The 57,671-nt window shown below is 49.0% G+C and carries 50 protein-coding genes and 2 pseudogenes; 20 read left to right on the top strand and 32 right to left on the bottom strand.

Features of this window, described 5'->3' with window-relative positions:
* Positions 1-39: 39 nt before the first annotated feature.
* The 3 genes from ZX61_RS10025 to ZX61_RS10010 all read right to left on the bottom strand — a co-directional run bounded on the left by ZX61_RS10025 (position 40) and on the right by ZX61_RS10010 (position 3,785).
* Complete coding sequence (locus ZX61_RS10025; protein WP_235431326.1) at positions 40-411, bottom strand: hypothetical protein; 372 nt, start codon at positions 409-411, stop codon at positions 40-42.
* A gap of 129 nt (positions 412-540) precedes the next feature.
* Entirely contained in the window at positions 541-1,461 is a 921-nt protein-coding gene (locus ZX61_RS10020; RefSeq protein ID WP_049844494.1) for an alpha/beta fold hydrolase, read from the bottom strand.
* Positions 1,462-2,225: 764 nt separating this feature from the next.
* Entirely contained in the window at positions 2,226-3,785 is a 1,560-nt protein-coding gene (locus ZX61_RS10010; RefSeq protein WP_049844504.1) for a phospholipase, read from the bottom strand.
* 945 nt (positions 3,786-4,730) lie between these two features.
* Between ZX61_RS10010 and ZX61_RS10005 the strand changes: the two genes are divergently transcribed.
* The 7 genes from ZX61_RS10005 to ZX61_RS09975 all read left to right on the top strand — a co-directional run bounded on the left by ZX61_RS10005 (position 4,731) and on the right by ZX61_RS09975 (position 16,574).
* Positions 4,731-10,781 (top strand): TcdA/TcdB pore-forming domain-containing protein, encoded by a 6,051-nt coding sequence (locus ZX61_RS10005; protein WP_049844492.1) that lies wholly within the window; start codon positions 4,731-4,733, stop codon positions 10,779-10,781.
* A gap of 235 nt (positions 10,782-11,016) precedes the next feature.
* Positions 11,017-11,709, top strand: coding sequence for a response regulator (locus ZX61_RS10000; RefSeq protein ID WP_049844491.1), 693 nt, complete (start codon positions 11,017-11,019; stop codon positions 11,707-11,709).
* Entirely contained in the window at positions 11,709-13,151 is a 1,443-nt protein-coding gene (gene creC, locus ZX61_RS09995; protein ID WP_049844490.1) for a two-component system sensor histidine kinase CreC, read from the top strand. The genes ZX61_RS10000 and creC overlap by 1 nt, the downstream gene beginning before the upstream one ends.
* Before the next feature lie 74 nt (positions 13,152-13,225).
* On the top strand, positions 13,226-14,563 hold the full coding sequence (gene creD, locus ZX61_RS09990) for a cell envelope integrity protein CreD (protein WP_049844489.1): 1,338 nt from the start codon (positions 13,226-13,228) through the stop codon (positions 14,561-14,563).
* Entirely contained in the window at positions 14,550-14,951 is a 402-nt protein-coding gene (locus ZX61_RS09985) for a ribosomal maturation YjgA family protein (protein WP_049844488.1), read from the top strand. Before creD ends, ZX61_RS09985 begins: the two co-directional genes overlap by 14 nt.
* Before the next feature lie 218 nt (positions 14,952-15,169).
* Positions 15,170-15,646, top strand: a complete 477-nt coding sequence (locus ZX61_RS23700; RefSeq protein WP_082173454.1) for a PaaI family thioesterase — start codon at positions 15,170-15,172, stop codon at positions 15,644-15,646.
* A gap of 4 nt (positions 15,647-15,650) precedes the next feature.
* Entirely contained in the window at positions 15,651-16,574 is a 924-nt protein-coding gene (locus tag ZX61_RS09975; protein ID WP_049844486.1) for a LysR family transcriptional regulator, read from the top strand.
* Positions 16,575-16,593: 19 nt separating this feature from the next.
* Here the strand turns inward: ZX61_RS09975 and ZX61_RS09970 are convergent, their stop codons facing one another.
* The 7 genes and pseudogenes from ZX61_RS09970 to ZX61_RS09945 form a co-directional block, all read right to left on the bottom strand.
* On the bottom strand, positions 16,594-17,376 hold the full coding sequence (locus ZX61_RS09970) for a glycine betaine ABC transporter substrate-binding protein (protein ID WP_049844485.1): 783 nt from the start codon (positions 17,374-17,376) through the stop codon (positions 16,594-16,596).
* A gap of 76 nt (positions 17,377-17,452) precedes the next feature.
* Complete coding sequence (locus ZX61_RS09965; protein WP_235431325.1) at positions 17,453-18,535, bottom strand: major royal jelly family protein; 1,083 nt, start codon at positions 18,533-18,535, stop codon at positions 17,453-17,455.
* A 126-nt stretch (positions 18,536-18,661) separates the two neighbouring features.
* Positions 18,662-19,021 (bottom strand): hypothetical protein, encoded by a 360-nt coding sequence (locus ZX61_RS24575; RefSeq protein ID WP_235431327.1) that lies wholly within the window; start codon positions 19,019-19,021, stop codon positions 18,662-18,664.
* A gap of 156 nt (positions 19,022-19,177) precedes the next feature.
* Positions 19,178-19,465 (bottom strand): annotated as a pseudogene (locus ZX61_RS24570) (winged helix-turn-helix domain-containing protein); the annotation flags it as partial.
* A gap of 185 nt (positions 19,466-19,650) precedes the next feature.
* The gene (locus ZX61_RS09955; protein ID WP_049844483.1) at positions 19,651-20,136 is read right to left on the bottom strand and encodes a hypothetical protein; all 486 of its coding nucleotides are present in this window, start codon (positions 20,134-20,136) and stop codon (positions 19,651-19,653) included.
* Positions 20,120-20,926 (bottom strand): winged helix-turn-helix domain-containing protein, encoded by an 807-nt coding sequence (locus tag ZX61_RS09950; RefSeq protein ID WP_049844482.1) that lies wholly within the window; start codon positions 20,924-20,926, stop codon positions 20,120-20,122. The genes ZX61_RS09955 and ZX61_RS09950 overlap by 17 nt, the downstream gene beginning before the upstream one ends.
* A gap of 630 nt (positions 20,927-21,556) precedes the next feature.
* On the bottom strand, positions 21,557-21,868 hold the full coding sequence (locus ZX61_RS09945) for a hypothetical protein (RefSeq protein WP_235431324.1): 312 nt from the start codon (positions 21,866-21,868) through the stop codon (positions 21,557-21,559).
* Between the two features lie 1,040 nt (positions 21,869-22,908).
* Between ZX61_RS09945 and ZX61_RS09940 the strand changes: the two genes are divergently transcribed.
* The 5 genes from ZX61_RS09940 (at position 22,909) to ZX61_RS09920 (ending at position 29,258) form a co-directional block, all read left to right on the top strand.
* The gene (locus tag ZX61_RS09940) at positions 22,909-23,121 is read left to right on the top strand and encodes a hypothetical protein (RefSeq protein WP_049844481.1); all 213 of its coding nucleotides are present in this window, start codon (positions 22,909-22,911) and stop codon (positions 23,119-23,121) included.
* 657 nt (positions 23,122-23,778) lie between these two features.
* Positions 23,779-24,558 (top strand): hypothetical protein, encoded by a 780-nt coding sequence (locus ZX61_RS24565; protein ID WP_235431323.1) that lies wholly within the window; start codon positions 23,779-23,781, stop codon positions 24,556-24,558.
* A complete protein-coding gene (locus tag ZX61_RS09930) occupies positions 24,555-25,808 on the top strand; it encodes an HlyD family secretion protein (protein ID WP_049844480.1) in 1,254 nt (417 codons plus the stop codon). The genes ZX61_RS24565 and ZX61_RS09930 overlap by 4 nt, the downstream gene beginning before the upstream one ends.
* Positions 25,809-25,817: 9 nt before the next feature.
* Positions 25,818-27,947, top strand: coding sequence for a peptidase domain-containing ABC transporter (locus ZX61_RS09925; protein ID WP_049844479.1), 2,130 nt, complete (start codon positions 25,818-25,820; stop codon positions 27,945-27,947).
* 315 nt (positions 27,948-28,262) lie between these two features.
* The gene (locus tag ZX61_RS09920) at positions 28,263-29,258 is read left to right on the top strand and encodes a GlxA family transcriptional regulator (RefSeq protein ID WP_004747519.1); all 996 of its coding nucleotides are present in this window, start codon (positions 28,263-28,265) and stop codon (positions 29,256-29,258) included.
* A gap of 24 nt (positions 29,259-29,282) precedes the next feature.
* Here ZX61_RS09920 and ZX61_RS09915 read toward each other — a convergent pair whose 3' ends face one another.
* The 7 genes and pseudogenes from ZX61_RS09915 to ZX61_RS09890 form a co-directional block, all read right to left on the bottom strand.
* Positions 29,283-29,546 (bottom strand): hypothetical protein, encoded by a 264-nt coding sequence (locus ZX61_RS09915; protein WP_049844478.1) that lies wholly within the window; start codon positions 29,544-29,546, stop codon positions 29,283-29,285.
* 30 nt (positions 29,547-29,576) lie between these two features.
* Complete coding sequence (locus tag ZX61_RS09910) at positions 29,577-30,122, bottom strand: hypothetical protein (protein WP_049844477.1); 546 nt, start codon at positions 30,120-30,122, stop codon at positions 29,577-29,579.
* Between the two features lie 99 nt (positions 30,123-30,221).
* A pseudogene (locus ZX61_RS09905) lies at positions 30,222-30,419 on the bottom strand (JAB domain-containing protein); the annotation flags it as partial.
* Complete coding sequence (locus ZX61_RS24725; RefSeq protein WP_443083321.1) at positions 30,376-30,588, bottom strand: hypothetical protein; 213 nt, start codon at positions 30,586-30,588, stop codon at positions 30,376-30,378. The pseudogene ZX61_RS09905 and the gene ZX61_RS24725, both read right to left, overlap by 44 nt.
* A gap of 197 nt (positions 30,589-30,785) precedes the next feature.
* Positions 30,786-31,223, bottom strand: a complete 438-nt coding sequence (locus tag ZX61_RS09900; protein WP_049844476.1) for a phage regulatory CII family protein — start codon at positions 31,221-31,223, stop codon at positions 30,786-30,788.
* A 666-nt stretch (positions 31,224-31,889) separates the two neighbouring features.
* Positions 31,890-32,669, bottom strand: coding sequence for a substrate-binding periplasmic protein (locus ZX61_RS09895; protein ID WP_049844475.1), 780 nt, complete (start codon positions 32,667-32,669; stop codon positions 31,890-31,892).
* 611 nt (positions 32,670-33,280) lie between these two features.
* Positions 33,281-33,577 carry a hypothetical protein gene (locus ZX61_RS09890; RefSeq protein WP_049844474.1) on the bottom strand — a complete coding sequence of 99 codons (297 nt, stop codon included), beginning with the start codon at positions 33,575-33,577 and terminating at the stop codon, positions 33,281-33,283.
* 509 nt (positions 33,578-34,086) lie between these two features.
* On the opposite strand from ZX61_RS09890, the gene ZX61_RS24720 reads away from it, so the two are divergent.
* The 7 genes from ZX61_RS24720 (at position 34,087) to ZX61_RS09855 (ending at position 37,355) form a co-directional block, all read left to right on the top strand.
* Complete coding sequence (locus ZX61_RS24720; RefSeq protein ID WP_443083320.1) at positions 34,087-34,218, top strand: hypothetical protein; 132 nt, start codon at positions 34,087-34,089, stop codon at positions 34,216-34,218.
* Positions 34,215-34,322 (top strand): excalibur calcium-binding domain-containing protein, encoded by a 108-nt coding sequence (locus ZX61_RS24335; RefSeq protein WP_443083319.1) that lies wholly within the window; start codon positions 34,215-34,217, stop codon positions 34,320-34,322. The genes ZX61_RS24720 and ZX61_RS24335 overlap by 4 nt, the downstream gene beginning before the upstream one ends.
* 44 nt (positions 34,323-34,366) lie before the next feature.
* Positions 34,367-34,903, top strand: coding sequence for a GNAT family N-acetyltransferase (locus ZX61_RS09875; RefSeq protein ID WP_049844471.1), 537 nt, complete (start codon positions 34,367-34,369; stop codon positions 34,901-34,903).
* Between the two features lie 174 nt (positions 34,904-35,077).
* Positions 35,078-35,635 (top strand): nucleotidyltransferase domain-containing protein, encoded by a 558-nt coding sequence (locus tag ZX61_RS09870; protein ID WP_004749124.1) that lies wholly within the window; start codon positions 35,078-35,080, stop codon positions 35,633-35,635.
* Positions 35,636-35,734: 99 nt separating this feature from the next.
* The gene (locus ZX61_RS09865; protein ID WP_049844470.1) at positions 35,735-36,445 is read left to right on the top strand and encodes an HAD family hydrolase; all 711 of its coding nucleotides are present in this window, start codon (positions 35,735-35,737) and stop codon (positions 36,443-36,445) included.
* Between the two features lie 121 nt (positions 36,446-36,566).
* Positions 36,567-37,028, top strand: a complete 462-nt coding sequence (locus ZX61_RS09860; protein ID WP_049844469.1) for a MaoC family dehydratase — start codon at positions 36,567-36,569, stop codon at positions 37,026-37,028.
* A 111-nt stretch (positions 37,029-37,139) separates the two neighbouring features.
* Positions 37,140-37,355, top strand: coding sequence for a TIGR02450 family Trp-rich protein (locus tag ZX61_RS09855; protein ID WP_049844468.1), 216 nt, complete (start codon positions 37,140-37,142; stop codon positions 37,353-37,355).
* 39 nt (positions 37,356-37,394) lie between these two features.
* On the opposite strand, the gene ZX61_RS24070 is transcribed toward ZX61_RS09855, so the two are convergent.
* A complete protein-coding gene (locus ZX61_RS24070) occupies positions 37,395-37,568 on the bottom strand; it encodes a DUF6435 family protein (protein ID WP_004747540.1) in 174 nt (57 codons plus the stop codon).
* A gap of 192 nt (positions 37,569-37,760) precedes the next feature.
* Between ZX61_RS24070 and ZX61_RS09850 the strand changes: the two genes are divergently transcribed.
* On the top strand, positions 37,761-38,093 hold the full coding sequence (locus ZX61_RS09850; RefSeq protein WP_004747542.1) for a YnfA family protein: 333 nt from the start codon (positions 37,761-37,763) through the stop codon (positions 38,091-38,093).
* A 92-nt stretch (positions 38,094-38,185) separates the two neighbouring features.
* Here ZX61_RS09850 and ZX61_RS24560 read toward each other — a convergent pair whose 3' ends face one another.
* From ZX61_RS24560 to ZX61_RS09770, 14 genes are all read right to left on the bottom strand, one after another.
* Positions 38,186-38,638, bottom strand: coding sequence for a hypothetical protein (locus ZX61_RS24560; RefSeq protein ID WP_235431322.1), 453 nt, complete (start codon positions 38,636-38,638; stop codon positions 38,186-38,188).
* A gap of 461 nt (positions 38,639-39,099) precedes the next feature.
* A complete protein-coding gene (locus ZX61_RS09840) occupies positions 39,100-41,097 on the bottom strand; it encodes a hypothetical protein (protein ID WP_049844466.1) in 1,998 nt (665 codons plus the stop codon).
* A 601-nt stretch (positions 41,098-41,698) separates the two neighbouring features.
* The gene (locus ZX61_RS09835) at positions 41,699-42,418 is read right to left on the bottom strand and encodes an SIMPL domain-containing protein (protein WP_049844465.1); all 720 of its coding nucleotides are present in this window, start codon (positions 42,416-42,418) and stop codon (positions 41,699-41,701) included.
* Positions 42,419-42,747: 329 nt separating this feature from the next.
* The gene (locus ZX61_RS09830) at positions 42,748-44,190 is read right to left on the bottom strand and encodes a DUF4041 domain-containing protein (RefSeq protein WP_049844464.1); all 1,443 of its coding nucleotides are present in this window, start codon (positions 44,188-44,190) and stop codon (positions 42,748-42,750) included.
* A 3-nt stretch (positions 44,191-44,193) separates the two neighbouring features.
* Positions 44,194-44,508, bottom strand: a complete 315-nt coding sequence (locus ZX61_RS09825; protein ID WP_049844463.1) for a hypothetical protein — start codon at positions 44,506-44,508, stop codon at positions 44,194-44,196.
* A gap of 328 nt (positions 44,509-44,836) precedes the next feature.
* A complete protein-coding gene (locus ZX61_RS09820) occupies positions 44,837-46,312 on the bottom strand; it encodes a UvrD-helicase domain-containing protein (protein WP_049844462.1) in 1,476 nt (491 codons plus the stop codon).
* On the bottom strand, positions 46,309-48,018 hold the full coding sequence (locus tag ZX61_RS09815; RefSeq protein ID WP_049844461.1) for an ATP-dependent nuclease: 1,710 nt from the start codon (positions 48,016-48,018) through the stop codon (positions 46,309-46,311). Before ZX61_RS09815 ends, ZX61_RS09820 begins: the two co-directional genes overlap by 4 nt.
* Before the next feature lie 374 nt (positions 48,019-48,392).
* Positions 48,393-49,058: a hypothetical protein gene (locus ZX61_RS09810; protein ID WP_049844460.1), complete on the bottom strand. Its 666-nt coding sequence runs from the start codon at positions 49,056-49,058 to the stop codon at positions 48,393-48,395.
* Positions 49,059-49,416: 358 nt separating this feature from the next.
* The gene (locus ZX61_RS09805; protein ID WP_049844459.1) at positions 49,417-52,755 is read right to left on the bottom strand and encodes a DEAD/DEAH box helicase; all 3,339 of its coding nucleotides are present in this window, start codon (positions 52,753-52,755) and stop codon (positions 49,417-49,419) included.
* Between the two features lie 162 nt (positions 52,756-52,917).
* A complete protein-coding gene (locus ZX61_RS09800) occupies positions 52,918-53,286 on the bottom strand; it encodes a hypothetical protein (RefSeq protein ID WP_049844458.1) in 369 nt (122 codons plus the stop codon).
* Between the two features lie 345 nt (positions 53,287-53,631).
* The gene (locus tag ZX61_RS09795; protein WP_049844457.1) at positions 53,632-54,534 is read right to left on the bottom strand and encodes a hypothetical protein; all 903 of its coding nucleotides are present in this window, start codon (positions 54,532-54,534) and stop codon (positions 53,632-53,634) included.
* Between the two features lie 158 nt (positions 54,535-54,692).
* Positions 54,693-54,935, bottom strand: coding sequence for a hypothetical protein (locus ZX61_RS09790; RefSeq protein WP_049844456.1), 243 nt, complete (start codon positions 54,933-54,935; stop codon positions 54,693-54,695).
* Positions 54,936-56,126: 1,191 nt separating this feature from the next.
* Entirely contained in the window at positions 56,127-56,795 is a 669-nt protein-coding gene (locus ZX61_RS09775; RefSeq protein ID WP_049844453.1) for a hypothetical protein, read from the bottom strand.
* A 133-nt stretch (positions 56,796-56,928) separates the two neighbouring features.
* Positions 56,929-57,420, bottom strand: coding sequence for a DUF6530 family protein (locus ZX61_RS09770; RefSeq protein ID WP_049844452.1), 492 nt, complete (start codon positions 57,418-57,420; stop codon positions 56,929-56,931).
* Positions 57,421-57,671: the final 251 nt, after the last annotated feature.

Genomic DNA, 57,671 nt, shown 5'->3' with positions numbered 1-57,671 from the left:
CGCTTCGACCGAATCGTCACACAACTGGGGTTGTGCTGTTTAGTCTGCTCGACCCTGCGACCACGCCTTCAAGCGCAGTAAGACGGGCAGTGTCATCAGGGTTGTCAGCGCAATATCCAGCCACGAATGGTAGCCCTGATATAGCATCAGTCCTCCATACATCAACAGAGAAAGCAGGATCCCTCTCTTGACCCAGTCATGACTCAATACGAGTGTCGTCACAAACACCAAAGCCAAAGCCGTATGCGTACTGTAATCCAGACCGACAGCGGCATAGGCCCCGGTGTACTTATCAGCAAACATCAGAGCGTAAATATACCCAACGCCCAGTAACGTGCTGACCGCATCCCACTGCGCGGCTTTGAGCCGCCCACAGACCGCTTGTGTGAAGACCCAAGCTAAGGTCAACACACCCAGAAGGGGGACATACGCATCGGCGATCGCATCCCACTGTTCATAACTTAAATTGATAACGCCTCCTTTCCGTAGGCCGGTTTGTCGACGATCCTACGCACATACACGCTGAGATGGGTTCAACGGTCAACGTGGGTGGCGTGCCAGCCACATCGAGAGTGATTGGTTGACTAATTCCGGAGAAGATAACATAAACCAGTGCCCACCAGGCATCGCTTCGGCCTCACCTTTTTGCTTCTCGGTCACCTCATTTATCCAGGATTGAGAGTGAAACCAGACCTGTTTGTCTTGGCCATAGAGGAACAAAAACGCGGTCGCATAGTCATCGACGGACACCGGCTCGGGCTTCGTATTGAGTAAAATCGAACGCCATAACTGCCAATAAGGGTAAGTCATACGAGCATCAAAGCGAAAATCTGCTGAAGGTTTATTCGGATCAACATTAGCCAAACCTAAAATCTCATTGGCGGTGTAAGCTACCAGCTTCTCACCGAGAGGTTCGGGCAGAAGCCAAGCCAACGCCAAAGCTGCGGTATACTTCATATTGATCTCTGGATAGGCTTCGTTGCCAAAACTTCCGACGTCCAACAAGACCAGTCGGTCAACAAGGGGGTTAGACGCAAGGTATTGGGACGCGTACACCGCCCCCCAGTCGTGCGCGATCACCGTCACCTTATCTTTATTGAGGCTCTCAATATAGGCATCGATAATCCGACGCATTTGGACCAGAGTATACTGGGGTCTTGCCCCCGGGTCCTGAAGCTCAAAGCCAGGCAAAGTGATCCGGGCAACCGTGTGATCACGTTTAAAAAACGCCACTTGTTTGTCCCACATTTCTAAGCTGTCAGGATAGCCATGGATAAAGACCAACGTGTCGTCACCATCCCCCTCCACTTGAGCTTGTAAGCCGTTGACGATGACTGGCAATCTCGTTTCAAATTCGGCCTCAGACATCGGCCCGCTCGCCATACCTTGAACCAATAGGACGATCACAGGTGACAAGATAAGCAACGCGATCAGCATGATGATTTTTATGGTCTTACGCATGGATATCCTCTGTTTACTGTCAGGGGCGCACTGCCCTAACCCTGTCTCTTCTGACCACAAGCACGCAATGCAAAGGCCTAGCCTACCCCAGCTGTGCCGAGTCAACAAACCTGAGCACTCTTTGCCGGGTAAAAATGTCCTAAAAGCCCAGTAAATATCTCCCACACGCCTACTAACAATTTAGTCAATAAAAAGACTATGATGACTCAGCCTGCATACTGCGGCCCAAAAAAGGATCCCTTATGAAATCGGCCATGATCGGATTGGTCCTGCTCGCTAGCTTGGTGACCAAGTCACTTCACGCCACGCCTCTACTCTCGAACAACCTTGGTTCGGCATCGACGTGTGCGCTGCCGGTCCACTTAAAGAGTGCGCACGTTCAAGCGACAAAGCTCACGCAATGCCAGCCGCGCCCAGTGACGTTGCAAGCGCTGCAGCGATGGCTGAAATTCGGTCAGGCGGCGCGAACCGTGATGGACCTGCTCCATCACGTCTTGATATGGCATGTCTTGACAGGGCCAACACACACCGACCATGAGCGATGTTTGGCGGGACTGCAATGGGTGGACAACCTAACGAATGCTTGGTCCACCGCAAGCTGGAAAAGCGTACTGACAAGCGGAACTGAGCGCGCATCTCACGATGAGACCATCGCTTGCCATCCCCTCCCATTCGCACCGACCCAACGACGCGATGACCCGTTTAGGGAACATCTCACCCCTCTTCGCGGTTAATCAGATTGGCCTGACCAAAGGAGGCGCCTCTTACTCATAGGTCAACTCCGAGACAACGGCGTGGTGATCCGACAGATCCACACGAGACCCCGTTGAGGTCATCGGCACGACCCAGGAGAGCTGAGAGACCGGGTTTAACGCCCCTTTAAACGGTACGATAAAATCATACTGCTTCTGGACTGAACGTCCCTCTTCATCAAACACATAATAATTGCTGTGGCCATCGGCACTGTACCGAAGCGCACTTAAAAAAGTCGTGAAGCCAAAATCTGCATTCAGCGTCGCCGCCGTACGGCTGATCTCGTGGCTTTCGATATTAAAATCCCCAGCAAACAGGATCGGTGCATCCGATGGGAGTGAATCCGCCATGCGGCGCATTGCTTGAAACTGCTGATGGCGCGCATTCTCGTTGGCTTGACCTGGCGCAGACTGAGTGTGGCTGCCGATGATGTAGTAGTCCTGCTGCTGATCCCCAACCGTTTTGGTAAACTTCACTTTCAGGTAGCCCTTATCCATGGTGCATTCACTGGCATCACACTCTCCGGCATCGGCACCAAACTCATAATGCACTTCATCGCTCGCAGGATATCGTTCAATAGGGTCCGACTTGCGCGCCTCTCGCTTGGTGCCAACCGACAAGCTGTTTGGGTAACGACTCATCACAATCACTCCGCCGGTTTCCGACAACCCAAGCGGACCGTCGACCAACGGCGTTCCATTCAACAAGTGGGTTCGGTCTCGAAAAGGTTTGTCCGGACCACAACATAAGAATTCTTCCACGGCTAGCTGCTCTGCATCAGGGGTACAACTCGCCTGAGACGCCAACTCCGACAGCACCACCACATCGACATTTTGAAACAGACGGGCTTTGTTATCGCTGATGGCCTGTGCTCGCTGACAGTAATCTTGCTTACCAGCGATGCCAGGACCAATCAGCAGAAAGGTGTTCCAGGTCATAAGATTAATCTTTTTGGGATCCTCGCGGTGGTCGGCCAAACGGAGTCCACCCGGCCCAGACGAGGCATCGAGAACCGAGAACATCGCGTCCCATTTGGATCGCGAGGCATCGTATTCGTCGTCCACCCCCATGACATAGGGCGTGCCATTAAAATAAAGGGTTGCCGTATCGTGACCATCGACCCAAGGGCTAGGTGCTGACACGCCGTATTCAAAATCATTGACGACCCCTGCTCGGATGTCGGCGCTGATATAGACGCCATACTGCCGCGCCCCGTCAATGTCTATCTCACCACGAAACTTTACGGTATCGTAATTGAAGACCCCCCATCCATCATCATCAATGCCCGCAACGATCTTCAACTCGCCGGGTTTAAGCGTGAGTACGCCCTGTGCCCAATCATGACTGAGCCAGTAATCATCATTGATATCGGCGCTATTGGCATACGGTTTCCAACTCAACAACTTGATGGTCTGTTGCGTGTCGTTTTTCAACCACACGCAAAAAGGTTTGTCTTCCCAGTCTTCGCTGAGGTAATCCGGACAGTCACTGCCCGCGGCCATCGACGGCATGGCCGTCACCATCAGCCACAACAGGACAATCCCGTTTAAAATCGTTCTGGTTAATTGCATTGTTTCCCCCTCGGTTAAGATATAAAAAACAGTACAACGCATTAATTACATGCCTATGGAAAATTAATGACACGAGTATTCACCATACTAAAAATTACCGTTATTGATATATTATTGAACTCAGAAAATGTGTATTTCCACTGAATTTAGTCACAAGATCACAGATCAACAAATTATCATTGCGCAGTTTATCAACAACATAAATAAAGAAAAGTACAAATAATAATAAAGAAATCTACACAATCTGACGTACGCCAATCTCTCGTGATTTAAAGTGGGGTCAAACGAATATTAACGCCGTCCTAAACACCCCGCACACATGACCCAAAACCCAACAAACATCGAGAGTCATATAATTCAACCCCCTTCCTTTGATAGCAATAAAATATTCGACCAACGGAAACCGCCGTGCCCTATATCATGATCCATCCTGCGAGCAGAATCAGGGGTGTTTCTGGAAGATCGCTCACTCTCCCTTTAAAACTCGTCCTAAAAACCATCAAGACTGGTATTAAGGACTTATTTGTTGGTCATTAAGGATATGGGCTTTTTTTTATGAGATCTGTTCTACATTAAATATCTTTTAGAATTAATTTAACAATGCCAAGCAGGTATGTTTCATTATTATTAAAACGACAACCCCAGATCAAACACGACTGTAACAATTTATACCCTCTTGGTTATAAGCTCACTATTTAATATTCAACAACACAGTAAGGCAGGTATTAATTTTTTAATTATAAATAATCTAATTATATTTAATCTTATCAATTTCACCACGACACTTGATATACATTCAAGTCTCTCACTAACAACAAATCTATTGATATTTATTGTCACATGAACATTCTTTGAAATTATCACCCGTGCTTCATCATGAGTTGGCTAGGTTTTAATGTCGAGAATGAGTCTGTAATAGTCAAACGGATACGCTAAAGGAAAACAATGAAAAAACAGTTGATTGCCGTCCTCGTTTCATCGCTCATGGGTGGAGAAGCCCTAAGCGTGGCGCATGCCTCACCCGCCCCGGTTGTGACCCTCAGCACGGCAGAGGCGATCGCCCAACTCACTTATTCACCACGCGAATTTTTAAACCAGTACACCGTGGATGTGATTGAGTTAATCAAAAATGGCGGCCTACCGACCCAAGGGCAAGTCCGGCTAGAAACCGCCCCACAAGGATTCAAACTTCGGTATGCGGATGCCCCTGCTGCGGATACAACGTCAGCGTACTTCCTCGGTTTTAATGGCCGAACGAACCCTATCCCTGCTTATGTCGATGTCCCTAAACACGTGGCCGAAGGCACTTTGTTGCTGACCGGTTCGCTGACCGGCTGTTCTGTGATTGTCACGGATCTTAACGACACCCATTATCGCGTCTTCCATGATGGTCGGGTCGGCAGCTCCGTTTTGTATGACAATGTGGTCATGGCCGTTGACTACGCTGACTATCAAGGACAAGGCGTATCTGATGAAGTTGCCGGTGCCTACATGATATTCAAAGACGGCCAATGGCAATTGATGCTCCAACGTCAAGAGCAAATACCCCACCCTGACAATCCCTTGTTGACCACCTGGGTCAAGCGTAAAGGTGCGACAGGAGACGTGTGGATTCAGCGCCCTAACGCCATCGATGACCAAGCCAGAGTGGAGGCTTTTCGCCAGGAAAGAACCCTGGCTCAGGGACGTTTACTTACAGACGCAAAGGCCTTAGGACTGTCTGTTGGACCCTTACCTCAAGATCAGGATTACCAAACCGGCAGTTCCTTAAAGGTCGATGAAAACCCGGCCTTAGCCCAATGGCAAGATCTCAGAAATGCGCTGAAACAAAAAACCGATGAAGAGCTTGCCCCTTTGCTTGAGCGTAAGTCCGTACTGTTCGCCAAGCTAAGCAAAGCGACCGGTGAACGAAAGCAACATCTACAAGCCCAAATCGATGCCATTAATGCGACCAAAGCGTTTTATCAACAGAGCTATCTCGATGGCATTGATAAAAGCATAGACATGGATCGTTTGTGGCTATGGTTAGAGAAAAAAGACCGTGAAGGCGTCTCGTCCGTGATTGCGATCGATGCCCATCTCAAGGCCAGTCCGAATCAACGTTTGGTGGATCAATATAATACGCAAAAGCAAGCCTTAGAAAGCCTAAAAGGGCAACGAGGGGACGATTACCTGTTCGGTAAATCGAACAGCCAAGATATTGAAGTGCCAGGCTATCATCAGGGCATGAAAGCCCTCGATATGATTCGACTGATGTTTGATGACAGTCACCAGTTAACCTTTAAGCAAAAAGGCGCATTGGTGGCGCATATCAAGCAGCAGTTCCAACAGGAAACCATGCGTTTCGCGTTGGACAAAAGTGCCGAAGTCAGTCGATACATGACCGCTCAAGGCGCGTTTGTAACCCAGCTTGTGCCACAAGACTTTGTTTTGCTCGGTCGGCCGGGACGCTGTTTGCCACTCTCCCGTGTGATGGCCACCGCGATCGCACAAAAAGGGGAGCCTGGCGCGAACCAGTTTGCCTCTGTATTGTTCGATGCCGCTGCCCACCCAGACTCCCAAATCGCGACCAATGTGTATACCACTGTCGGCCAGTTGCACTCCAATACAGACGCGGGGCTTGCGGAGACAGACGCTGGGCGCCTGAGCATCAAGGGGATTGTCTCAAACTTGGAAAAGGAGTCCCTGACCAATGGCAGCAGCAAATTCATGCTGATGAATACTCACGCGCACAGCATGTTAGTGGGGAAAAGACAATTCGAGGGCAAGAGCCGTTACTTCTTCTACGATCCCAACTTTGCGGTATTCCGATTTGACAGCTCCAAAGCCTTACAAGCCTCTTTAAAAGAACACCTGATCAAAAACAAATTTGCGCGTTTTTATGATGCCTATGGCAATGTAAGCCAGCCAACCTTCGACATGCGGTCACTGGACACTGCCAAAATGGCCGAAGTACGTTTAAGCACCGGACTGAGCGTCCAAGATCTGGCGAGCCCAAGTGACCGAGTCGCGAACCTGGCAACGGCGGACCATGCCGCTCGTTTGGCGCAAGCCAGCGACAGCCTATCCACGGATTTGCAACTCAAATCCGCACTGAGTGTCTTACAGGGCGCCAATTTGGCTCAGGACTTCTTTGCGGCCGCGCAAGACGTATACCGCCGTCATCGCTTAGATCACGCTTGGGTACCCGTGTTTGAGAACATCGAAAAGACACCCAGCGGTCAGTATCGAATTCCGTTAATACATCGCGAAGACAACCGTGAAATCAGCGTGTTAACGTCAGACGAAAGAATTTGGAAATTCAAACATTATTACGAAGATGCATTGGGTCGATTGAAAAAGAGCTACAACTTTAGCCACGGAGAGCTCACCCGTCATGCGAGCATTACGGATGTCGAGCATGTAGACGGCTTGAATGCCGCGTTTGCGGTCCAGGCGATTCTTTCTTGGTTTAATAACCACAGCCGCACGGCCGCAGCGGGTGACCCCCTGCCCCAAGGATTAAACACCGCGTTGCAGGTCCACACCTACATTAACTTAGCTCAAATCGCGCACGGCACCGTGATGGACGCCAGTAAGATTGTCGGTTTGTATCGTGCCGCTCTACAGGAAGGGCAAAGCGTGACAAGCTCGACGTTGTCTGCAGTGGGGCACGTTGCAAACGAAGGGATCGGTCTTGGACTAGGCTTTGCTTCCGTGGTGTTGGACTCCTATGAGTTGGCGCATGCACAAAATGAGGTACAAAAAGCGGTATTTGGTACTCAGCTGGCCTTTGACTCAGCGTCTTTTGTGACCACCTCAGCGGGCATCGGGGCAGGCCTTGCGGGGGCGGGCACCGCCAGTGCTGTACTGGGTGGCGCAGGCGTGATCCTGGGTGGACTCGCGGTTGGTTTTACCGCTCTGGCACAGGCGTTTGGTGAAGTCGCAGAGGATGCCAAAGCCGTCGGTCGTTACTTCGCCGCGGTCGACTCCGCGTATCACAGCGGGGGGTATGCGCTGGTGGATAAAACTCTCGATGATGGCAGCCGTTACCACGCGCTTGAGCCCAAAGATGGGGCAGTGATCAACCAAATAGACCTTCAAACGGGTCAAGTGCATTTTGATAGTCAATACATCTACCGTACCCATCATGGCAGCACGGGATCGGGGGCGATTAACTACTTTTTCTGGGCCGGTGATTTCCCTAGGATGATCAGAGACAAATCCCAAGCGATCAATGTTAGAGCCGGCATTGGCTATAACGAGACGACAAACATTAACGCCAGTGATAGGGCTTTGATTTTGCCTGCCACACCAAAGTCGTACATTAGCTATCAATATCAGATCTTACCCGGGTCCACCACACGTCATGATTCCGGTTTTAGTGTGATTCGTCGTCTCGAAGAGGATCGTCGATTCGATTATGACTTTTACATTTTTCCTTCGGAATACACGATACGTAAGATCACACAAGAATATGTCCACACCAATATCAACGTGAATCTGGATGCGCAAAATCGCCAAATCCTGATGCGTAAATTGGGCAAAGAGCTGAGTGGTAAATTGCACTATGCCTTTAACGGCAAAGGGGGGGAATACCATATCAGTCTGCAATCGGGGGCCAGCCTTTCTTTGCAAGTGACGTCTCGTAGAGACCGAAGTACGCGCTGGATCCTTGATGCACGCCAGTTGTCATCTGATCACCTTGAAGTCACCCGTGATCACCTCAATATCGGCGGCGTCAGAGTCAACCTACCCGGATTGTCCTGGGGGAGCATTGCGGTGATCAACAAACATAACGAAGTGCTCGTTGTTGACCCAGAAAACAGCCGCTACCAAATCACGTCGGAAGATGCCTCTTCTTGGCAGAATGCTGAACAATTACACCAGCATATCCAGTCTGAAGTGGCCAAGCACCACCTCGACAGCGCTTTTGTGGCTGTTGAAAACTTTGTGCCTCAAGATCAGGACCACTCTGTTGGCCTGGCCTACTATCAAGTTGATCAGCAGCGGTTTATTTATACCCCGTCGCCCGCTCACAGTGACTTCCTAAGCGATGCCAAGCTCGTGGCTCAGACGGGGGATCTTGCGTGGTTTAACAAAGACAACCAAGTGTGGCTAGTGAACATCGCCGAGTCGCGCATTGTGGCTCAGTATCGCGCCTTCGGTTGGGACTACGCTCATGGCAAAGCGACCAGCCGGGTGTGGCAGGAAAATCAGCGCCTCTACTGGTCAATCGAGCAGCAAACCAACGCTGGTCATCCGGCTAAATGGACCTATGTACTGGACGAAAACAGCATGAAGTTGGTCGATGTGAACGGCGACCTTCAGTTGTTAGATAACCTCATGGCCGACACGGCGCCGAATCGAGTCACGACGAACTATTTCTTCCAGTCATTCCAAGCCGGTGTCGGGGGGGAAATTGACCTGAGAGCAGATCGATGGATAGAGGCAAGCCTAAGCGACGTCATTTCCGTGTCAGCGAATAAGCAAGGGCAGAAACACAGGTACTGGGTCCTCGCAGAGCAGAGGGGCGACCTAGGCGTGATCCACGCCAATCTCAACACTCAGCCTGACGATCTGATCCTTGCTTTGGTGCAAAACAAGGGGGAAACCGATCAACACTACTTCTTCTATTCCCACAGCCAACAGCGTTTGTATTACCAAGCAAGTAACCGTTCCCAGGCTCGCTCGGTGCCCTTACCGGAATTCAGTGGCGGTTTACGTAACGTCTTAGATAACCAACATCAACTCTTTGCCATCGCCAACGATCAAACCTTATGGCTAGCAGACCAAACGCCAAGACTGGCTGGTGTGACGTCTCATTGGCTACAGAGCCACCATCAACAGGTCCTGCCACAATTGAAGGCCTTAAGTGAAAAAGCCTCTGCGAAACTTGCCCAACTGGTGCTGCTCGGTATGACAGATAGCCAAGGCGAAACGGTGAACCTGTGGTACGACAATCAGTCCGCGACGTTGATCAGAGCGGGCAGCAACCTCAATGGTCAGCACTTGAATTTTCTGGGGCTAACGTCAGATCAACAATGGGCTTGGTTGTACAATCACGACGATGCCAGCCTGTATCGTCAGGCCGTCGTAAACGATGATCTCATATTGGACGACAAGCTCGTGTTACAAGGTGAAGTGGCTGACGCGGAGCAATTTGCGACGCTGGCGGGGGAATTGACCCACGCGGCTTGGCAGGGGCAATCTCTGCAACTGTCCACCCATGACGGCCTTGTGGTCGAGTTAAGCGCAAACGCGGGCCCTATGGACAAACCGATACTCAGAGCGGTCACTATGGAATGGCAAACTCACCACCAATATCGCCACCAAGCCATTGATGCGCTTGAAAGCGAGTATCAATTGCCTAAGCAGGTCCGTCTTCTAGGCTCAGTACCGAGCTGGTATTTGCATGAATCTGGACGTACCGTCACGGCGCCGGGGCTGGATGTCCAGCATAACCTGACTTATTTAGGGCAAAGTGTTGACGGCGGCGACTATGTGTTTGATGTCGATGCACAGACGCTGTATCAGCAACATCTCATGGATCACTCCCCATTAGGGCACTTCTCGATGGCACTCACGGAAGGGGGAACCCATTTAGTCTTGCAAGGCAGCGAAGGCAGCAAGATCCAGACTCTGCCTAAAATCAAAGGGGTGCGTTCTTTGTTGTGGAGTGGCAATAGCCGCGACTATCACTATAGCTTGGACGAGAACGACCTTGCTCACTACCAGCAGGTGTTGATTCAAAGCCACAGAGTGGGTGAGACACTGAAATTAGCCCTAGAGAACCCCAATGCATTGTTGTTACAACGACGAGGGGACGATCTGGCCCTATACGATCCAGGCTCTCAAACCAGTATTCTGATCCAACACGTTGATACGGCTGCTCTGACCAATAAAATGAAGCTGAGTACGTCGTTGGGTGAGAAATACTTGTATAAAATCCTGTCGCAAGTGGATCGCCTTTCAGCCACACCGAGTGAGATCATCCCTTATGGACAGTTAAACTAAAGCGGCCATCTCGCGCCACCATTCTGGTGGGTTTAACGAGGCAGTCAGCCCTGCGGTTCGCTGCCTCAATTGAGCGCTCGTCATCGAGCGCTTTTTTCCTGCCGCTCACTCGTGGCCCCCCTTGGCAAGACACCCCCCCCTCAGTCACACTTGTGTTCCCGATTTCCCAAGGTAGTATAAGTGACATCGTGCCCTCTGATAGTGGGCTTTCCTCACCGAAACGAAGAGACCTCCTTTGAGTGACCCATTGACTGTCGTCATCATTGAAGACGAACCCGCGATTGCAGACACCTTAATCCATGTCTTAGAAATGGACGGTTACCCGGTTCAGTGGTTTGCGACCGCTGAACAAGGTTTGGCGTATTTGCGTCAACACCCTGTGGCGTTGCTCGTCTTAGACGTTGGGTTGCCCGATGGCAACGGATTTGAGCTGTGCAAAACCATCCGAGACTTTTCTGCGGTACCCATTATTTTCTTAACCGCGCGCAATGAGGAGATAGATCGCGTGGTCGGCTTAGAAATCGGGGCTGACGACTACGTGACCAAACCCTTCAGCCCACGAGAGATGCTGGCCAGAATCAAGCTCCGAATCAAAGCGCGAACGGCCTTTCCTCAGTCCGAGTCAATGCAATCTTCATCGGATCAGGCCCTCGTTGCGCAGCACTTTGACTACTGCGTGAATGCACAACCATTGGGGCTCACCGCGGTTGAATTTAAGATCTTGCGTCAACTCCTCTCCCACTCAGATCAGGTTTTCAGTCGCGAGCAATTGATGGTCGCCGCGGATATGACGCCGGACGCGGTGTATGAGCGCAACATTGATTCGCATATCAAGGCCATTCGTCACAAGCTCAAACCGTATGCGATGGCTGAGCGGATCGTGACCAAACGGGGGTTTGGTTACTTCTACGACGGGCAAAGTGAATGATGCGACGCTGGCCAAGGATCCCGCTGGGGCTGAGACTGTTTGCGCTCTATTTTATTTTGGTCGGGCTCACCGCGTACACCGTCAGCCAAACGGTGATCCAAGAACTCAAACCCACCGTTCGTCAAACCACCGAAGAAACGTTGGTGGATATGGCAAATTTGTTGGCGGTACTGGCGGAAGAGGACGTCGCCAATCACCAACTGTCACAAAGTCGATTTGCGGCTCTACTCCGCGCTTACGGTCAACGTGAACCTCAAGCTCGCATTTGGGAAATTGGTAAGAAAGCCATCAATCATCGTATCTACATTACCGATCAGCATGGCATCGTGATCGCTGACTCGTGGCAACAAGATATTGGTCAGGATTACTCGCAATGGAACGACGTTTACCTAACCTTGCGCGGCCAGTATGGCGCACGCAGTACCATCGAAGATCCCAATGACCCCTCTTCCACGGTCATGCACGTTGCCGCGCCAATCTATTCAGATGGCCAGATCATTGGCAGTGTCACCGTGGCTAAGTCCAATCGTTCGGTTCAGCCCTTCATCGACTTGTCCAAGCGCAATGTTTGGTTTTGGCTAGTGTGGATGAGTGGCCTTGTTTTGGTCGCAGGTGCCTTGTTCGCTTGGCGTATTCACACCGCTTTGCATAAACTCGAAGACTACGCGACCAAAATGGGCCAGGGGGACAAGGTCCCGAAACCCACCTTTCGAGTCTTTTATGAATACGGCACGCTGAGTGATGCCTTGGAGACAATGCGCAATCAACTCGATGGCAAGCAGTACGTTGAAGACTATGTACAGACGCTGACTCACGAACTGAAAAGCCCGTTGTCGGCCATTAAGGGCGCTAGTGAGATCTTACAGACCCCGCTTGACGGTGACAGGGTCACCCGCTTTGCCCGCAACATTGAACGCGAAAGCGAACGAATGCAGTCCCTCATCGACAAGTTATTGGAGCTGGCTCGCCTTGAAAAGCAACCCGCGTTGGAGAGCGTTGAGTCAATCGCTTTGCGAGACATGGTGGTTAACGTCACGACCTCCGCAGACGCTCGGTTAAGTCATCTTGCGGTTCGTTGTGACTGCCTTATCTCACCCGATGACACCTGTATTGGTGATCCGTTTTTGCTTCAGCAAGCGCTGTTTAACTTGATGGACAACGCCCTCGACTTTGTTGCCCCACAGGGCGAGATTGTTTGGCAAGCCCAGCGAAGCCCGGGACAGCTTGCGCTGTCTATTTTCAATAGCGGCCCACCTATCCCGGCTTACGCCCTGCCTCGCCTCACCGAACGCTTTTATTCACTCGCGCGCAGCAATGGGGTCAAAAGTACCGGATTGGGCCTGAATTTTGTCGAACAAGTGATGAAGCTCCATCAAGGAACGCTGACAATCAGCAATGTAGAGCACGGGGTCAAAGTCACCCTCACAATGCCAACTCCATAAAAACTCCACATTCGCTCCATTCTGTGTCCATATCCCTGAGGTAACGTGGTGTCTTCAGCTAAGGAGAAGACACGATGAAACACATCCTCAACCACCCGCTCGGCCTCAAATTCGCATTGGTGCTGTTGCTGTTCCTACTACTGCAAATCCCGCTGTCGATGGTCAGCGGCCTGATTTCCGAGCGTACCCTACGTCAAGACACCGTGCGCAGTGATATCGCCCGTAGCAGCAGCGGCCCGCAGCGTATTATTGGGCCTTTTATCCACATCACTTATACTGAGAGCCGTTTTCACAATGAGACTCTGCACGTCACCGAGCGCCAACACGTTTTATTGCCCGATACCTTTAATCTCGGCGCTGAGCTCGACAGTTTTGAGAAATACCGCGGTATCTATCGTGCGCGTCTGTATCATGCTCAGACCCGTTTGACCGGCCACTTTGACCTGTCGGAGCTTGACGCGTTGCGAGGCCATGATATCAACGACATTCGATTAGTGGTCGGTATAGAAGACAGTCGAGGCTTGATGACGCTGGGCGATATGCGTGTCGCCAACCATGCGATAGAGGTCTTCCCTGGGACTGGGCTCAGCGCCATCTCACAAGGCTTTCATCAGCCTTTGGATCTCGCACAGCTCGATACCCACCAACCCCTGACGTTCGACCTCCAGTTTCTGTTACAAGGAATGGGGAAACTTCAGGTCGCACCGATTGGTGACCAATCCCGTGTCGAGCTGCGTTCATCTTGGCCCCATCCCAGTTTCATTGGCGACTATCTGCCTGTCACCGCCCAAGTGGCAGAGTCGGGGTTTGAGGCTCAGTGGCAGAGCAATAATTTCTCAACCAACATGGCTCAATTGCTGCGCAACTGCCTTACCGGTGACCACCAATGTTACGAACTGGAGCAACGACAGATGGGCGTCGACTTGATCGATCCGGTCGACCACTACCTCAAATCTCACCGCGCGACGAACTATTCATTACTGGTGATCACGTTAGTCTTTGCCAGTTTCTTTCTGCTCGAGCTGTTTCAAGCTCGTCCCGTGCATCCGGTGCAATACGGCTTTGTCGGCCTCGCACTTGCGTTGTTCTATCTGCTGCTCATCTCGATGAGTGAGCACCTTGGCTTTAACTGGGCCTATGGGCTATCGGCGTTAGCCTCCACAAGCTTACTGAGTATCTATGTCTCGGGGATGTTGCAGCGCCGTGCGCATGGCGTGATATTCGGTGGGGGGTTATTGCTTCTGTATGGCCTGCTGTTTGGGCTGTTGCAAGCGGAAAGTTACGCGCTGCTGATGGGCACACTGCTGTGCTTTACCATCTTGAGTTTCGTCATGATCCTCACCCGTCATATTGACTGGTATCGTCGTCACCCTGCCCGCCCTCACTCGGACGTTGACCATGAGCGAAGCTAAATCAACGCCCCCAGTGGAGGTTGACTGGCGCCCTCTCTGGCGCTGGTCACCGCAATACGCCATCAGAAGTCTGGCGTACTTGTTACTTTTGTGGCTCATTGCATGGGGTCTGCGAGATCCGGTGATTCGCCCAACCGTTGGCGATGCACTTGTTGTGTTCTGGCTCCACACCACATTGGCTGCCGTCTTGGCGCTCTCCCCTAAGAGACTTGCCCTGATCGCGGTAACGGTCGCTTATCTGGTGGAGTTGGGGCAGTGGTATCAGTTGGCCACATTACTCAATCTGGGATCGGCCTGGTCGTGGGTCATCGGAACCACATTCGATTGGCTTGATATTGTGGCGTACAGCATAGGAGGCGTGATCGCATGGCAGCAAGACGCGAGATAGGCATGAGACCCGAGAAGATCAAAAAGCGCAGACCCACCCGGCCCCGCTTTCTTGAAACGGTGTCCGCGTGGGCGAAGCGCCACCCCGAACTGTTGAAACCTTAGTTTTCACCGCAATATTTGGCATATGCCAATTACCCCTTTTATAGTGACCTTGTCTAAAAGAACGCCGCGGGCGCACACGCGCCCGCGTGTGAGGAACCTAACCAGAGGGATACTATGCACACTTTACGTCCAGCCGACCATCGGCGTTGCCAAGTCTGTCATCAGGCTTTTTTTTCTGATCGGCCTATCCAGTTTCACGCCGTGAATGATGACGCCGTTCAAGCCACGCTTATCCCAAACCATCAGGTCGAAGGCTACGATGGTCTTATGCAAGGAGGACTGATCAGTGCCTTGCATGACAGTGCGATGTTGCACTGCCTTTACCTGCGCCACGTGCATGCCATGACTGTCCATTTAGCGACCCGTTTTCACCAGCCAATCCAGTTGGGACAAGCGATAGACATCCAGGCTCGTTGGGTCAAGAGCCGCCGAAGCGTTCACTGGTTACACAGTCAGATCACTCAAGGCAACACCGTGTGTTCGACCGCCAGTAGCCAATTTATGACCCTCCCCTCCTCTCACCACAGTAAGACCGCTTGTGGCACGAACAAAAAAAGGATAATAATGAATACATTATCAAACATGGATTGAATTTATGTTGCTCAACGATCTGCTTGTCGTGATGAAAGTCGCCGAGCTTCGCAGTATCACCGCCGCCGCCAATAGCCTAGACATGCAAGTCGCGACCGCGAGTGCCGCACTCAAACGCGTAGAGAAAAACCTTGGCCTAGAGCTGTTTATCCGTTCGACCCGCCAATTGCGCCTGTCACCCGCAGGCGAACGCTACCTGCCTCAGTGCCAGCAAGCGCTGCAGTTGCTCGATAGTGCGCGACTCAATATTCAGGCCGATTTGGACGAGCTGGGGGGAGAAATGCGCATTGCGTTGTCTTCCGACCTGGGTCGAAACGTGGTCACCCCTTGGCTCGATGAGTTCCTTGACCAACACCCCAATCTCACGCTGCGCAGCAATATCAGCGACAGTAACATCGATTTCTATCGCGATGCCGTCGATATGGCGTTGCGCTACGGTTCACCGACCGAAAGCCATCTGTATGGTTTTAAAATCTGCGATGTGCCGCGTTTGCTCTGCGCGGCGCCCGCCTACCTCGACACGCATGGCACCCCTTCGCACCCTCACCAGTTGGCGGCGCACAACGGCTTGTGCTATCAGCTCAACGATGTGGTCCAAGAGGAGTGGCAGTTTGTCCATGGCGAGCACACCATCAAGGCCAAACTGCAGGGGGATCGGATCTCAAATGACGGCGATCTGGTGCGACGTTGGTGTGTGTCGGGGTATGGTATGGCCATCAAATCGTGCCTCGATATGGCAGACGATTTACTCAGTCAACGCGTGATCAGTGTGATGCCCGACTATACGCCGACCCCTACAGAGTTGTGGTTGGTGTGCCCCAGCCGACAATCCATCACGCCGACCGTCCGCCTGCTGCGTGATTATCTCAAAACCCGCACTCAGGCGTTACTTTCCGCGCTCGCCGCGCGCCAGCTTATCCCGAGCTAAGCACGCCAAGTCGACCGGGCTAGAATGGGTGCCTATCCAGCCATGCGCGTGTCACGGCATCTAAGCATTGCCCCTCTCGTTGAACCTGGTGGTCGAGCTCGGCGATAATGGCGTTCGAGAAACGAAGCGCATCGAGTCGGGCCAATTGCTCTGGTGTAAACCGAACGCGACGATCGTCACGCAGTAGCAGCACAGCGCGATCCACACCGCCCAGCAACCCCCTAGGATCGTCCAAGTCACGAATGCGATGCTTATGGTGTAAAAATTGAGGTTGCCACAGCGGTACTACCACCCATTGTTGGTGTTCGACCGCCTGTTCAAAGGCGTCAAAGCACGCTTCCTCACTGCCGGTATGAAAGCGGTAACCCACTTCTTCAAGACCGTACGCCACCATCATATGGATTGAAAAACGCGTGATCCCTGCACCTGGATTGATGCCTTGAATATCTCGGCTCATTTTTGCTCGCACGTCCGGCTTCAGCAAATCCTCGACACTGGCGACCTGATCAACTGGCACGTAATCGGGCACCCCCCACAGCGCATACGGTTGATAATGAAGGCCAAGCTCCAGAAGTGGCACCGTGGCTTCAACCTGACTTTTGTACACGCCATGGCTCGATGGCAGCCACGCCGAGCTCAACATGTCGATTGCCCCCGAGGCCAATTGGGCAAAATTTTCCTGATGCGGTGCGTACACGCGATCGACCTCAAACCCCATATCGACCAACACATGACGAACCAGGGAAGCCGTGACTCGGTGAAAAGAGAGATCCGTGACTCCCATTGTGATTGATTGTGGCATTCGTTTTCCTCTCTAGAGATACCCTTTTGGATCGTGGCGATGCCCGCACCGCCACAGCGAAGACGTACAATGCACATCACTCAAGTTTGAGGCGCACAATGCGATAAGGCTTGGTTGCTTCTTCCTCGCCCTCATTCATGACAGGATGCAGATGCAACGCATTTTGCGTGAGGTACAAATAACCTTTACCTAAGGCAAAACCGTCCACCCAGTTGAGCAACTGATCATCTTGGGCGAGCAAGCGATAGCCAGATTCGTCGGCCACTCCAATGGCATTTTTCTCCAGATCCCCCACATAGATCCGCCCATTTTCCGCCATGACCATCCCGTCGCTCGGTCGTTTTTCGCTATAAAACTCGATGGTTTGGGCGAGCTGATCGGGCGCCACTTTAGGGTCTGCCAAGGCGGCGGCAGGTAGGCGGTAGATCGCACTGCCGTTGACGGTCCCAAAGTAGACCCACTCATTGTTCGCATCGATCGTGATGGGGTTGAGGCCGAGATACACAGGTTGTGCTTGTCCATCTTGGCGCTTGGTCGCCAACGGTGAACCGTCAATGCTGACTTGGTGAAGCGGTGCCATCAACGCTTTATGCGATTCAAGCACACGCCGCGCCTGACCCGTGTTGAGGTCCACCACCACAAATGCTGGTGCCGCCTCCCCAACGATGTTGCCTAACGTGGTGTCAGCAATGTACATTCGATTGCGTTGGGTATCGAGGGCGAAATCCTGGAAGAATGAATTCTCCACCATCACGGAAGGACTGAGCGTAATGCGCTGAGCAAGCTCGTGATTCACACTGTCCCAAGCGACAATCTGAGCGGGCGCGCTGGCACTGCCCATGTCCAACATCCAAACCGTCCCATCTTTGGTGCTGTCAATGCCAATGACTGACGACAGGCCGACTTCGCCAAGCTCAGGGCCATCGGCCCAGTCTTCGGTCGGAAAGGCGCGTGTTGTGCCGTCGTCGAGCAATTCCATTACCCGATATTTTGGGTTTTCCAGTGGGTGCATCGACATGATGACGCGTCCTTGCTCTGTGACGGTCAGGTTGCCAGGTCGTGTACCATTTAACTCCGCCACCACCTCTAGCTCGCTCGCCTGAGTCGCATGGACTCCCATCGCCGCCATCAGGGCGATCCCTGTTTTCAGCCTGTTCATCTTGTACCTCTCTGTACGCCCGCACGCATCGTTTGGGCTCCGTGTGAATGTCTGCCGATCATACGTGTGGCGATTGAGACTAAAAACAGGCTAATGATTGAATTTTTCTCAAATATTAATTGAATATCAGCTTGAACGAGCTGAGCGGCAGGCACGGTCAACGTGGGTCGCAATGACGTCAAACCGCTCACCCAGTACAAAGGTCAGGTTCTTGGCTTGGTTTACGTCTCCGTACACGCAAGACACATTATACTGGTGGCGCGTCGCCGCAATCAGTAACTGGTGGATAGGCCCGTTCTGTAAGCCCGTGGTTGGATCACGTAAGTAGTGATAGAGCTGACGACTGGCGGGCTCGTCTTGGTAAAAATAGGTGGTGTCACGATGGTCGGCGTGCTGCCAGGTTGGCTTTGCCACACCCCAAGCGAATGTGTACCGATGGACCACATCGGCCGTTTGAATACCGGTCACCAACATCAACACCATCACAAGAAGCCCTTTCACGCCCCCCAAGCGCTGAGGCAGTGTCGTCTCCCTCTGCCCCACGTCAGGGTGGGGCTTCGCCGCACCGAGATAGGCCGTGCCAGAGGTCGACGCATGAGGACGCTCGACCAACTCAACCACATTCGCGAACAGCAGGTACCCCTGGTGAGGCACGGTCTTGATGTATTTTTGTTCCTTACCGCTGTCGCCAAACGCTAACCGTAACTGGGCGATACTCTGGGTTAAGCTGCCCTCGGAGACCACCCGGTTGGGCCACACGTTGGCCATCAGTTCTTGCTTGGACACCACCTTACCCTGATTGGCCAACAAGACGGTCAGCAAGCGACACTCCGGGCCGTTAAGTTTTTTCGTGTGTTGGGTGCGCGCGTGCGTCAGTTGCACTTTGTCGAGAGGCGTGAATCCCCATATCCCTTGCCCGCTTGTGCTCATATTGTGCCCTCTACTCAACGAGTTTTATCGCGAAGAAGGCAAAGCACGAGGCCGTCGAACGCCTCCCCCTTACCACGCTCTCCATGCGATCAGAGGATCATGTTACGACGCGTGACAGCCAGGAAACACCCGTTCCAATTTGAATGGCTATCAATTAAGATTTGAAGAAGGCACAAGGCAGATTGTTACTTTCTTCGCATCATACATCTGGTGCAGCCTTCCAAAAGCTTCACGTAGCACACCACAGGACCTTGCTGATAAACAACCTGCAAGGTTTCGGTTGTCAACCGACTCAACGCATGCGCATCTACATCGAGTACTTTCTGCCCTCCAGGCAAACCACTGTCCAATGAATACTGAGAAAACTGGATGATATTGTCAGTGTAAAACTCAGCGAAATAGCTGAAATGTATAGCGTTATCTTCACCCGCAATCATACGACTGGCGTAAGATCTATCCAGAAAACCCCAATTAACATCGATCGTATTTAATTCCTCGATGTGGACCACACCACCGTTCGGTCGGTAATTAGTACTGATGCTGTAAAACAATTGGCTAGCTTCACCATTCATGAACGCAGGAAGATCACGAACTTTCAAAGCCACGTTTGCCAGTGTGGTGAGCAACGCCAGCAACAGCGAGAGTTTGAGCCAGTTATCGGCAGACATCATCGATCGTCCCTCCAATGAATTGGAACCGCTCACCTAACGCGAAGGTTAGGTTTTTGGCGTTCTGCATATCTGTTTGAGGGTTCGTGTATATACACGCGACGTGGTAGTGTCGTACGCCCGTCGAGACAAGCAAATGACTGATCCGGTGAGCATTAGCAATTGCGCTGTTGCCACTCAAATAGTGATAGAGCTTGCGACTGGCGGAATTGTCCTGATAGAGAAAGGTGGTGTTATCGCGAACGACCGTCTTCCAAGTTTCCAACTTTACGTCCCAGGCGAAGGTGTAACGATGGACCGCCTCCCCAGCTTGCAGTACCGCGACCAACATCAGCAGTCCAGAGACCATCTTTTTGCACCACGAAAGCCAATGCACTCGAGAGCTAACAGGGCGCTCAGGAGCCTCCAACATCGATTCCGTATCTGTCGCCTCACTGAGGTCTGAAGGTTTGGATGCAAGCTCGACACGTTCAATCAAGTTATCGAACAATAGGTAACCCTGATAAGGGACGGTTTTAATCACGTCTTGATCTTTACCATTGTCGCCAAGGGCCAAGCGTAATTGAGCAATACTTTGAGTCAGACTTGCATCAGAGACCACGCGGCCAGGCCAGGCCAATTCCAACAGCTCGTGTTTAGTGACAACTTGCCCTTGATGAGCGAGCAGTATCTCGAGCACACGACATTCTGGACCATTGAGCTTTCTTAATTGTTTCGTTTCTATATGGATCAGTTGATCCCTTTCCAGTGGCAAAAACTGCCAAGACGGCTTGCCATTTATGTTTCTCTTCATTTGACCCTTTTTCCTAACCTCGTCACTCCGGTCATGATGAAACTTAAAATCGTTTTCCCGAGCGGCACACTCAAGTACGGCTTACTCTTTTTATATTTTGACATGTTATAACATAACTAAAACAAATGCCCACTCGGCTTCTTAGCCGACTCTATGGGTTATCACTGCGCCCTCCTGCCATGACGGAAATTGATCCGCGACTTCTGTCATCCCGGCGACACCACTTCAACCGACACAATAAAATTGTCGTGCATCGGCTGTTCGTTTCCATTTTACCAACGAAAGGTAAAGGTACGATTTATCATCTAAGGTATGCTTCGCACCAATCTACTCAAAAACAGACGGCTATTATTTGTACGCTTCTCGATAGAGTTGAAACCGCGCCTCTAACCAAACATATTCGGTCAAACCCGTATCATTAAGCCAAGACATAGTCGTACTGGCCATTTCACAAAGTCACGAGTTGTTGTTCTTAAATACCAATAGTGCGTTTCTGGTTGGGTATCTTCCCAACAAACGAGGACGTGAACGCCGAACGCATGCTCGCCCCTGTTGCTCAACACGTACAGCGACTCGTCTAATATGGGGGCCTTTGGTAGAAAGGCGTACTTACACCCGGCGTTAGTGTTTCTATGCCTGCGAAGTTTGGGTCCTTGACTGCTCAAAGACAGCTCGAATGATCGACGTTTCATACACGATATGGAGCTTAGCAATCAGACCGCTATGCGCGTCAATCTCTAGAACATCCACTACATTACACGGCGCCGACTCACCACTGGCGAGGGTCCAATCAAAGAAAAACCAAATTGACACCAATGCGGTACCATTGTGGGGATCTTCTCCCTGCATCACACCTTTAAGCGTCAAGTCTGCCTGACGCGTATCCACAAACAACTGAGGATAGAAATCGGTCGCCAAACACTCACCATATAATGGAGACACCACAACTGCGTCAGAAGTAAACAACATCAGCAATTGTTCGACATTGGCTTGTTCTAAGCCTTATAGATATTGCTGAGCGATAATATGTGATGACATGTCTTCCTCCTGATAAGGACATTGTTTTTCGTTGCACAATCATGCCAGTAAAGTGTTTAACCATCTGCGCTGCGTTTCTCTCAAAACCGCCAATGCACGAAAAGTAAGACGAGATGTCTCTGTTGATTAAACAGAGTGTATAAGTTATACAAATAATCCGTGCCGTTAAGTACCATTTGGCTCAGATCAACATCCGAAAAGAGACATTGTACAGATCTGAATCCCACACACATCAGGACTCGCTCCGCTCTCTATTGCTTCAGCCAAAGATTTAACGTATTTATATATATAATAGTAGTGGCAATCATATAAAAATGGAACAGCAATAAAACGACATTTTCTGTCGGAATTTAGGATGTTTTGTATAATTTTCATTAATTAAATTATTTACATTAATTATTTTTCGCCGCATAGAACAACTGGTCATTTTAATAAAAGTAAATGTATGATAAGCAACAATTAACTCATAATGAAATGAAAAGAGTCAGCGGTGGTGGCGTCTGCTTGATCAACGGAACGGCGAAAGTAACCGATGGTCTCTTTCGTGTCATTAATCCCTCTAACCATGGGGTTGATGGGTTAACCCGCCCATCTTCAAGACCTAAAAACGGTAACCTCTGCTGCAGTAACAACCGCCGAATCTAGTCTTAAACGGAGCTTGCGCTCCGTTTTTTTATCTCCTCCCCACCTCGAACCCTCATTAGAAGATATCAATGACAATTCCTTTGTTTACTTTTTTGCCAATAGAGTAAGGGAATTCATATAACTCGCTGCAACAATACTATTTAGACTGTATTTACATCACAGAAAGGACATTCATTATATAACTCATTGCTTTTTAAAAATGGATTGAATATTTATAAATAGAGTTTTATAGAATGGTAACTTTGGCAATCCATTAAAACTCAACTTGTTAATTAAAAATAAATTAAGGAAATTTAACTATGAAAAAAACACAATTATTGACTCAAGAAGAAACAAAACAAGTGAGCGGCGGTATCAAGAGTGGCGCAGTTGACGGGGCTGGTGCGATTGCAGACGGAGTGTCTCGTGCATTCGAAGCGGCTGGTATGGGTGTTGAAGGCTTAACCCGTCCATCACCAAAACCAAGAAGCGGCGAATCAAAATGTTTTAGCAACAGCCGCCGCATAGGCTAATCGGCGCAGGCGGGGTATTCAGCTCCGCCTTCTTCTTACCCAAATTGGACCACTGCTATGAACTCACTCAATCACGATCTGTCCGACGTGCCACATCCATTGATTCAGTGCCTAAACAAACTAGGGATTGATCTCTCCCAAGAGCACATAGAACGACTGTCTTCGTTTACCTCGTTGTACCTCCACGAACGCTTAGCGGTGTATTTGCAGGAGCAAGACGTACCCTTTTCCGCTACTGCCATTCAGGAGGAATCGGATCTGGAGTTGTTGTCGCCGCCATGTTTGGTCCACTGGAACTTGCACCACTGCGTTGTCGTCCTCAACATCTCCATTCAGGGACTGCTAGTGTGGGATCCATACTTAGGTGAGCGACATTATCGCTGCATGGAATTTCTCGATTTCTATGAAAAGCCTGGTTACGTCAACTACGTCCTATCGCTAGGCGAGCCCCGCTCACGTCCCACACCTCTGGCGCAAGTCTGCAAGCGAGAGCAAGCTCAAGAGCGCCTGCTGGAAAAGCACTTAGCTTCTTTGGCCTTAATGATGTCGTCGGTTGGCAAACGCCCGACCCGCGCGCTCCTTCGCCTGCTGACTGGGTGGTGGGATCGCTGCCTTCAACCTGTCATTTTTGCTGCGCCACGATACAATATTCAGCGCATGCTTGCGTGTTCCGACGAGCAAGCACGCCACCTAGCCAGAAACAACTTGGCACAACTGGCGATCAATATAGGCTACACCGCTAATCTATTACGGAAATTGCGCCTTCCTCGCTCGGTTGAATGGAAAAACCGCGTTTTCTCGGTTCCGCTGTCTACCCCTCAATCACCGTTTGTCGGTCAGTGTATCATTGAGTTACTCCACCAGTTTGATCCAATTAGCGCTGTATACAGCGTACTGCTAAATCTGCCCTCTGATCGGGATGTGGTAATCTACGGTAACCCCTGGGATGACACCATAATCACTATGTGCCACCAAGCATTCGCTGACCAAGGCCATGAACGCACCTTGGAGATCTTACCTCCCGGGGATAAGCACTCTTTCTTCAAACTGCTTAAACGGGCTCGGGCAGGGGCACACATCATTATGTTTGCCGATGGCAATCCGTTGCATGTTTCGGACGAAGCGTCAGGCCTCCAGGTGGCACGCTCATTCACTGCGTGTACGATGTGGCATCACCGCGCCTTTGTCACCCACACCGGCGCCTTTCTGGCGGGCAAAACGGCGGCCAATTTGTACATCGCCGGACTGGTAGAGCGGGAGCGCTTAACTCTGGATGTGACCTCCATCCCGACGCAGAACCGATCGCGCGAGGCTATAGTGCAAGCCAAGGCCGACGCCATGTGTCGAACGATAGAAATCTGCCCACAGGGTTGGTGGTTTTGGCGTAACGCTGAGGTTTACTTCCACGAATATCACCCCGCTTTGGAGCGTCAATGAGCCTATTTCGCAATGAAGTGACCAACCGCCAGCACGGCTACTACGGTGACATTTTGATCGCACTGCCGCCCACTTTTACGCGCTTGATTGCCCTGACTAGCCTCGTGGGGATCGTCGTTGTTGCTTTCACTCTTTGGGGAGAGTTTAGCCAAAAAGAAAAAGTGCAAGGGCTGTTACTGCCAAAAGGGGGCATTGCTGACGTGTTCGCCCCAGAGTCCGGTCTCATCAGCCAGCGATTGGTTGAGGAAGGACAGCGGGTCACACGGGGACAAGCGCTGTATGTCATCAACACCGAATCCACCAACCCCACCGATGGCGACCTACGCCAGCACTTGGGGGCATTGATGAACAAGAATGTCGAACTGGTTAAACAGCAGGTCGCGGCCAACGAGACCTTAACCCATCAAAAGCAACAAGCATTGGAGCGGGAGATCCATCAATTGGCAGTCAATGCCGAAGGTCACCGACAGGTCATCGCGCTCAAGAAAAAACAGCTCAAACTCGCTCAGGAGACACTGGCGTCCTTCGTAACCAAGCAGCAGCAGCAAGCCATCAGTAAAATAGAGCTGCGCCAACGGCGCAGTGACATGCTCGCCATTGAAACCGAATTGCAGCAATTGCAATTGCAATTGGACGACTTTCGTTACCAACAAACGCAAAAACAGGCAGAAATCAAGCAACTTGGTAGCCAATTGACCTTAGAACGCGCCCAATTGCAGCGCCGCGTTGGCGACGTCCAACAGCAATTAGCCACCAACAATGCGCTTAAAGAGACGGTCGTCCCCTCGCCTTTTGACGGCACCGTCTCGGCACTCAATGTCTCGCAAGGGCCCGTGTCGCAAAACAGTGTATTACTCAGCATCATTCCCGAGGGTCAAGCTTTGCAGGCGGTCTTGTTCGTCCCAAGCCGGGCGGTGGGATTTTTATCCGTGGGTCAATCCGTCCGTTTGCAATATGAAGCGTTTCCCTACCAAAAATTCGGCCAGTACGAGGGGGTGATTGACGCCATCTCATCCACCACGGTTGCGGTGGACGATCTCAAATACCAACCGCCTTCCCAAGCCAAAACCCCGTTGCCACCGTTTGTCTACTTAGTCAAAGTGACGCTGCGCTCGCAATCGGTGGATGTGTATGGGGTCGACACCCCACTTCGTGCCGGAATGAACCTTGAAGCGAGCCTAGAAGTTGAACGACGAAAAATCTATCAGTGGCTCCTCGATCCTTTCAAAAAAGTCCAAGAATACATGTAAGGTAATACAGTGACAGTATTGAATGATTTAGCGGAACGCCTGCAGATCGGTTTTTCGCGCAAGATCCCCCTCTTCTATCAATCCGAAGCCGCTGAATGCGGGCTCGCGTGTGTCGGCATGATTGCCGAGTACTGGGGGCATAAATTAAACCTAACCCGATTACGCAGCGAGATGTCGGTGTCGCTCAATGGCAGCACCCTGAGCGATCTGATGACCATGGCCAAAAAGCTCGACCTAAGCGGTCGTCCGCTGCGTGTCGAAGTGGACGATTTGGCGAGCGTCGCCAACCCGTGTATCTTGCACTGGGATCTCAATCACTTTGTCGTCTTAGTGAAGGTCAGCCGGCATTATTTTTACATTCACGATCCCTATATTGGCCGCCGCCGTCTGTCACGCGCGGCGTTTTCACAGCATTTCACGGGAGTGATCTTAGAGCTGACCCCAATCGACAGCATGGCCCCTATGCGTCATGACATCCATCAACCGACCTTGCGTGATGTGTTCGGCCGCCCTAACGGTCTGATCGGCTCGCTGGCGAAAATCGTTGCGTTAGCCCTGGTGTATGAGATTTGTGTCTTAGGGGCCAGCTTTCTGCCTCAAGTGGTGATTGACCACGTTGTCCCCAGCCAAGATCAGAGCTTATTGTCTTTGGTCATCATAGGCTTTGGTTTACTGCTCCTGATCCGCGTGGGGGCCAGTGCATTGCGCGCTTGGACCGTCATGGCAGTCAGCGCCAGCTTTAACCTGCAGTGGCGTGCACGCGTCTTTCAGCACATGATGCACTTACCGATCCCCTTTTTTGAAAAACGTAATCTGGGTGACATCGCGTCACGATTTGATTCTTTGGACGTTATCGAAAGTGCCATTACTAAACAGGTTGTCGAAGCGCTGTTGGACGGGATGTTGGCAATGGGTGCGCTGGCCATGCTATTGAGTTACGATCCCAAGATAGCCGCCATTGCCTTGGGGGCCATGAGCGTCTATTTTCTGCTGCGACAAGGATTCTTCGCGCGATTTCGCGAACTCAATCTCGAGTTCATTTTATCCAGTGCTAAGGAAAAAACGTATTTTCTAGAAACGGTTCGCAGCATCCAGAGCATTCGATTGTTTGGCCGCACTGACAATCGCGCGGTTCGCTGGCAAAATCTTTTGGTCGATGAGCGCAATGCCGACATTCGACAGCAGAAACTCGGCATTATGTTCGAGTCGATGAGTACTCTGATTTTTGGTCTTGAAGGTCTGATAATCGTTTGGGTCGGTACCGCAGCCGCACTCACCGGGGATCTGACGGTAGGGATGCTCATCGCGGCCTTGTCGTTTAAAGATCAGTTCTCTACCCGAGTCTCCGGCTTTATTGATACTCTGTTTCAGCTCAAGATGCTGAGTTTACACTTAGAGCGCGTGGGCGATGTGGTGTTGACTGAACGAGAAGAGCCCGAACCTCAGCGTTCTTACGTCGATGTGGCACACTTGTCACCTAGCATTCGTTTTGAACAGGTCAGTTATCAGTATTCTGACCATGAGCCTCGCGTGATCGACAATCTCAGCTTTGAGATCCACGCGGGTGAAGCGGTCGCCCTGATTGGCGCCTCTGGGTGTGGCAAAACCACCGTGATTAAGTTGATGCTCGGCATGCTAACGCCCACCCAAGGTCAAATTCTCATCGACGGCACACCACTCAGTTCGCTGAATCTAAGCGAATATCGCCAGATGATAGGCAGCGTCATGCAAGATGACACCTTGTTATCTGGCTCATTAGAAGAAAACATTTCGTTTTTCGACCTCCAGGTTGATGCGCAGCGTGTACGCGACGTGGCGGCCATGGCCGACATTCGCCAACACATTGAGCAGTTACCGATGGGGTATGAGACCTTAGTAGGTGAACTGGGCAACACCTTGTCCGGTGGACAAAAACAACGTGTGCTCCTTGCCAGAGCCCTGTATCGACAACCAGACATTCTGATCTTCGATGAAGCGACCAGTCACTTGGATGCCCAATCGGAGCAACACATCAACACCATGATCCGTGACCAAGCCGCAATCACCCGCGTGATTGTGGCTCACCGCCCTAGCACCATTGATTCTGCGGATCGCGTGATTGATATTGCCGCGCTCAACGGGGTCAGCGCTCAGTCCTAGCGCGTAAAATGGGGCCGAGCGACAAGACACCCAGACGTGGACGTGTGGATTTTCTAGCTTCGCGCCGATACGCTCACGGCCAAATCGCTTATCGCACAGAACAAAAATAGAGTAATTACACTATTTCAATCAACACAATTGGTTATTAATGCGACATAAAGATAATTAATTCTTATTTATCAGTTAATTAAAAACCACACCAAAAAACTCTATCACGTCATGAATGACTGATAATTCATCTTTTTTGATTAACGACCAGATCTATTTACAACGCATAGTGATGTTATGACTGGCTCAACAAGGGATTTCGAACGGATGGTAGAACCTAGCAAACCTTTACGCATCACCGCCTTACTACTCAATAACGTCCCGACGACCGCGATCACCGGTCCCGTAGAGATGTTAATCATTGCCGCCAAATTGGCCGGGCTTCCCGATCCCGATGTGCGTTATATTTCTCCTTACGATGCGCACATACACACCTTTTCTGGACTGACGATTGCCTGTCCCACACCGTGGCAGCAAGTTGAAAAAACAGACATTTTCTTGCTCGGTTGCTGTGGCGATCCGAGTGACGAAGCGTATTTGCTGCCAGACAAGCTCAAAACGTGGTTGACGCAGCAGCTCGTCGGCAGCCAGTTTGTTGTCTCCCTGTGCACGGGGACGTTTTTACTGGCCGAGTTGGGGTTACTCAATCATCGCAGTGCCACCACCCATTGGGCACATGTGGCGGGCTTTCGGGAACGCTACCCCAGTGTCAAGCTGATGCCTCACCTAAAAATCACTCACGAAGGGCCGTTTATCTGCTCGTCGAGCGTGCGGGATTATTATGACGCCACCTTATTGATGATCGATGAGTTGTTCGGCAGTGGGCATCGCGCGCGTTGTGAGCGCTACATTGGGGGGGACATTTCCAATGTTGCGCGGATTTGCCTGACCAGTTTTGGCCAATATCGGCAGCACAACGACACGCTGATCCATGAACTGCAAGACTGGATGCATCATGAACACCCAGGCAATCTGACCGTGGCACGCTGCGCAAGCAAGAGTTTTTTAAGCGAAAAACAGATGACGCGACGGTTCAAAGCGGCAACCGGCGACGTGCCGGTTAACTATATTCAGCGCCTGCGCCTCTCGTCTGCACGAGACAAGCTCAGTACCACCCGGCTGAACATTGAAACCATCAGCCGTCAAGTGGGCTACAGCAACATCAATCATTTCCGGTTACTGTTTAAGAAGTTTTATGACATGACGCCCACTCAATACCGTAAAGTGACGCAATCTTATTGTGAACATGAGCCTGCCCACTAAGGATGGGGGCCCCGCCCCTCTCGATCAAGTTTCGGTCAAGGTGATCTGCTCACCACGAACGATTTGGTAGACAGCGATATTGTGTTGGCAAAGCTGCCTGACCACCTCAGGAACGCTTTGGATCGGCAAGGCCAATACATAGCCAAATTCCAAACGCTGGATCGATCCCGAGGCCTCCGGTCCGACGAAAGACGCCAATACCTTGAACGCCGTCTCTTGCCATTCCCCCACTTCAAAATACACCTGATATACCGCCTGACTGTAATCACGTGGTGTGCCGTGTGTCATGGTCACCTCTCCTCTGTCGTCGCCAGTCTGTCATGCAATGCGCTCGCGAACATCGACCTCAATCAGCCAAATCTCTTCTTGGTAAGACGGTCGCACCCGGTCGGGTGTCACCACCCATCCACCGTCTATTCTATCATCCTCGGTCACCAACGACAGCGCGCTCCCGTCCGTGAACAATAGGTTGAGCCCCCAGTCGTAGATCAGCGTTTCGTCGCTCGCTGCCCAGCCGCCTTGATCGCCGTGCTGCCATTCGGCATCACGACTGTGCCGGCGGAGGATCTCGATCGCCTCAATCACAGCGAGGGACGAGGCTGCGCCATCCTGTTGAGCTCGGTAGCATGCCGGTGAGCCCTCCATCGGCCGCAGCATTGGCAGATGGAAATCATGACCTTGCGGGGTGGTATACCACTCATTGCTCAGCTCGAATACCGCGTCGCCGACCACAAAAGGCACCTGTAGGACAGGTACGTCCGATTGAGTCATGGCCAGCAATGGCTGTAGGCTCAGTGACGCCCCTAGCAATTGCGGTAGCGTCGCCATTGACCACGCATCCATTTCATACACCAGCGGTTTCATAATGGCGCTCCTTACGCAAGGCTCTGCTCACTACTATCGCGTGTCCTGCGAAGATTTACAACCGCCCTCGGACTGGCGTGGCCTTAGCAAAGGGCGCCGTCAGAGCCAGCCCCGCTCTGCAAACGACACGACGTCAGCAAATGAAACCACAAAGTGGTCGAGTAGCCGAACATCCACCAGCACAAGGGCATCGTGTAAACGGCGGGTGATCCGGCGGTCAGCCTGACTTGGCTCCGCGCAGCCTGACGGATGATTATGAAACAAGATCACGGCGGCCGCACTGGTGGCGATGGCACGCGGCCAATTGAGTTTGGCAGAACGCTTGGGCGATGGACGGCGCATTCATCACGGGTTGCTCAAAGAGCACCAGCTTGGATTTCAGCACCGCCGCGGCCTGCTGCAAGAGGTGTTGTTCTTCGGCTGAGAACACCGGAGTTAGGGTCGTTTGGTCAAGTGGCGCGTTCATCACGTATCTCCTGGGTCGGCTATCGGGCGTCTGACGACCCGCCAGACCGAGCGGGGGGCGATCGCAAGGGCGCGTAGCGGCTTGGCCCTCCCTTGCGATCGACGACCACTTGGGCAAGGGTTCTGAGGCATTGACACCTCACTGACCGATCCAGAGAATCGGGCTGTCTGCCCTATGACGTGAACGGCACATGAAGGTTACTGAAGCCGATGAATAAGATCCGCTAAGCGACGGAGCCCCATATGGGCGGTGTACAGCATGTCATCGCGTTGGGCACGTTGAAGCGTGTCATTGCTGGCGCTCAACAAAACACGTGACAGCTCGCCGGTGTCGAGGGCATGCGCTAAGATCAGCGAGGTTAATGTCGGTGGCGGCGCTTCAGACGGCGGTGGCGTCGTCACGACCTTGAGCCCGTTCAGTACACTATTTAAAATCAAGGGATCGTCACTGAGTTCGGTCAGCGCAACGAGTTCGGCGCACTTGAGCACATGCGGTTGCTCGGGATTGAGCTTATTGCGCAGTGTCACCGGAGTCAGTCCCAGTTTTGGCGCCAGACGGAACATGTTGTGTTGACGTGAAAAAAGCCGGCAAGCCTGTTCAAATTGCCGCTGCCTCACGTTGAGACGCTCTGCCATAAGTCCTCCTCTAGTGGGTGTGCGTGCTCACGCTAACAAAGCGCGACCAGACAGAAAAGCCCACCTTCCGGCCAGTCGCGGCCCATCAAGGGTAAGACGATACGATAAACCTATGCGCCAACGCGGCAGGCTGACAATTCAATCGTGAAAACAACCGGATAGCACCAATCGCCGTTTGACCTTGACGTGGGTCTCACTTTGAATTTAATAATGGATAATAAAATGGCGAGACCCAGGAAGCGCTAAGGCGCGCATTCGCATCGCACGAGCAAGGGAGGGGTTACAGGCTCGAATCCTTTCGAGAGCGCCAGATAAATACATGCCTGATCGCGGACTTTAGGCGACGTTGACGACAATATTCAACAAGCACGCCTTTTTTGAAGCCGAATTGACGGGAACGAGTACTGGCACAACCCAATATCAGGATTCTGAATAGTGCTCTGGTATTTGGGGGCATATGATTCTATTTCTCAATACACCAGACACATGACGATATCAGGGCAAGTGTACTTATATTGGTTGCGGTGTCACTGAATCCATTTTCTCAGCCACAGTATGTTCCGAAGTAGTAGATGCCTCTTAGGCTAGACATGAAACGTTATAATAGGCATGTAACCTCACTACCACTTCTGGCGGTGATTGACATTCCCCTTTAACGAACAACCCCTAGTGATGCCTTGCGGTGTATTTCTTAATACTATTCACCGTCACCTGATCGCGTATGTCACCGATAGTTCTCCATATTTTCCCGACTAACTCAGGGTTATTTTCAGTAAACCTATGGCTAAAAATCAAGTAATAATATTTGCTTAATATGGGCGGGTATACTTTTTCGATACTGGCTAGCTTATTTTCATCGATATAACTGTCAGCGATGTTACTCTGGACGGCGACAGCGATTACTCGCCTTTTTCTCAACATTTTAAACAAGTGTTGCGTGCTTGACACTTCAAGTGTGCTAATTTCATTTTCTTTTAAGGTGTCTATAATTGAAAAACCCGTATGAACACCAACGGGCTGATGGCCAGTAGAGTATAGTTTTACCCCATCCCATTCTAACTTTTGAATCTTAAGCCTATAGAGAAAATAGTCTAGCGTGGCGATACGCAACGCACTATCAACTTGCCCATTGATAATGGGATAGTGTGCGTATTGGGCCCTCTCATGGTTGTAGGAAAAAATAAAGCCGCCATCCACTTCATTGGATTTGATATGTTGAAGCACTCGTTTCCCTGGTACCCTCACATATTCAACGTTGAACTGCAGCATATGGGCAAGTTGTTCAATGATTTCGACAGATATGCCTGGAGGCGTCGCAACATCATTCCCATTGCCCATTTGAAACGGGAAGGATTCGATATCTGAGTAAGCGAGTTTTATTGTCTTGCTTGAGGAGGCAAATGAAACAATGGGGATCAACAGTAAAGCGAGAACTAGGTACCGCATTGATCTCTCCTTAGCTCAATTCATTTTTGATATTGTCAGGTTATTCAGACAACGATTGAGCACCTTTTTCTCTGGGCTAAAAGGGCTCCGTTCTAATTTAACCAGACTGCACATAAATCTACCTAAAAGTAATTTGCCTTCTCTCCCGATCAGAATCAACCTTTATGCACTTGAATCTCTAATCGAGTCTCTCATTTCTCTTCATCATCAACGCGCATTCACAATAAATTATCCGCAAGCAATCGAGGATTAGCCGTGATGAATGGCTCGTCCTCTCGCGAATCAATTGCGCTAGAGGACGCCAGTGGTGTGAAAGAGATACGGCCGTACTCATCAAATTAGATAGCGTACCGGCAAGAAAGACATACACAAGCTCGATCACTCAGAACGTCTTTCTTTTGCTATCCGACCTAGGCCCCCACCATTGGCTCTAATATATACTCGTAGAAGACACCTCCAAATGCTTTTCCTATAGGTGTGCCTGCTCTCTTTTGGTTGATAAGCATGACACGATGGATAAATTTCGAATGTGCGCATGTGCATTGATACACACCGATCCATACGCCAACGATTGAAAGATACAATCCATTCAAGGGGCCTAGGCCCCTTGGTTAGTATTCACTGGGCAGCAACACCGTGGTCAATTGATGACCCGCTTCGGTGATCAGCCAGACGCGCTGACCGGAAAATCGGTATACCGATACGATCCGTCCACCTCGACGAGTGGCCACGTCGTTGGCTTTCTTATCTTCGATGTCGCACTCTCCCCAATCACCATTTTCATGGCGGAGTAAAAGTGGCCTCAGCAGGGCTTCGGGACGTCCGTCGAGCAGCGCTTGTATCCCTTGGGTTATCACGATCTCTCCGAGCGTGAAAGAGACGGCGGTTGAGTAGTAGTTAGCTGGCATTGCGTTTGTCCTCCTGAGCGAACAGCGACCTAACGTGGTCAGCGTCGCCATGCACTGTGTGTGTGAGGGGTAGATGGTTCATGGGCTCTCTCCTGTGTTGGGGGTATGTTGTCGTTGCTGGCCTGTCCATGCCCCACTCACGGTTCGCCAGTACAAGGGCGCCTGCGTGCACTTTACCCTTGTGCTGAAGGCTCTGAGGGGGAGAGGTCACAGGCAAGCGCAAAGACGACAGAGCCCCGCAGTGAGCTCCCTGCCCTTCTCGCCAACTCACAGTGTCAAAGGCGATGACCCGTTTGGGCCTTCCTTGGTCGTGACGTCACGTTAGGCCCGCGTTTCACCCCCAGATCCCGCTCGCCTCGCTTAGGATGCCCCGACGTCAGTGCGCCACTCAAGGCGTCATGCACGGCTCTTCGAGGCAAACACTTTCACCAAGTAAAAACATTGGGTAAACTGCTGTTCAGAAAAGGAAACGAACTGTACGGGTAGCAAAGCCTGGAGGAAATGTCGCCTTGTCTATCTTACCCGTACTGGCCTTAGTTGGTATCGCCCTTGGCGCTGACAGCGACCTCACTTATCAAGCCCCAGAGCGCGCCCTTGAAGATGACAAACTCGGTTTCGAGTGCGAGGCTGTAGCCATATGACATCGGGGCATGAGGCGAAATTTTACTTGGCACATTGCCCCAACGTGAAGATTGATGGCGATCGCGATGGCGTGCCTTGTGAGCAGCAGTGGTGCGGCCAATAAACGGGGGACCCGCCCATAAGGCGCAATGAACAGAAGGAAGCACCGTGGCACAACAGACAGTCACTATCAGACCCGCAAGGGAAAGTGAACTTGAGCGTCTCCACGCTTTGGTCATTTCAAATGACGAATGGACGCAATTTAACGGTCCGTACTTTTCATACTCACCTCCCTCGTTGGAGCAGTTCGAAAAGACAGCGTTTCAGCGCCTGTTAACCGGCGCAAGCTTACAGTTGATCACCGTTGATGACCTCCCCGTCGGCACGGTGAGCTGTTACTGGGAATGCGAAGAAACGCGTTGGCTTGAAGCCGGCGTGGTCATTTACGATCCTGCGTATTGGGGGCAAGGCATTGCGGCCTTAGCGCTTCCCTTGTGGGTGTCGTATCTGTTCAATAGTCAGCTCATCGAACGGGTGGGGTTAACCACTTGGTCGGGGAACCCTCGAATGATGTCATTGGCCCTGAAGCTGGGTTTCCAGCAAGAAGCGCGGCTTCGAAAAGTCCGCTATTACAATGGCGAATACTATGACTCGGTCAAATACGGTGTGTTACGGTCAGAATGGCTCGCGCGGTATGCGCCTTAGCCTCGAAACGGCGCGCGCTCTCAATGCCAGCGCCAATGAGTACGTTGCTATTGCCACTTCACCCTGACTTTGGTTTACTCACAGCTTGGTCGCGGACGCTACGTTGAGCGTGAAGGCAGGTTCCTCATTCAAGCGCCCCTCCGCGGCTCTAACGCGAAACAAACGGAGCAAATTGTGATTTCAGAAAAGCTAAACTTGGCCCATCTTCCTCTTCAAAATGCCTTGGTTCAATCCGCGTACTCGGCGTTTCATTCTGAAAATGACGCGGTCGCGGCGGTCCTGTTGGGGTCACTGGCCGCGGGAAAAGGTGACCGAGTCTCGGATGCCGATATTCTTGTGTTTACCAAGAATAACTTTCATCAATCTTGCGAGGCCTGCTTCTCCGCGTTTGAGCGTGATAAAGACATCTTCTACCTGCTCGAGGGCTTCCATAATGAGAACGCTTACTTTAAAAAATACATTTTCAATGACTTAACGAGCGCAGAGATTCACTGCTTAGATGTGAGTGAACCATTGAGCCTGTCTAAGCCGTTTAAGGTGCTGTTTGATAAAAATGGCCTCATCGAGCAACGGGTAACGGACGAACCGGCACCAAAGCACGCAGATTTTCCGGCCTACACGAACGGCGACGAAGGAATAACGTGGGAATTGTTTGATTGTATCAAATGGATGAGTCGTGGTGATCATGAGTTGGCAAAGCACCATTTGAAGAAACTGGTTGCGCAATGGTAACGGTTTGCCTGCTCCCAGCCGACTCGGCAATGTTGTCCAACTCATTGATTTTGTGATAAATAGTACGTTTAGATCTCGTGTTTGAATGGAGAGGGAACCATGAAATTGGAGGCGGTGCTGTGGGATTATGATGGGACACTGGTAAACTCTGTACCGAAAAATATTGAGATAACCAAGACCATTTTATCCATTGTCGCTCCCCGTTTGACTGGGGACGGTTTGCCAGAGTGTTTACGCGACGAAGAGGCCTACCATGTCGCCAACCACAGCGCAAAAAACTGGCAAGAGCTTTACGTTGATTACTATGGGTTAACCCAACAGGAAATGCGCCTGGCGGGGGGCATGTGGGCCGAGCACCAAGAGAAAAATACCACGCAGGTCTTGTTGTTTGAAGGGCTCAAAGACGTGGTCACCGAATTCTCCTTCCTGCCTCACGGCATATGCTCGCAAAATTCACAGAGCAACATTCGCCGTGTGTTGGAAAACCATGCGCTAACGGCTTTTTTCAAGGCCATTGTCGGGTATGACGACGTGTCTCATGGCCATCAAAAACCGGAGGCTATGGGTGGCCTTCAATGTCTTGACGCGATGTTCGGCCATCGCACCAGCCAATGCTTGATGTACATCGGCGACCATGAGGCCGATGTCCAATTTGCTCGTAACCTTCAAGCTGCGCTGAGGGGCAACGCTCGCGTCATTGCTGTGGCCGCAGCGTACAGTGGCGCGGCGCCGGAATCGTGGTCGTGTCAGCCTGATCACACGGCTCGCTCGGTTGACGAGCTCTATGATCTCATTGGAACATACGCCTAACTCGCCGCTTAAATGGCGTGCTCACTCAGCGCGCCTCTCTTTGAAGTCATTCCAGTTGTATTCGGCTTGTCTGATACACTCGGTGGCTGTTTAACCTCGAATTCACTGCTAAAAGGACGCTATGAACGTTATCTCGAAGGATGACATCGCTCACTACATTGGTGTTGAGACAGAGCCAACCGAATGGTTTGTCGTCAGCCAAGCGCAGATTAACCAATTTGCTGACTGCACCTTAGATCATCAGTTTATCCATACGGATCCCATCAAAGCGCAAGACACCATGTTTGGTTCGACCATTGCCCATGGCTTGCTGTCCCTGTCCATGCTGCCCCATTTTGCCGAGCGCTTTGGCTACCAATTGGAAGGGGCAAGCATGGGGCTCAACTATGGGTTTGATAAAGTGCGCTTTATCCACCCGGTCACCGTGAATAGCCGCATTCGCGCGCGTGCGAAATTGCTGGCCGTCGACGAAAAGCGCCCCGGTCACTATACCTTTAAAAGCGAAGTGGTGGTTGAAATCGAAGGGGAAAAGAAGCCCGCGTTAGTCGCGGTTTGGCTCGCCGTCCAGATAGTGCCTGAATGACCTTCTCCTTCGTCGCGTCTTAACTGACAAAGAAAAGAGTGGCTCGCCGCTGAACTTTGGCAGCGCTGCCCCGTAAGACATGGGATACAGCGACAACATGACGAGCCTATGATGAATCGAATTAACCCTGCTAAGCTACTCAACAGTAAATGGACAGCCCTGCAGCCGCAAAAGCGTGAGAAACACTTCTTAGTGTCCGATGTTGATTACGCAGAAGATGGCTCCGTGAGATCGTGCACCTTGGAAGCAGTGATGACTCACGTCGAGTATTCCATTGACTGGAAAGAGCTTAAAAACACCGATAAGTGGGCGTATGGCTGGAAATAAGCAACGTTGCCCCTTTCTCAACGTTTCTTGCACAGGCGCTCAGCGTTGACTCTGGAGGGCTTCGATTTGCTGACCTAATTCTTCCGCTTGCGCGGTTAAGAGCGAATAGGTTCGAATGTCCCCTCTTCTTTGCGCAAGCATTGCCTGCTCGAGTTTTGCGGCATATTGCTTCTTCAGTTTCTTGGTCGAGTCACGTTTAAATAGTGAAAACATTGTTTATCTCCGTTGGGTGCTCTGTCTAGTTACGTCGTTTGGACGCAAAAGGATTAACCCAGAGCACAACAACGCCCACTCGACGTGCACGAAAGGGGTCGTTGGAGCCGCTGACCCTGTTTAACTTGCCTTAACCCAAAAGGCTCAGGCACGATGGGTACCGCCACCGAATAATCTCTATAGGAAAATGACGTGCTTGAAGTGAAAACAATGGGGCTTTTCTTTCTCACCGCCGTTGCAGAAATTCTGGGCTGCTACTTGCCTTACCTTTGGCTCAAAGAAGACAAATCTGCCTGGCTTTTAGTGCCCGCAGCGCTCTGTCTTGCGCTTTTCGCATGGCTGTTATCCTTGCATCCAACCGCCGCTGGTCGGGTTTATGCCGCTTACGGCGGCGTGTATATCTTTGTCGCAATCTTATGGTTGTGGCTCGTGGACGGTCTTCGCCCAACTCTGTGGGATATCGTGGGAGTCTCTGTGGCAATGCTTGGTATGGCCATCATCATGTTCGCGCCCAGAACCCCGTAACCGATAACACTATGAGGTACGCAAACGACTTTCCTGCGCGCTGGCCTCCCCAGCACAAAAAGGCGTGCGGAGAATAGAGCTCACAAGATGCATCATTCGCGATGACGCTCGAAGACATCCATTATGTGATGTAATTGACGCGAACTCAGCGCAAACCAATGCGATTCCAGTGACCAATCGAGAATCAGTGGCGACATGCTGGCGTCATTGAGCGCGTCCCAGTTCATCACCGCCACCAGCTCGACAGGCTCACCGCTTTGCTGGTTCAACTGATATATATGCTGGTCGACATCTTGGGCAAGGCAAAGGCGATAGCGGTTACGATGCGGTGCTTTAAGTAGACACAACGAAAACGAGCCTTCCGACTCCGTTAATGCTTTCCACAAGGTCGCCTCTAACCAGAAAAACTCTTCGCCCAAATCTTCCCACAGTTGGTCGAGCAGTCCTGAGATCCGTTCGGTTTGTTGGGGTAATTGAGTTCGGTCACACAGCGCGCGGGCGCACGCCTCATCGAGGGATCGTAAGATTTGAGGGTTTATCGGCATCGCAACCTCCAAGAAATGAAGTTTCCCTTCACCACTCAGAGACCCCAAAACAAAGGGTGGTGAACTGAACAAGGTTGGAACTACCGCACACGTGGAAACGGCCAGCCGAAGCTGCCTCGCCCAGCCCACCGTAATACCAAGCGGAACTTCCCTTTGCAGGGCATCCGTTTTTACAGGTGCGACAAGGCTGCACATGACAGCAGCAGTGATGCTGACGTCTATGCGCCACGTGTTGTGAGACAGGGTTCCAATCCTGACACTGGATTTTGCCAGTGCGAGAGCAGAATATCGGTGAGGAATAAGCGTGTCAACGATTACCCGTTCTTGAGAGCGGGATCGGAGAAAGATAGACCAACGGGCCCTAGAAAAAGAAACGTCTTCCCCCTTGATAACTAAAAAAGGATGAGTCCTCATCTGGTGAACTCATCCTTCAACTCTACTTGAGAATCCTTAAATGGAATTTAATTTCCGGGTCCAAACCCTGCAATACAGTCAATAAAGTCTTTCAGGCTGACTTCATTACCGGTTAGATAATCGGTCACGATCGTACATTGATTGCCGACCGAACTGGTTACCGAGGTGTCACTGCCTCCAAGCGCTGAGCCGCCAAAATAATCAAAGTTACTCACTGAGTTTTCAACGTTTGGTAGCTTGCCATTAAAGCCAAAGCTCTTGCGCAACTTGTTGGCCGATTCTTTGGTGTACACAAAGACCTTGCCCGTGTCGGTCATCCCCGGTTTGTCATAACCCGGCGCAGAAAAGACCATCTGAATCGTTGGATCTTGAGCATCCAACGCAGTTACTGCCGCTAGGTTAGTTCCGAACACATCGCCGGCATGGACACTTGGCGCTTTCACATATTTAAAGAAGCTGTACGCCACTTTGGTGTTGGCATAATTGTTGTCGTTGTAGACGTAAGCCGCCCCCGCATCCAGAGCCTGGTTGTTGGTCAAACCGGGGTTTTGGCATGGGGCTTTGTTGTTTGTGCCATCCACATGCGTGCCGCAGTTATCTTCACCAGGAGCCCCAATCATCAGGCCGCCCACACTGTCGATAAATAAGTTGGCGCCGAACTGATCGTTCGCGTCAGGGTTTGGCGCTTTGATGTAAGCCACTTCCTTCAAATTGGCATTGTTGTCATCGTAAGCAAACACATAAACCGCGCCTGACTTGCCAATCCGGTTGTCCAATTTGACGTTACTGTTAAGCGGCGAGTTACCACAAACACTTTCACCATTGATCTTCTTGTTAGGGTTTGGTAGCGCCCCATCAATCCCTGCTGAGCAGCCGGACTCCCCCGGCGCACCAATCACGATTTTGTTGTCTTGATGATCAAACGACAGGGCACTGCCAAACAAATCTCCCGCGTCGGTGTTTGAGGCTTTGATGTACTCTTTCAGCACCCATTGACCATTCTCGCGCGCATAGTGGTACACCGCCCCAGAATCCCTGGCCGAGTTATCCCACAGGCTTGGGTTAGGGTTTGTCCCACACACGGAGCCATAACCAAGGCGTTGATTTGCGTTCGCCCCCTGGCCACCCACACCGGTACCGCAGTTATCTTCACCCGGGGTCCCTACTAGCAGTTGATCCCCATCCGAGTCCAGCGCCAAGGCAGAGCCAAACATATCGCCAGGATCGGTGTTTGGCGCTTTTAGGTACGCGTCCAACACCCAAGTGTTGTTGCGTTTTTTATAGATATACACCGCCCCAGAATCTCGGGCACTATTGTCATCCATACCTGGGTTTACGTATTGGCCGCAGACCGAGTGCCCACCCAGGCGCTGATTCGGATTAACGCCCGTGCCGCCGACACCGATGCCGCAGTTGTCTTCACCTGTCGCGGCAATCGCGATGGTCTTGCCATCACCACTGATGTGAACCACCCCACCAAAGTTATCCCAAAGGCTGGGGTTAGGCGCTTTGATGTAAGTAGTAAAATCAAGCAACTTATGTCCTGAACTTGTTTCAAACTGATTGTTGTTTGCAAACTGCCCCTGCCCTTCGAATACATAGGCCGCGCCAATGGAGACGGAATCTAATGGATTGCCAGAATCTGCGTTACTCTCCATTCCATACGAAAAGCAAGTAACTCGGCTGTTGGTGCCAATGAGATTGGCGTGTTTGGTCGCCCCAACATTGGCCCCACAGCCCGACTCGCCTGGCGCACCCACCAACAAGACTTGATTATTCCCAGATAGAATGGCGGCTTCACCAAATTTATCCGAGCTTTCCGCGTTAGGCGCTTTAATGAGCGCCGTACCGAGTTGCCCTTGTAGAGTTTTCCATTTGAGATACACCGCGCCAGAGTTAGGCGCAGAATCGGATCCTGGTTGTGAGGCTAAGCTATCTTCATATGGCGCCCCGACCACAATAGGCGCGAAGCTTGCTTCCGCCGCAAACGGGGCCGACATATAGCCAACCAGCGATAGGTAAATCATGGATCTTAAAACATTCATAATTTCACTCCAGACTTCTTTCTATGTTAGGTGTAGTTATTCCTTGTTAGAGCATGAATAACGATGTGCGCACCTTTAATAACCCAACCAACTTGTTGACAATAATCATTATTATTTAGACTTATTAGGAACAATATGGGCTAAATACCCGAACACAGTTTTGGTTATTATTTGTACAATCGAGATGCTACTCATTGACTATTTATTGCTCAATATGAAACGCGCGAGATGTCGGCAATCGGATGGGCATTGTGCGGAATCGCAGTAGATTTGATAGAGAATGGACACCTTAATGATAAAATTAATATTTCACTATTCTTCACTTTCGTAGAGAAAACATTCGCGTTTTACTGCTATATACAGTGAACGCATCGCAAAAAAGCAGCTTTGATAAGTCGATCTTGCTCCGAATTCCCAGCCCCAGTGTGAATGCAACAATCAATATAATTAGGCCATTTTCGCTTCCTAACACACGTAATCGCTCGACCAAAGTCACAAACTCGACGCATGAACTATGGTGGCGATGATGAAACGTGCTGAGACTCAGATCAAAAAAGCCAACGTTGTCGCGCTGGCTTTGAAGTCTGTTTAAACGAAAACGTTAGTCCGAGAGGTAGTACTGCACGGTAGAGACCACACGAACCTTCTTAATGTAAGGCGTATTGCTATCACGATCATAGATCGAAAACTGCCCTTGTGTAGCGCGCTTAATTTTCCCCAGTGAGCTCTGAGAATCTTTAGCAAATTTCGCCGCAACTTCACGGGCGTTTTTGGTCGCTTCTTCAATCATATCGGGTTTGATGTCATTCAACTGCGTGAAGCTGTAGTTGGCCCGGTTTGAATAGGGATCTTGATTGAGCAATATACCTTGCTTGCCCAGCTCCCCAATTTCATTGATGGCCGCTCTGACCACATCAACCTTCTGGCTGTAAACCGTGATTGTACGGCTGCCTAGATAACGATATTCAATATCCTGCTCATTGCCATACTGCTGCGCTTTACGGTCAATCACCGAAGGCGAAGACAATGATACGCTCGACTCTTCTAACCCCTTTGCGCTCAGGAAGTCCAGTACCAACTGGGTTTGCTGGTCGATGTCCTCAAACATCGCTGACATATCGTTTTTCGCCACCGTAAACTGGATCGGCCAAATCACAGTATCGGCTTGATACTCACGCTCCGACAAACCTTTTACAGTAACCACTCGCTCGTACGCTTTATACTTTATAGCCGTCTGCTGGATGAAGAACCCTAATACCCCCAACCCCACGATCAGACATACCCCTAACCACAGTGACGACTTATTGGAAACTCGTTCCATTGCCTCTCCTTACTGCACCAAAGAAAACATATAGATTGATTATCTTAACCAACTAATGTCAATAAAATAGCCACAAAAGGCTAAAACTTGACTCGCTGTAAAAATACGACGGCATCAAAGTAGACTTGAGACAAAAGGCAACATGCACAACTTAGAAACCGTCATGGTGCTCAGTTGTTACCAACTAATTTTTATACTCATATTTGGACAAAAATGACTTAGGATTGAAACCTTCCTACCATTAACTCAGAATAAGCTGAATTTTGGTATAGTCTAGCTATGGAAAACCACACCAAATAGCACATTTTCGCATTATGCTATATGGCCTTTTAGGCTGCTTCACTCATTCTCAAGCTTTCATAGTAATCCTCAGCCAAAGCAGTCATTTTGAATTCGGCTTCTATTCCGGCTAACTTTTCTACGGCTTCTTGGATAGATGCTAGGTCAACATTAAAGAACTCTTTGCGAAGGTTTACAGCGTTTACCCGTTTAGAATTGAATTCTCGGTGTAGTGCAGTTTCAAGAGCTGGAGCATCATCGGAGTAAATCATGGCATGTACGTCAAATGGGAATGGTACACTTGCATCGCCTAGTTCTTTAACTCTGTCCATAGGCTCTAGACGGCGAGTAAGACCGATCTTGTAAACATCCTCGCCAAACGAACCAATATTACTAATGACGTAAACATGCCCCTTACGGGTTTGTTCTGCCATACTCTTAGCTCGCTCTTCTTTGGCTTCGGCTTCAGCGAGTTGCTGCTCAAGGATTGCTATGCGTTGCTCCATCTCAGAACGATCCTGCTCAGTAGCTTTAGCAAGTTCTCGCTGTGCTTTATCAAGAAGATTACGGTACATTTTTTCTTCTTTTTCGGCATCAGCAATCGCTTTCTCAAACTCTTTAATAGCTCGTTGTTCTTCACGGATCTGCTCTTTGATAAGCTTCTGCTCAGCGACCTCTTCTTGCTTTTTAAGTGTGTATTGGTATTGAAGCTTACACTCTTCAAACTTAAGTTCTATGTAATCTATATCAAATCCGCACTCTAACGTCGCTGCTGACTTTTCTAGCGTATTAGCAAGTTTTTCTATACGTTCAAGCGTACGGCTAAACGAACTAGGCGACACCTTACCGATAAGAAGATCACATTCAACATTAAAAGCAGTAAGCATGAGCTTAACCTGACCATTTAAAATTCTTTTGTTGAATGACTTGTCGTTAGATATAACCGTCGACTCTGGGAAAGTGATCGCTGTTTTATCTTTGATCATGCCTTTTTGCTGTTGCCTAACGTCCTTGATCTCTTCAGCGAATCGAGTAGATGTTTCATAAAGGTACTGCGGCATTTCAAAATGACCATGAGCAGTATATTCATCAAGTCTCGAATACAAATCGATATCGCCCATTAGCTCTTCTAGAGCAAACTCACCTTTTTCAATGCTAGAGTTGAGTTCGTCTAAGGTTGATTTGGTTGATTCTAAGGTAGCTTGCTGCTCTTGAATGCTCTGTTTTAGAGCAATATCTTGTCCTTTCAGAGCTTGAAGCTCGGCAGTTTCCTCGTTGATTTTACTTAGCTCTCGTTTTGCAGTTTCATTGGCCGCAATTATTGTTTCTCGACTTATACACGCTGAATCATATGCCTCTTTTGTTTTTTCTAGTGCTTCTTCGAGCGATCTGTATTTCTTGATTTTCTTATCGGCTGAGCGTTTTGCTAGTACATAAGCTAATACGATAGCTACTAATGATAAGCCTGCCAACATCAGTAAATTATTATCCATTGATTACTTTATAACCTCTTGTATGAACTGCTTCCTCAGAGCGGCTCGCTCTTCGCATCGCTCCTGATATTCTTCTGCAGCGCTAGATACAGCGTCTTTAAAAGCTTGCTTTGCTGCTGACTTTTTAAGTCTTTCTTGCCTTTGTAATTCACGCTGAGCTTCTCGAACTGCTCTCTCATGCTCTCTTACTGCCTGAGCATGCGCTCGTTCACGAGCTTTCAGCCTGCGCTGGGATTCACGAGCAGCTTGCTTGTTCGCTCTATCTATTGCCTTGACAACCTTTATAGCCGTTCGTAAACCACTACCTCGTCTAGCCAATGGTTTCCTCCTGTAAAATGGTGTAACGATAACGTTTTGGATGCTAGCACAATAAAATATTTGCAACTTGTAGCTTTATCAAACAGATTGAATATTTTTAGGATTAATGACGTATAAAGTAGATAACTTTTGGTCGGGTAAATGCGCATTAACGGGATGTGTATGAGCTTTTATCCAGATTAATATGGGATACTTTCTTTCTAGAAAGTCCCGCATGAAACGGTTCTGGACAAAAATGAGTTAGAGATTGAGAACGAAAGCGCCTTCTTCGGATAAGTTGAGCTTGGGTTAAATCTAGCATGCTAAAGTCTAAACAATCGGCAGACATTCAGTAATTATCTTTGGTCGATATTATGCTTCCGAATTTCTCTTCGGTTTTGTGGTTTGGATGATTTGGGTTTAGCTCTTCAAACCCAATAGATTTAAGGCCCTCAACAATATCATCATGCTTATATTTTTTACCAAGTAAATCCATATCTACAGCAACAACTAGTTCAGATTGAGCACGAGTCAACGCGACATAGACCATATTCCAAGTTTTGTTGAATTTTTCAACGCCATCTTGCATTAAGTACTTGAAAATCGCGGGAGTTAAGATCAAAACACACACCTTAGACTCTAAGCCCTTGGTTATTTGGATGCTACTGATTGCGTACTTGGCTGAATTATCTTTGGATGAACCGTATTGTTCTGCTGATCGACAAAGCTTCTTGAATAGTTCTTTTTCGTACGGAATCTCTAGCTTATTAAGAAATATACGTATTGATGTCTTGTTGTCATTGTTGGATAACAAGGATGCAAAATAGCGCTGCAATGAGTATATGACCACACCTTCTTCGTATTCAGGAAACTTCACTGTAAGTAGCCCTTCTACCTCTGGGTCAAACTCGGGGAGAGATCCCGCTTTCTTGGTTGAGTAATTACCTTCTTTTCTGAATATGCTAACTAAGCTTCCATTCTTAATATGATGACCGAGAACTTGGTCGTAATGCTCATCTTCAGAAGTTATGTATGTTAGGTGTCCTTCAACTTCAGACAAGCTAGTTTGCGCTTGACCTCTGGGGCAGAAGTTATTTGAGATATCAAGAATTCTCTGAGGAACCCTACGAGAAGTCGTTATATTCGGAAGCACTTTAACTTTTTCGTTGGCTTTGTTCGCAGCTAGCCAGCCTTTGAAAGATTTTGGATAATCTATTGCTTGTTTAGGGTCGCCCACCATGTAGATGTCAACTGAAAGCTCACCGATTTTTTGAAAGGCTTTAAGAGCAGTTTCATCAAGATCCTGAGCTTCGTCGAGGAAAATCTTATCAATAGCGCTACTTAGGATTTTGTGAACTTTCCTAACTTTAGACTTTTTCTTCTGGCTGCTGTGTTTTGAGTAGTTTTCGTCGACAACTCTCCATGCAGCGGCATAGGTTTCGTCAACGTGTATAACACCACTCTTCTTTAGTCTACTGATGGTACTCGCCGTTTCTCGTTTCTTTTGTTCTTCAGTCTTCCCAGGAGGAAAGTTTGAGAACGTTTTGCAGCGTGAGGAGGTAGTATGCTTCTCATTTAGTACGAATGGAGAGTAAGGGTAAATGATCTCATTCAATAGAAACGTATGAACTGTGCAAACCACGATATTTTCTGGCAGGTATCCTAGGTGTTTGATAATCGCTTGTGAGATGTTCTTCGCGGCACTGTTAGTATAAGTGATGGCAAAAATCTTTTTATGCGACTTTAGGTCGTAGTGTGCGATGATCTTCTTAGCTAGACCATAAGTCTTACCTGCACCTGCTCCTGCTATTTGAACTTCAATCATTTCATGAAATCCAAAGCTTCTTGAATGTGTTTGGGTAGCTTGATCGGATCTTCGTTCTTTTCGTCTAAGATCGAGTCGGCAATCTTAAGCATTCTTTCGGCTTTACTTTTCTTCAGGAACTTGGCCATTTCGTCAGAGGTTTTGTACTTCTTTTTGAACAGTGTGTTTAAGCGGTCAAGGTTTCCATCAGCCTCTGCAAGATCATCTTCGAGCGTATATTTGGTGGTGGTTCTTACTCGAATATTGTCGTTGTCTATATCGTATTTTTCATGTTTTTTCTTGGTAGTTTCATTCTCATCGTGATCTCGAATGATACTCAGCTTCTTTTTAGTATTGCCTTTGTTGACTTGCAGCCAAACGTCCATGAATGTCGTAAAGCCAGTCTGCTCGATAGATATTACTTCAAGACTGCTAACGTTTTTGTTGTCACGATAGAGGATGGCGTTGATGAGCATCTCTTCGGTGGTACCTTCAACGAGCACGGTCTTGTTGCTCAGCAGCAGTTTTAGTATGTCGAAGTTTGGTCGTTTACGAAGGTAGTTCGTGAGCTGCTTCTTACTATCAGTTAGGTGGATGGCATCATTTCCAGATAATACGATCACGTTAGTTAGCTCAAGTTTATTGATGACCTGTGGGCTGTGGGAGCTAATAAGAGTTTGTAGAGATGATCCACCTTTTTGCGTACTTTTATATATGAAGTCGGTAGCGAAGCGCAGGTTGTTCACGCTCAGATGTGCTTCAGGTTCTTCGATGCAACAAAGGTTGAGAGCATTCTTGTTGCCTTTAAAAAACTCAAATAACAGGTAGATGTATACGAGGTTACGATACCCAAGGCCACGCTGATATAAGTAGCTTTCACCAGACTTCAGGGTGATATTGGACAGGATGCTTTTTAAGTTTGGTAAGTTGGGAATACATTCAAGCTTATCTACAATCTCGTCGAAGAAGTTTTCAAAGTCTGGGTCAGGAGTAACGATCTTCTCGAAAGTCTCGGTGTTTTCTATGGCGTCAAAGAATGACGTGTACGCGCTATTGATTTTGGCCTTGTCAGTATCCACAAGCGACGAGATCAACATCTTAGTCAGAATGTCGTTTGATTTCTGAGTGTTACTCTCTGCAAAGTCGTCACGTTCGGCGTTAATCGAGTTGATAGATATCAGTCTTAGATCAGAATAGCTGACCTTTAACCCATTATTGCTTTGCGTTACGTCGTAGTCGTACAGCTCAATTGGAAGGTTGAACCAACGAGTATCTTTAATGTCCTCGATGCCTTCGAGTAGATCCTTGGCTGTCTTCACAAAGAGATCTGCATCTTTGGGTCTGAAGTCATAGCGAATCTTATAGCTATCGTCGGCTTCTTCTCCGATTATCCACTTTCCAACAACGCCTTCTTCGATTATGTTCTTTGGCTCAGTGAACTCGATCTCAATTCGAACCTTTGGAATCAAAGCCTTGACTTCATCATCTTCCTTGTCGTCGATGATAGCTTGGTAAAAGTTTTTGATTGCCTCCCGATTGATATCTGATACTGAGAGGCGTTTCTTATTGAAGCTAATATCGTTGCTGTTAAGTGGCAGGGTAAGTGCACTGAAAAGGTTGGTTTTACCTGCTTCATTTTCACCGATAATTAGGCTGAGCGGTGAAAGTTTAATCTCAAAGTTTTTGAAGGCTCGGTAGTTTTCAATTTCGACCGTACGAATGTACATTTATATTCCATGTGGTTTTTGTTTGTGAACATATTGACAAAGTTAACGTCAAATAACGGAAGCCAAAATAGACTTAGGCGTAAAAACAGTCTTTATGTTGCCTCTTTGATTCGAATAATCGTTCGCAAATCATTGGGGTTAGGTCATTGTGAACCAAAAAAACACATTGGATCGAAATCGGACTTCCTTTGCCCAACATATAACTGTGCATCTGGTCACAACGTATTGGAATGAGACAAAAAACATTGTCTAAATTCTCTGGCAGGAATATACCACGAAGCGCATAAGGTACAACTTGATTTCAATCGCACGGATAACAGATTGGTCATTGATTAATCAAAAACAATCAACGTTCACAAAGCTATGAACGTATGTTAGGCAGGCTTTGTACGTGTTATGAATAACGACACCTCCGTAGACAATTTATAATAAAAAGCCGCGACTTGGTCTAAGTACCATGTGATAAATTCACTGTCGATCTCAATATACGCCCCTAAGCCGCCTTTCACTAAGCCCTTCCATTGAGCCTTCTGCTTTTCAAATTGTTCAGTTACTTTACCGTTGTTATGTACTATCTGATTCCTTAATCTATAAGTCGTAATCATTGCATCTGATTCTTCTTTACATTCAGCTAAGCTTAGACTCGCATTACACTCTAAGTAGAGTAAGCACTTTTCTACTTTTGACAGCCCTTTCCTCTGAGGGAGTTTTAGAGACTTATTAGTTCTTGATGCAAGCAAAACGCATAACTCATGCAACGAATTTTCAACAAAGCTCGAAATCGTAATAACAACACTATGCCTATGTATCCACTCGCTCTTGACTATGGCCTCGTAGTAAAACATTCCATAAGTTTCACCTAACTCTTGGCGTCTATCTTCACAGGTAGTGTTGGCTAAAGACTTCTCCAAGTCGATGTCTAAACGTTTAGCTTTCGACTCCCAGTGAGAATCTATAGATTGGGAAAATCGTCGAATTCGATTAACTTCATTTTGGCTCTGGTGACAGTAACAAGCCAAGCCACTTTCAAAAGCATCCATCGTATTTCTCCAGACAAGGAAGGGCCATTTTGCCTCTCATTACTTTTTGTATATCAAAGTTAACTGAACATCATTGTTTGAACTTTGAGGCGTAACTCATTTCGGGGCATAAATAAGCTGGCAATGGTAGCTAGCTCAGAGTTGGACAACGTTGTTTAGTTGCCCCCTCTCCCTCGAGAATAGCCAGCTCCCGGAGCTGTGGATTTTAAACACGTCGGGAGCGGTCAGTCGCACGAATTGCCTCAACAGTTTCGACTCAACGACCGCGACCGGCTCAATTGAAAATTGTGACCAATAGGGCTGAGCAAAATTGACAACCACGTCAAATTAGCTAAACAAGCCAGCGTAACGCTGGCCACTACATCGTGTCCTCGGTGGTGGACACCGGATCCACTGATGGGCTGTCTGGACATTCAGGGCGCTCATTCAGTTGAATAAAACAATCTGAAAAATAGAGTTTGTCGGCCCAAACGCGTGAATCACCAACCACAAACAGATTTTTCTTGGCGCGCGTGACCGCGACGTTCAACAAGTTGGGTTTAGACGACGCCCAAACCGCTCCACCAGGTTTGTTGCGATCACAGCCGAGAACCAAAATTACCGTGTGGCTTTCCTTTCCCTGGAACGTGTGCACGGTGCCAATGTTGTGTTTGATGAACGTCGCCAAGCCTTTGTCTTGTTGCAGCGCTTGACCGTGCTGTCTCAAGTACTGCTTGAGTTCATGCTTCACGGCTTTAAACGGCGAGATCACATACACATCTTTTAATGCGCCGCCTTGGCTCACCAGACGATGCAAGAGCTTGAGCGTCTCGAGACCCAATTCAGGATAAAACTGCTTGCGGACACATTGGCCGTCGGCTTGCACCCAGCGATTGGGGCCCAGTTGACCATGAACCACACTGGGCACATGACGGTTATCGACGTGATTGCCGTGGATCATGCGCTCTTGATACGCCGCCTTATTGGCAATAGCAAACATTGGATTGATGCAGCGGCGATGCACCCACAGTGGGATCCCAATCCACTTCGCCCGCCCTTGTACCGTGAGGCTACAACCGTAGGGGTTCACGCGGTCGGCCAGCTCTTGCACCGACCAGTTTTCCGGGCTCCATTGCTGCTTCTCGTCGCCAAGGGACAGCTCCATCAGGTGGTCGACCAACACCGGTGGCGCGGTAAATACCGGTTCGATCTGCAAGGGATCACCAACCACAACCGTACGTTTGGCCCGCCATAAGCCACCAATGGCGGCTTGCGGTACCGCTTGCCCAGCCTCATCGATCATCAACCAGCCGATCGATTGCTCTTCGAGGTTAGCAAACATGCGCCCCAGCGACGCAAACGTGGTCGAGATCACCGGAACAAACATAAACAGAATTTGCCATAACTTGTGGCTGTTCAATTCATGAGGCTTGGCTTTCAAACAATCGGAAAGTTGAAACACCTTGTCCTTAAAAGCGTTATGCCGTTTCACTTCATACAGCCACGCTTGATGCAAGGTCATCGCAGTGATGAAAACGGTCGAGCGCAGATCATTAATCGCTCGCTCTTGCCAATACGCATTTTGCTGCAGTGACGCCTGATCAATCGCGGCACTGGGCTTGGGTACACTATCCGGATGGATGTGTTGGCTAAGCGCCACCCACTCAGCTTGTAATGCGCGTTGCGCGTGTTGTTCACTCTCTATCTGCCTTTCATGCGCCTGTTGCTGCATCGCTACCTCGGACAGCTCAGAGCGAAGAGTCGCGAGTTGACCACTGTGGTTATTGCGCTTGGCTTTCAACAGTGAAGATTGCTGGTACAGAGCGGCCAATTGCTGGTTATACTGGCGGCTCTTTGCGGTATTAAACCAGCGTGCAAACCAACCGGGACGCTGCAACGTCAGTGCGGAGATACTGTCCTGCGTGGCGTCTATTTGCTCGGATAAAGAGGCCACCTGTGACTCTTGCTGACGCAGTTGGTGCTCAGCGCGATCTCGACGCTCAACAAATCCGCTTGATGCCTGCTGGAGCGCCAGCACTTGCTGTTGCTTTGCATTCAGGTCTTGTTTGAGAGTGACAAAGCGGACCTGACGGGCGCGGGCTTGCTCAAACGCGGCTAAGGCTTGCTCAAAGTCGCGCTTTGCTTGCGCAAATGACACGCACGAAACATGTTTAAAATGCTGCCACAAATTGAGAAAATCGCTACTTTCTGGGCGCGAGGCTGGGACGTTATCCCCGTAGTACTTGTCAAAGAAAAAGCGTTGACTGAAGTCGTCTCTTTTGGCTTTTGCCCCCATCGCCGCAGAAATCAGGCCCCAGCATTGCTGCTCCGGCGCCAGAATGGGCTGGAGTTTGCCTTTTCGCTTACGCGCTGCCAACTGATTGGCCACCGACTTGAAGAACGTCATCTGTGGTCGATAGTCGTCATCAATCGAATCATTTTGCGGCAGCTCACGCGAGATGTTTTCCACTGCAGCATTGTTGGAAGACGCCACCACCATTTCGAAACCGGTTAACGAGGCGATTAAGTAGCCATTGTGATCGAGACCTTGCGCCGGATAACTCAGTGCAGCTAGGCGCTTAGCGCGCTCAACTAAGTTTTCAGCAATGATATCGCGCAATAGGGTGGTTTTCCCTGTCCCAGGTGGACCATTGACCGACATCAGGCCTTCCTGACCCAGCTCTTTAAACGTGGTGTTCACCGCGAACTGTTGCATCAACGACATATTGTATTGGGGGGAAGATGGCCAACGACCGGCTGGCGTGCGCTCTGGGCTTAAGTGCTGCGCGATCAAAGGCAACGCTTGGTCAGTGTATAGATCGACGTGACGGTGAGCCGATTGACTTAAATAACGCATCAGACCTTGGCCTGCCGTGCCCTGCCGGATGCTATTGATCGCTCTTTCAATGTCCTCGATATAGAAACTGTTCAGGATCGGGATGGTCGTGTCATTGACGTCGGTGTCGTCTTCGTCTTCCACGTCATTCGGATCGGCTTCTCTCGGCTTGGCGGAGTTCGTGGCGCGTTGGTCAGACGCTGGTTTACGCTCAAATTGCAAGTACGACAATCGAATGCAAGGCACTGGACTATCTGGTGCTGGTAACAGCGTGCGATAATCCAGATTCGCCCATTGATAGAACAACGCGACCAGCCGGCTGATCAGTTGCGCATTAGCGATCGCCCCATGCTCGGCAAACACGCGATCCATGTGCTCCTCAAGACCCTTGATACTGCGCCTAAAGTGACCGTAAGTCAGGCTGGCTAACTCCTGATTGAGGAGACAACCGAGCGCCCAAGGTAGCGTGCTGACCATCAAGGAATCACGATCGATAACCCCATGTTCATCGACCGTCAACTGAGCAAAACAGCTCTCTCCTTCACTATCCAGCCGTTGTTCAATCTCAATCGCCTGTTGCGCTGACAGTGAGGACGGCGACGCGCCCAGCGTTTGATCGACGATCTTGATCAGGGCGGATTTATCAAACAAGCCTAAATTCAGTGTATAACGCGTCGCTTTTTCCGGATCTAACCCAAACTGGCGTAAATTATGGGGAGTAAACCAAGGCAGTGCTTGATCCCCCTGATGCTGAAGCTCTTGGAAGTTGATGTCGCGTGGGATTAATTCTTCATCGTCTTTGCTGGGCAAAGCGTACACTTGGAAAAATTCAATACGATGCCATGCCATCAAGACATCGATCGCCCGTTGCTGATTAGTCATTCGCCACTAGCCTTGGTTACGTTGTTATTTTTACGCCTACTATTCATAGACTTATTTTTTCATCACCTTATCAAATCCTCGTGACAACAACCATTCGTGACATCAAGTATTTCGCAGTGCTGCAAGACACGTTTAGCGAATTACAGCACGAAATGAGCGCGCTCAGCGCCGCAATGTCAGGCTAAACACTTCCTCATTGACCCCACCTATCACTAGTGGCGCATCCACTTGCTCGTTCTCGACCAACATCGTGGTGTTGAGCTCACGTTTTCCGTAACTCGCGATCTTATCGACCACCACCCGGACATCCACTAGGTAATCGTGCGATGTTTTCGTTACGGTACCTAAAAACTCGATATGATCAGTGTCATTGCGGTTGCTGACTTTAAAACGACTATCTGGGCCAATGTCGGCCGAAATGACAGAATCGCCGTAAGTTAACGCCACTACGGTTAGATCTAGCGATTGACCTCCTAACGCGGAAAACGCGATCAGCCATAGGTGCAGCAACCACTTTGTTGAATACTGCATGGTTTACGACTCCAGGCTGGATACCAGCACCGTCGCCAATACTAACCCTATTGTAATTGCTGCCATGGTGGTCTTCCTCTGTGTAAATGTTTGTGCCGTGGAACAAATTACCGCTCCGTCCCGTCTATTGATAGACGGGACGTGTATCGCCTTGTAAGTCAAGCAAGACACAATAATGACAGAGCGTGTATTTTTTAGCAGCTTACCGCACGCAAATGGCTCGCCCATTCGCACCATCAAGGACTCACGAAACGGTCGCGCAGGGACGGCATAGTGTTTGAGCACAAAACTAGAGTGAGGTGAAAGCGCCAAGCGTTGTGAATCACTCTTGAGCCGTTGTTATGTTTATATTTCAAGCCACTGATATGGTGCTGCCAACCCCATAACTAATTCATGTCCTCTGTTAGAAGGAACTATACGTTTAGACACGTCATGTTCTAACTTAAATGACCCAAAACACAATACTTTCTTACCCGGCGTGATGAAATTATGGTTTAAGCCAAACTTTAAACGAGCGATGGGGTAAATATTATTCCCTTTACCTTGAAATTTTGGAGAAAACTCTGCCGACGAAAAACGCCCAGTTGGGGTACTAAAATTGACTTTATTAACCTGACCTATAACAGCAGCTTTAACCGTACCATTAGCAAGTACCTTTTGATGTAATTCATCATAATGCTTCACATCAAAGAAAAATTCATCCCACCTTAATTTTTCTTTATCCACCATAACAAAAATTGACTGACGCATCATTGGGGTTTTACGTCCATATTCATAAAGGTCAAGTAAACCATTTAGATTATTTACATAAGGCAGTTTTCTACCACGTGTTCTATAAGTTCGTTTTACAGTGTCATGGTTATGATTTTTTAAAAAATTATTTTCCTTACCTTTCATTCTCATTTGGTCTTTCTCATCCATCAAATGAATGCGAAAAACCCGACTCCCATTAGCTAGGGCAGTAAGGACTTCATTTGTTGAACCTGCTGCGTCAATCACTTGTTTGCCTTTTGTAGCAAAAGAACAAGTAATTGAATGATCTTCATATTTCGCCAGCCTGAAGTAAGCAGGGACTTGAGTTATCCTTGATTTACCAACCCTTTGACTAGCTGAAACATACTCAAGTTCTGCTTCACAGCCTTTTCCACCACAATATATTGGATCAGGTCTTCCCAAAGGTAAGTAATTCAAAATTGTTACTTGGTTTCGATTTGAATCGTAACCAAATGGAATTTTCACTCCACTCACAGAACTCTCCTATAAACATAACGCCCTGCTAAGTGGCTAGCAACACATACCGAGACACTTAACCAGACCACCGTAAACACTGTACCCGACAGGAATAAAATTTGCCGAGTGTTAGCAGTCCGAATTAAGCGGTTTGTTAGCTATCTCAGGGTAGAGGATTATTGAAATTCATCACCGCAGTTTTCTAGAATAGTCTCACCACAAACAGAACAAGCAACATATCTATCTGTTAACTCCAAAGAAGCACCACCGGGCAATGACGCAGCAGAACCACTAAAGAACCCACTTAAAAACGCTTTGAACTGTTCTTTCCGAGACATGCCATATTCAGATGGTTTCTGCTTCATAACTTCTTTGTGCTCAGTGTTCATCTTACACTTCTCACAAAATCTAATGTTCATACTTCCTCCTGATTGAATAACTCTTAAGCAGTTTGTTATGTAATTTTTCAAAGCTTGTCAGAAGCATTGCCTTCAATAATTGACTCCGGCAAAAGATCAATTGCGATTTGCTTAGGGTGTGAAGTTCCTACGTGTGTTTTCTTCGAACCAAGCACAGTGGTTGCAACTAATATTTTATTACTGACGGTTTATTGTGCGACATACTCTTTACCACATTTTACTACCGATATAATTTCGGGTGTCATTTTGCAACGCCACAGTTTTGACTGAGATAATTTTTAGCTTGTTTAATACGATTTTCCATAGCAGATATCCGATGTTTAGCCTCATCAGAATCCAAATCACCTTTATATAGCTCGTGCAAGTCCTCTAGGCTTTTTGTATAAACGCTTTCTCTGTTCATAGCTTGGGTACACTCTTTACTCGGCTCACTTGCAATTGCTCTACAAGCGCTCAAGCCGAGGACCAAAATCCAATATATTAACTGTTTCAAAATTGACATCTTACCCAAATTCTAGGGATTCATATAACGCTACGTAAAGGCGTGAACACCACCACTGCCCAATCTAAGCCATTGCGCCATAAACACTAAAGCTGATTCAAACTGAACATGCCAAGCACTGAGAATTACTCTTCAATACTTTGTTATTTGCATTTTATTTGGCGGTGCATTTTCCATAGTACTGCGATGGTATCAAATCACCACCAAAACCAACTGTATTTCGACTATGCACCGTATCCATAGTGTTTGTAATCGTGGTGACCATGACATTCCCTACCCCAGTTGCTTCCAGAAATGACACATGACCATTTCCCGGAACCTTTACTACCTCATTGCTACCATTGTTCCCCAGTACATAAACTTTGTCGGCATCGGGATCAATTAGATATCGAAGAATGAAGTCATTCTTTGTAACGTGAACGCCTTCAGGGTCTGAATACTTCTTATAAATACACTCTAGGTTACTAGTGGATGCAAACGATGGCATGGGCACAAAGCAGAAAGCGATTAAAACTACTAAGCTAGTGAACTTCATGAAAGACCTAATTTATAAAGTAATTTTCGAAGAATTTTACTCTCATCAGTTTCATAGTTTGTGACATATAGCACAAAGCACATAACGCCGTGTTAAGGTGTGAGCAACGCAATACCGAAGCCACCGCATACCAGAATCACTCTTAAACAGTTTGTTAGTTGCGTATTTTATAGTCGTTCAAATGCGTTCCCGACAACAGAACTTTTAGCCACAAGAAATACTCGTCTTGATCTGGGCGCAGAGTGATTTTGTATTGCAAATCTTCAGCGTCGTTAGCATTAAGCAGTAACTTACCGCTGTACGGTTCTAAACTAATGAGGCTAATGTTTGGTATACCATCGTCTAAAATAGTCATTGGTAAAAATTCGATGTCTATTGGAAATTGATATAAAGCCCTATCCGTAGCCGCTATGAACAGCTCGACGACATCAATAAAGTTTTCGGTTTCATCTTTACTTGGAGTGTAGTAAGCATGTTCAACGGCATTTCTTACCCGATTTAGCTTTGTTAGTATCCTTGGCGTTACGATGCCACATTTTGTTATAAATTCTATATATTTAGGAAAGCTAGCATACCTAACCCCTTTAGTTTTTATAGCATCAAAACCGAACAAACTAGCAAGCATTTCCACTTGCAAATGCAACGCCCTTTTTGCATTTGAAAATGAATTTATACGCCCTTTATCAGTTTTATCCTGCTCAAAATCAGCGATAGCAAACTCAAGGTATTGCTTTGCAGTTTTTCCGCCTTTTACTTCAACGTTCCTACTTGTGAACGTAAAGTCGGGATCGAAGTCTGAATAACAAGTAGGGATTGGGATCATAAAACCTCACGTTTAATTGAAGCAACTAACGCCCTGTTAAGGTGCGAGCAACGCAATACCGATGCGCCGCATACCACCTTAAACACTAAACGCAACGCATAGTAAAAATCACTCTTACACAGATTTGTTATGCTTAAAACTTACCTTTTTTCTCCAATCCATCGAGTAAGAGGTATAAAGATTTTAGGCGACTTTTAAGCATCGGCATATTGTCAGACAAGTAGTTCTCATAGCTTGAAGCATCAGATTCGTAACACTTTTCTTTGGTAATTTGAATACCTGAATGCTGATCTAAAAACAAATCACGCTCAATTTCGATAACATCATCACTTTCATCTAGAAGCACTTTTGTGAGAAAAATTGTTGAGTCAATTACACGATGAAGAGGCAACTCCTCTGCTTGACGAGTCCATTTATCTCCTGTGTGTCGCATTATTTTTAACGAAACGTCTCTAGAGTCCCATTGAGAGATACCTACAGAAAGATAACGAGCATCTGTATCTCCCTTGTAGATGCCATCAAACTTTTCATAAGGCATCGCAAACAAAGGCTTATGCTCTAGATGATGAGGTAGCTCAGGAGCAGTAACATACTCCTTTCTATCTCCGAATTCTTTTATTGGCATATTTGACTCCAAATTTTCGATTTAAGCATAACGCCGCATTAAGGTGTGAGCAGCGCTTGGCTATACTTGAGCGAAGCGAAACTGCCAAGCGTTGCGAATCACTCTTAAAAGCTTTGTTATAACCCTTGGATTCAAGTACGAAGTGCGACACCTCTGAACATAAAAACAGTGAGATGCGATAATCATGAAGTTTGCTCCCGCCAAGAAGTAAAAAACATGAGATACACGCACCTCACTGAGAACGAAAGGTA

The sequence above is a fragment of the Vibrio sp. VPAP30 genome, assembly GCF_001188205.1.
GTDB lineage: Bacteria > Pseudomonadota > Gammaproteobacteria > Enterobacterales > Vibrionaceae > Vibrio > Vibrio bivalvicida.
Note: the sequence above shows the minus strand (reverse complement) of the source record. Positions and strands in the feature narration are given on the sequence as shown.

Bases quoted from the DNA above. Each gene is read 5' to 3' on its own strand.
- ZX61_RS09890 (WP_049844474.1), bottom strand. From the start codon at position 33,577: ATGCCAGCTAACTACTACTCAACCGCCGTCTCTTTCACGCTCGGAGAG.
- ZX61_RS09835 (WP_049844465.1), bottom strand. From the start codon at position 42,418: ATGGAACGAGTTTCCAATAAGTCGTCACTGTGGTTAGGGGTATGTCTG.
- ZX61_RS24725 (WP_443083321.1), bottom strand. From the start codon at position 30,588: ATGAACGCGCCACTTGACCAAACGACCCTAACTCCGGTGTTCTCAGCC.
- ZX61_RS09775 (WP_049844453.1), bottom strand. From the start codon at position 56,795: ATGATCCCAATCCCTACTTGTTATTCAGACTTCGATCCCGACTTTACG.
- ZX61_RS09975 (WP_049844486.1), top strand. From the start codon at position 15,651: ATGTTGCTCAACGATCTGCTTGTCGTGATGAAAGTCGCCGAGCTTCGC.
- ZX61_RS23700 (WP_082173454.1), top strand. From the start codon at position 15,170: ATGCACACTTTACGTCCAGCCGACCATCGGCGTTGCCAAGTCTGTCAT.
- ZX61_RS24335 (WP_443083319.1), top strand. From the start codon at position 34,215: ATGACATCGGGGCATGAGGCGAAATTTTACTTGGCACATTGCCCCAAC.
- ZX61_RS09855 (WP_049844468.1), top strand. From the start codon at position 37,140: ATGAATCGAATTAACCCTGCTAAGCTACTCAACAGTAAATGGACAGCC.
- ZX61_RS09805 (WP_049844459.1), bottom strand. From the start codon at position 52,755: ATGACTAATCAGCAACGGGCGATCGATGTCTTGATGGCATGGCATCGT.
- ZX61_RS09920 (WP_004747519.1), top strand. From the start codon at position 28,263: ATGGTAGAACCTAGCAAACCTTTACGCATCACCGCCTTACTACTCAAT.
- ZX61_RS09860 (WP_049844469.1), top strand. From the start codon at position 36,567: ATGAACGTTATCTCGAAGGATGACATCGCTCACTACATTGGTGTTGAG.
- ZX61_RS24070 (WP_004747540.1), bottom strand. From the start codon at position 37,568: ATGTTTTCACTATTTAAACGTGACTCGACCAAGAAACTGAAGAAGCAA.
- ZX61_RS10010 (WP_049844504.1), bottom strand. From the start codon at position 3,785: ATGCAATTAACCAGAACGATTTTAAACGGGATTGTCCTGTTGTGGCTG.
- ZX61_RS09950 (WP_049844482.1), bottom strand. From the start codon at position 20,926: ATGAAGAGAAACATAAATGGCAAGCCGTCTTGGCAGTTTTTGCCACTG.
- ZX61_RS09900 (WP_049844476.1), bottom strand. From the start codon at position 31,223: ATGGCAGAGCGTCTCAACGTGAGGCAGCGGCAATTTGAACAGGCTTGC.
- ZX61_RS09770 (WP_049844452.1), bottom strand. From the start codon at position 57,420: ATGCCAATAAAAGAATTCGGAGATAGAAAGGAGTATGTTACTGCTCCT.
- ZX61_RS09985 (WP_049844488.1), top strand. From the start codon at position 14,550: ATGAGCGAAGCTAAATCAACGCCCCCAGTGGAGGTTGACTGGCGCCCT.
- ZX61_RS09970 (WP_049844485.1), bottom strand. From the start codon at position 17,376: ATGCCACAATCAATCACAATGGGAGTCACGGATCTCTCTTTTCACCGA.
- ZX61_RS09800 (WP_049844458.1), bottom strand. From the start codon at position 53,286: ATGCAGTATTCAACAAAGTGGTTGCTGCACCTATGGCTGATCGCGTTT.
- ZX61_RS09965 (WP_235431325.1), bottom strand. From the start codon at position 18,535: ATGAACAGGCTGAAAACAGGGATCGCCCTGATGGCGGCGATGGGAGTC.
- ZX61_RS24565 (WP_235431323.1), top strand. From the start codon at position 23,779: ATGCTTGCGTGTTCCGACGAGCAAGCACGCCACCTAGCCAGAAACAAC.
- ZX61_RS10005 (WP_049844492.1), top strand. From the start codon at position 4,731: ATGAAAAAACAGTTGATTGCCGTCCTCGTTTCATCGCTCATGGGTGGA.
- ZX61_RS09820 (WP_049844462.1), bottom strand. From the start codon at position 46,312: ATGATTGAAGTTCAAATAGCAGGAGCAGGTGCAGGTAAGACTTATGGT.
- ZX61_RS09815 (WP_049844461.1), bottom strand. From the start codon at position 48,018: ATGTACATTCGTACGGTCGAAATTGAAAACTACCGAGCCTTCAAAAAC.
- ZX61_RS09810 (WP_049844460.1), bottom strand. From the start codon at position 49,058: ATGGATGCTTTTGAAAGTGGCTTGGCTTGTTACTGTCACCAGAGCCAA.
- creD (WP_049844489.1), top strand. From the start codon at position 13,226: ATGAAACACATCCTCAACCACCCGCTCGGCCTCAAATTCGCATTGGTG.
- ZX61_RS24560 (WP_235431322.1), bottom strand. From the start codon at position 38,638: ATGCCGATAAACCCTCAAATCTTACGATCCCTCGATGAGGCGTGCGCC.
- ZX61_RS09915 (WP_049844478.1), bottom strand. From the start codon at position 29,546: ATGACACACGGCACACCACGTGATTACAGTCAGGCGGTATATCAGGTG.
- ZX61_RS09840 (WP_049844466.1), bottom strand. From the start codon at position 41,097: ATGAATGTTTTAAGATCCATGATTTACCTATCGCTGGTTGGCTATATG.
- ZX61_RS09930 (WP_049844480.1), top strand. From the start codon at position 24,555: ATGAGCCTATTTCGCAATGAAGTGACCAACCGCCAGCACGGCTACTAC.
- creC (WP_049844490.1), top strand. From the start codon at position 11,709: ATGCGACGCTGGCCAAGGATCCCGCTGGGGCTGAGACTGTTTGCGCTC.
- ZX61_RS09790 (WP_049844456.1), bottom strand. From the start codon at position 54,935: ATGAACATTAGATTTTGTGAGAAGTGTAAGATGAACACTGAGCACAAA.
- ZX61_RS10020 (WP_049844494.1), bottom strand. From the start codon at position 1,461: ATGCGTAAGACCATAAAAATCATCATGCTGATCGCGTTGCTTATCTTG.
- ZX61_RS09895 (WP_049844475.1), bottom strand. From the start codon at position 32,669: ATGCGGTACCTAGTTCTCGCTTTACTGTTGATCCCCATTGTTTCATTT.
- ZX61_RS09865 (WP_049844470.1), top strand. From the start codon at position 35,735: ATGAAATTGGAGGCGGTGCTGTGGGATTATGATGGGACACTGGTAAAC.
- ZX61_RS09940 (WP_049844481.1), top strand. From the start codon at position 22,909: ATGAAAAAAACACAATTATTGACTCAAGAAGAAACAAAACAAGTGAGC.
- ZX61_RS09910 (WP_049844477.1), bottom strand. From the start codon at position 30,122: ATGAAACCGCTGGTGTATGAAATGGATGCGTGGTCAATGGCGACGCTA.
- ZX61_RS09830 (WP_049844464.1), bottom strand. From the start codon at position 44,190: ATGGATAATAATTTACTGATGTTGGCAGGCTTATCATTAGTAGCTATC.
- ZX61_RS09955 (WP_049844483.1), bottom strand. From the start codon at position 20,136: ATGATGTCTGCCGATAACTGGCTCAAACTCTCGCTGTTGCTGGCGTTG.